Raw genomic sequence first — 53,484 nt, 5'->3', positions numbered from 1 at the left:
TCGACGAGTCGGCCGGCACCCAGCTGTGGACCGCCAAGGTCGGCCAGGGCGCCGACGTGGCCATCGGCCGCCCGGTGCGGCTGCGCGTGGATCTCGGCGCCGCGTACTTCTTCGATCCCGCCGACGGCATGGCGGTCCCCGCCCCGTCCACCGAGCCCGCGGCGCCGGCCGTCGCGGCGGCCTGAGGAGGAGAGATGACAACCGAGGTACGCCGCCCGACGGGCCGGCGGACCGGCTACGTGATCGCGGCGGCCGTCGACGCGGCGCTGCTCTACGTGATCAACCGATGGCCTGGCTGGGACGCCGTGCCGTTCCTCACCGCCGACACCACCCAGGTCCTGCTCGCGGTGAACCTGTCGCTGGTAGTCGGCGTCGTCGTCAACGCGGTGTGGATCATCCACGACCCGCGCTGGCTGACCGCGCTCGGCGGGCTGGCCACCACCGGCGCCGGGCTGATCGCGCTGATCCGGATCTGGGAGGTGTTCCCGTTCAGCTTCACCGGCGGCTTCGACTGGGCACTGGTCACCCGGGTCATGCTCGTCGTCGGCATAGCCGGCTCCATGATCGCCATGATCGTGGGGCTCGGTCAGCTCGCGACGGCCTTCCGCTCGAAGGACTGACGCGTCGCGGCGAGGCCCGGGCGGCTCCGCCCGGGCCTCGCCGTCGCCTCACGTGCCGTCGCCTCATTGTTTTGCCGCGCTCGCACTGCGCCGATGCCTGATGAAGCCGAGATAGGTGCCCGCACGATGCCGGGACCGTTCCTCCCGGCGCCGGTCCGCCTCGGCGAAGGGGGACTTCCGCCAGCGCCACAGCGCCGTCGTCTCGAGCTCGTAGGGTGACATCTTCCGGTACCGGCGATCACCGGCCGCGGCCAGCCGGTACAACCTGCTGGTCTCGTGTGCCAGGCCCTCCGCCCAGCGGGCGTGCGACCGTTGCGCCTTCGTCATGTACGCCCGCGCGCGCTCGTTCCAGGGAACGTCGCAGTGCAGGTAGCCGCGCGGCACGGAGAGCGGCCAGTACTGCGGGTCGCCGCCGACCGGCGCGATCAGGAAGCCGGCGCAGGGCACTACGCCGTTCGCACCGCGCAGGGGGCAGACCCCGGACGGGCCGGGCCCCCGGCACACTCGCACGACCTCGCCCGTTCTCGGGTCGAGGATGCGCACGATTCGGGTCATCGTTCCCACCTCCTTGCCGTCATGGCCGGCGCCCCCGATCCGCGCCCGCGCGGACGTCCTCCCCGCGGCGGGCCCGGTCGAGGCGCGCCTCCTCGTCATGCGCCACGGCCGCCAGGAACCAGCCCAGCAGGATCAGCCACAGGCCGGCGATCGACCGGGTCGCCACGCTGAGGAACAGGCCACCGAGCGCCATGACCAGGCCGAGGACGACTCCGGCCACGGCCGCGGCGCGGCGGGCCGCGGCACGGTCGCCGCGCGCCCACCAGATGACCGCACCCAGCGCCCGCCCGCCGTCCAGCGGCGCACCGGGCAGCATGTTGAAGACGGCCAGCACGATGTTCATCACGGCGAGCCAGCCCAGGCCCGCCTCGAGCAGACCGGCACGCAGCGAGTCCGCCGGCCCGACCGCGAGCAGGAGGACGCCCGCGGTGGCCAGGCTCGCCGCCGGACCGGCCAGCGCGATCAGCAGCTCGGCGCGCGGATGCGGCGGCTCACCGTCGAGCTCGGCGACGCCGCCGAACATCCACAGCGTGATCGAGCGGACCCGCAGGCCGTAGTGCTGGGCGGCACGCGCGTGGGCGTACTCGTGCAGCAGGAGCGCGACGAGCAGGAGAGCGGCGAAGCCGGCGGAGGCGAGCCAGTACCCGGCCGGGGCGTAGCCGCCCGTCATCGCCGGCAGCAGGGAGACCGCGAGCCCCTGAGTGAGCAGCAGCATGATCACCAGGACGGACCAGTGCAGCCCGACCGGGATCCCGTGCGGCCTGCCGAGCCGGATCGATTGGCGCATGGGGCTCGCCTCCTGCACCCACCATCGCGCACGCGCGCGGGCACGGGCAGGGCCGCAAGGCCCCTCTGCGGGCGACGGTCCCGCGGCCCGGTCCGGGGTGACCTTCGGCTCTGCCGCGCGCGGGCCCACCGGCGCGACGCTGAGGAGACAAGCAGTGGGCTGGGGAGCGGCCATGATCCTCGCGGGCATTCTGGACAGCCGGACGGCGGACGACGTGCTGCGGGCGGCGTTTCCCGAGGCGCAGCGCCGCGAGATGCCGTTGCGTGTGCTGCTCGCGGGGGCGGCCGCCGCGCCCGAGCAGACCGGGGTGCGGGAGACGGTCGAGCGCTGGTCCGGCAAGTACCCCGGCGTCGCCTGCGCGGTCACCGCCCACCCCGGCCTCGACGCGGCGATCACCCTTGCCGCCGGCGCGCGCAGGTGCGTGCTCGTGATGACCGCGGAGCCCGCCGGCGCCCGCGACGCCGCCGTCCTCCGCGCCGTCCGCAGGCGGCTCCCGTGCCCGCTGACCACCGTCGCGGCCGGGGCCGCAAGGCCCGGCACGGCGGGACCGCCGGCCGTACCGGAGGCTCTCTCCGGGCCGGACAGTCGTGAGGGGAACGACGGGAGGAGGCCGAGATGGAACAGGACTTCGCGGGCAAGGTGGCGATCGTGACCGGTGGCGGCTCGGGCATCGGCGAGGCCACGGCGGTCCTGCTGGCCCAGCGCGGTGCCAAGGTGGTCGTGGCCGACTGGGACGCCGAGGCGGCCGAGCGGGTCGCCAAGGACATCGGCGACGCCGCGATGCCCTACGCGGTGGACGTCTCGGACCCGGAGGGATGCGGCGCCATGGTGCACGCCGCCGTCGAGGCGTTCGGGCGGCTCGACGTCGCGGTCAACAACGCCGGCATCGGCGGTCCGCAGGCGCTCACCGGCGAATACCCGCTGGACGGCTGGGAGCGGGTCATCGGCGTCAACCTCAACGGCGTCTTCTTCAGCATGCGCGCCGAGATCCCGGCCATGCTCGCGTCGGGCGGCGGCGCGATCGTCAACATGACCTCGATCCTCGGCAGCGTCGGCTTCGGCATGGCCGTCGCCTACGTCGCCGCCAAGCACGGCGTGGTCGGGATGACCAAATCGGCGGCGCTCGAGTACGCCCGGCAGGGCATCCGGATCAACAGCGTCGGCCCCGGCTTCATCGACACGCCGCTGCTCGCCTCCGCCGATCCGGACATCATCGCCGGCGTGAGCGCGCTGCATCCGCTCGGCCGGCTCGGCCGCGCGGATGAGGTCGCCGAGCTGGTCGCCTTCCTCGTCTCGGACAAGGCGTCGAACACCACCGGCTCGTACTTCCTCACCGACGGCGGCTACACCGCCCAGTGAGCTGGGAGCAACGATGCCGGTCCCGGACCGTGCCGCCGCGTCATGCCGGCAGCTGCACCCCGCCGGGGGGCCGAAAGCCCCTGCCCGGCCCGTCCGCCGCCGTCCTACGGTCGGGATGACGGCAAGCCCGCGGAAGGAGTCATCGTGACCACCATCGCGCCCGACGGCCAGGAGGCCGTTTACCTGGCCGGGCCGGGGCACAACGGTCCCGCGCTGGTGGCGGCCGGGTGGCTGGGCTACGTGCTGGTGCACGCGTTCGGTGCGGTGATGGCCCTGGTGCGCGAGGCGGCACCGGGCGGTGCTCAGCGGATGAGCGCCACCCCGTACGCGAACGGCGGCCTGCTCACCGGGCGCCTGCCGCGCGGCGCCGCGGACCTCAAGACGTGGTGCGTGGAGCAGTTGCGCCGGCACGAGGCGCACATCATCGAGTACCTCGAGGACATGCCGGAGATCCGGGGCTGGACGTTCGAGAGGCGGCGTCCGTGAACGAGGTCCCGTCGGTGACGCTCGGCTACGACGGGACCCTCCCGGCCGGAGCCGCGATCGAGGTCGCGGCCCGGCTGGCACCCGCCGCCCGGGCGCGGGTGACGTACGTCTGGGCCCCGCCGTTCGCGAGCCAGGCGCTGCGGCACCGGCTGTGGCACGGGACGGCCGGGCTCAACGACTTCGTCGCCGCCGTCGAGCGCCAGGGCGAGTCGGAGGCCCGGCGGCTGGCGGCCATGGGGGTCGCCCTCGCCGCCCCGTACGGGTGGCAGGCCGATCCGGTGATCCGGCGCACCTACGGCGCCGAGGGTCTCCAGCTCTGCCAGATCGCCGAGGAGTCCGGCGCGGACCTCATCGTGGTGGGCTCCCGCGGGCTCGCCGGGGCCCGCGCCGCACTCGGCAGCGTCTCGGACCTGGTCGTGCACTGCGCGACGCGGCCCGTGCTGGTCGTGCCCTACCCCCTGCTCGACGCGCAGCGCGCGGTTCTCGACACCGGGCCCGTGCTGCTCGGCTGGGACGGCACGGCCGGCGCCGAGGCGGCCCGGGAGAGCGTGGCGCACCTGTTCCCCCGGCGTGCCGTCGTGCCGGTCCACGCCGAGGACGGCGATCACCGGGTGGACGTGGCGATCCCGGGGCTGATCAGGGTGCGGCGCACCGGCGTGCACGCCGAACGCGGGCGGTCCGTCGCCGCGGCGCTGGCCACCCAGGCGGAGAAGAGCCATGCCGCGGTGATCGCGGTCGGTTCGCGCGGACGGTCCGCGGCGCGTGAGCTCATGCTCGGCAGCGTCGCCATGGCCACGCTGCACCATGCCTTCCGTCCCGTCCTCGTCGTGCCGCATCACGGACCGGTGGGACCGGGCGGCCGGGCAGTTCGGCCCTGACCCTCGCGCGGTGCCCCGGCCAACGCTGGGGGTATGGCACAGACGACGATGCCGCCGGCCGAGGTCGACGGGCGGGAACCACCCACCGAGCTCTTCCGTCACCTGCGGTCCACGCCGGCGGGGCTGCGGTCCCGCGAGGCGGCCCGCCGGTTGACCGTCTACGGGCCGAACGAGCTGGCCCGGCGGCGCGGACGGCGGTGGCCGCGGCAGCTCCTGGCGCAGTTCACGCAGCCGCTCGCGGTCCTGCTCATGATCGCCGCGGGACTCGCCTGGGCCGGGCACGCGCCCGCGTTGGCCGTGGCGGTGGTCGCCGTCATCGTGCTCAACGCGGCCTTCGCGTTCGTCCAGGAACGCCAGGCGGAGCGCGCGGTCGAGGCGCTCGCCGCCTACCTGCCGGACTCCGCGCGGGTCATGCGCGACGGCGTGCTGATCGAGGCGCCGGCGCGCGACCTCGTGCCGGGGGACGTCATGCAGGTCGACGAGGGGGATCGGATCTGTGCCGACGCCCGCCTCGTCGACGGCTCGGTGGCGATCGACCTCTCCGCGCTCAACGGGGAGTCGGTGCCCGCCGTTCGCACGGCCGACGCGGAGCTCGCACCCGGTCCGCTGCTGGAGGCCCGGGAGCTGATCTTCAGCGGCACGTCGTGCACCGCCGGCCAGGCGCGGGCGGTGGTGACGCACACCGGCATGCGGACCGAGATCGGCCGCATCGCCGCGCTGTCGCAGCGCGGCAAGGTGGAGCCGAGCCCGCTGGAGCGCCAGGTGCGCCGGGCCACCTGGATCATCGCGGCGGTGGCGGTTCTCGCCGGCGCCGCGTTCCTGCCGATCGGCGTGCTCGCCGGGCTCGGCTGGGCCGCGGCGATCACGTTCGCGATCGGCCTCATCGTCGCCAACGTGCCCGAGGGGCTGCTGCCCACGATCACCCTCGCGCTCGCCGGCGGGGTGCGCGAGCTGGCCCGGTCCGGCGCCGTCGTCAAGAGGTTGTCCGCCGTGGAGACGCTCGGGTCGACGACGGTGATCTGCACCGACAAGACCGGCACCCTGACCGAGAACCGGATGCGGGTCACGCGCGTGTGGGTGGCCGGCGAGGACCGGGACGCCGCGGGGGCGGCGGCCGACCGGCCCGGGCGGGAGCTGGTGAGGGCGGCGGCTCTGTGCACCACTGCGCACCTGGCCGGCGACGGAACCCCGGGCGACACCGGCGATCCGACCGAGCTGGCCCTGCTGCGGCTGGCGGCGGACGCCGGGGTGCCGGTGCACGCGGCCGACCGCGACGCCGCCCGGACGGCGCTGTACGCCTTCGACCCCCGTACCAAGCGGATGTCCATCGCGGCCGGCGGGCATCTGTTCTCGAAGGGCGCGCCCGAGTCGGTCGTCCCGCTCTGCGCCACGATCCTCGGCGGGACCCGGGCGGACGTGGCCGCGGCCGTCGACCGGTACGCGGCACAGGGGCTTCGCGTGCTGGCCATCGCGCGCCGCTCGAGCGTGCCGGCCGGCGGCCGCGAGACGGCGGAGGCCCAGCTGACCCTGCTCGGCCTGGTGGCCATGGCGGACCCACCGCGCGCCGCCGTCCCCGCCGCCGTCGCCGCCGCCCACCGGGCCGGCATCACCGTGCACGTGATCACCGGCGACTACGGGCCCACGGCCGCGCAGATCGCCGCCCAGGTCGGCATCGGCGCCGCGAACCGGCGCGTCATCACCGGCGCCGAGCTGGAGCACATGGGCGACGCCGACCTCGACCGGCTGCTCGGCGACCACCAGGAGGTGGTCTTCGCCCGTTCGTCGCCCGAGGGGAAGCTGCGTGTCTGCGAGGCCCTGCGCGCCGAGGGCCACATCGTGGCGATGACCGGCGACGGCGTCAACGACGCCCCCGCCCTGCGGCGCGCCGACATCGGCGTCGCGATGGGCCGGACCGGCACCGACGTCGCCTGCGAGGCGGCGACCATGGTGCTCACCGACGACAACTTCGCGACCATCGTGCGCGCCGTCGAGGCCGGCCGCCGGGTGTACGACAACGTGCGCAAGTTCGTGCTCTACATCTTCGCGCACGCCGTGCCCGAGGTCGTGCCCTTCCTGATCTTCGCGATCTCCGGCGGTGCCGTGCCGCTGCCGCTGACCGTGCTCCAGATCCTCGCCATCGACCTGGGCACGGAGACCCTGCCGGCGCTGGCGCTCGGCCGGGAGCGCGCCGAGCCCGGCCTGATGGACCGGCCGCCCCGGTCGCCGCGGTCCGGGGTGATCGACCGCCGCCTGCTGGTGCGCGCCTGGGGCCTGCTCGGGGTGACGTCGGCCCTGCTCGTCACGGCGGGCTTCTTCTGGGTGCTGTGGCGCGCCGGGTGGCATCCGGGCGCCGTGCTTCCCGCGGAGGTGGAGGCGAAGGCCGCGACGATGACCTTCGCCGGGATCGTCGCCTGCCAGATCGGTACCGCGATGGCCTCCCGCACGGACTACGCGGCTCTGCGCACCATCGGCGTGTTCAGCAATCGCCTGCTGCTCGGCGGCATCGCCTTCGAGATCGTCTTCGCCGCCGCCCTCATCTACGTGCCGGCCTTCCAGCCCGTCTTCGGCACCGCCGCGCTGGGGGCGGCCGAGCTGGCGTTCCTGGCGCCGTTCCCGGTGCTGGTGTGGGGAGTGGACGAGATCTACCGCGCACGGCTGCGGGGCCGCCGTCCCGGGCCGAAAGGGCCGAACGGCTCTGCCCGCGGCGGTGCGCGCGGCGTGGAATGAAAAGGGGAGGTGGCCGCCATGACGCAGGCTCACTCGGACGCCACCCGCTTCGGTGAGGCGATCAACCGTTATCTCGGCGCGGTCGGCTATCCCGACCCGTACGCCCCGGCGCCGCGCCCGGCCGCGCACGCCGCTCCGGCCGCACCGTCCACCGGCCTCATCGTGGCCGGCGCCGACGAGACCCCGGCCGGCTTCGTCGCCGTGGACCACGCCGCCGTCGAAGCGGAGCTGCGCGGCTGGGCACTGCGCATAGTGAACGTGCGGCGCCCCGGCGCCGGCGACGCGGGCGCGCGGCTGCTCGACCGGCTCAGCGAGCGGGTGCGTACCGGCTCGCCCGCGGTGGCGGTGACCACCCGCCTGGTGATCGGGCCCGATCCGGCGCGCGCACTGCTCGCGGAGGCGGGCGAGGCCGGGCTCGTCGTGGTCGGCCACCGCCACGGCGCCACCGCGACCACGTTCGGCCGCAGCGTCGCCGATCGGGTTGCCCGGCAGCACGCCGGCCCGGTCCTGCTCGTGCGGATGCCGGCCGGATCCGCCTGGCCGGCCCGGCCGCTGATCGTGGGGGTGGACGGCTCGCCCCCGGCCCGGGCATCGCTCGAGTTCGCCCTCGCGGAGGCGCGGGTGCGCGGCTGTGAGGTCGTCGTGCTGCACGTCGTCGGCGACGGCTCCGATCTGGCGCGGCGCCTGGACACCCGATCGCCCGTGCCGGTCCACCACAAGATCATTCAGGGTGATCCGCTCGCCGAGCTGATCGAGGCCTCCGGCCGGGCCGCCGCCGTGGTCATCGGCCGTCACCATCATGGCGTCCTGCTGCCCGGCACCGCGCTGAGCGCGGCCGCCCACCTGTTGCCGCAGCGGGCGCTCTGCCCGGTCTTCATGGTTGGGCCGGTCTGAGAACGACGGAGGCCGCTCATGGACGCGTTGGTCGTGGTCTTGCTCGTGATGCTGGCCGTGCGCGCGGTGGGCACGGTGTCCGTGGCGCTCGTCCGGCCGGCGCGGGCTGACGTACGCCGCCGGGCCGCGGCACCCGGTCCGTGTCTCTCACCCGTCATGGCCCTGCCGCCGGCTTCCGCGACGGGAAGCGGCCGCCTGCGGGATAGGCGGGGTGGTCACGATGATGTTCCCTGACCGCGTGGCGGCGGGCCGGATACTGGCACACCGGATCGGTGGGGTGCGGCGCGCCGGCGTGGTCGTGCTCGGTGTGCCCCGCGGCGGTGTGCCGGTGGCGTACGAGGTGGCGCAGGCATTGCGCGTTCCCCTGGACATCGTCGTGGTGCGCAAGGTCGGCGTGCCGGGGGATCCCGAGCTCGCCATGGGCGCTGTCGGCGAGGACGGCGCGACGGTCGTCAACGCCGACGTCGTCGCGGCGTCGCTCGTCGCGCCCGACGAGCTCGCTGCGGCGCAACGGCGGGCCCGGGGCGAGGTCGACGACCGCGTTCGCACGCTTCGCGACGGCTGGAACCGCCTCCCGCTCACCGGGCGGACGGCGATCGTCGTGGACGACGGCGCGGCCACCGGAGCGACGGCCCTGGCGGCCTGCCAGGCGGTCCGGCAGCTCGGCGCGCGGCGGGTGGTCGCCGCCCTGCCGGTCGGCTCGCGGGAGGCCGTGGCCGCCCTGCGAGCCGCCACCGACGACGTGATCTGCCTGGCTCGGCCCCAGCCGTTCCTGTCGGTCGGCCGCTACTACGGCGACTTCGTCCCGGTCACCGATGTCGATGTCGTCAAGCTGCTGATCCGGTCGAGGCGTGCCTTCCGGTCAGCCGGGCAGGATCCGTACTTCCCCGGTGCGCCGCATCTTCTGCCACTGTAGGCGCCGCCCGGCCACGGCCGTCAGCGCCGAGTGGAGCAGGACCAGGTACATCAGCTGGCGGTAGAAGACCTGCTGCACCGGCAGTGTCCACAGCGGCCGCAGCGACTCGTGGTCGAGGCGGAAGGCCACCGCCGCCGTCACGGCCTGCACCACGAGCATCGACAGCCAGCCGACCGCCGTCGCCGTGCTGTCCAGGAAGAACAGCCCGTAGACCGCCATGATGTCGAACAGCGGCGCCAGCAGCGGCAGGAGGACGGTGAACGGGACGACCAGGAGCAGGGTGCGCCGCCCGAACCTGCCGGACGGCCCGCGGTCGGTGACCGCCGCGCGGTGCTTCCACAGCGCCTGCATCGTGCCGAAGCTCCACCGGTATCGCTGCCGCCACAGCTGCCGCATGCCCGTCGGAGCCTCCGTCCAGGCACGCGCGTCGTCCACGAAGACGACACGCCAGCCGGCCCGCTGCACGGCGATGGTGAGGTCGGTGTCCTCGGCGAGGGTGTCGAGCCGCAGGCCGCCCGCGTCGACGAGGGCCTGCCGGCGGAAGGCGCCCAGCGCGCCGGGGATCGTGGGGATGCAGCCGAACGTGTCGTAGAGGCGCCGGTCGAGATTGAAGCCCACCACGTACTCGATGTGCTGCCACGTGCCGAGCAGGCTCCGCCGGTTGCCGACCTTGACGTTGCCCGAGACGCCGCCCACGCGTGGGTCGGCGAACGGTTGCACGAGCCGGTGGATCGCGTCGGGCTCGACCATCGTGTCGGCGTCCACCATGACGATCAGGTCGTGGCGGGCGAACGCGACTCCGGTGTTCAGCGCCGTCGCCTTGCCCCCCGAGGGCTGCCGGACCACCCGCACGTTGCCCAGGCCGAGGCTTCGCACGACGTCCGCCGTCCCGTCCGTCGAGTTGTCGTCGACCACGACCACCTCGACGCCGGGGTGTGCGGACATCGCCAGCGATCGCACGGCGGGCCCGATCGTCGCCGCCTCGTTGAACGCCGGGACGATGATCGACACCGGCTCGGCGACGGTGGGTCCCCGGGACGGTGGCGGCCCGCGGCGCCGGCGGGCGTGGTGCACCGCCACCGCGACCAGCAGCACGGTGCGGCCGAGAACGAGCGCGCCGGCGGCCATGAGCAGCACCCAGAGCACGCGGAGCGTCAGGTCGGCGATCCGGATCATCCACACCAGGGCCCACCCGCGGGACACCGCGGTGAACCCGGCCGGCGCGGTGGCCGCCGGCACGCGGCCGGCCAGCGCCTCCGACACCGTGAGGAAGCGGTAGCCGCGTTGCCGCAGGCTCGGGATGAGCCGGTCGAGCGCGGCCACGGTCTGCGACCGGTCACCGCCCGCGTCGTGCATGAGGACCACGGCGCCCGCGCCGCTGCCCGGTGTGGAGAGCCGCACGATCGTGTCGGCGCCGGGCCGTTGCCAGTCCTGGCTGTCGAGGGTGTTGAGCACGGTCACGTATCCCTGCCGGGCCGTCTCGCGCAGGACGGGCATGTCGCTGTCGCCGAGGGCGCCGGGCATCGAGGAGTACGGCGGGCGGTAGAGGGTCGTGGAGCGCCCGGTGTGGTACGCGATGGCGCCCTGGGACGCGGCGTGCTCGAGCCGGCGCAGCCATGCGGGGAGCGCCGTCACCCGCGGATGGGTGAACGTGTGCACGCCGATGTCGTGGCCCTCGTCCACGATGCGCCGGGACAGGGCCGGGTTGCGGACGACCTGCGTGCCGAGCACGAAGAAGGTGGCGTGTGCCCCGTGCCGGCGCAGGACGTCGAGGATCCGCGGCGTCCACCGCGGGTCGGGCCCGTCGTCGAAGGTGAGCACGATCGTGCGAGGCGGGATCCGGTACGTCAGCGGCTTGTCGCCGGAGAGGTCGATGACCGGGCCGCCCCGGTGCACCGCCGTGGGAACGGTCTCGGCGGACTGATCCTCACCGGGTGCCGTGTAGGGGCCGATCTCGAAGCGCAGGTACGCCTCGACGAGCAACATGTTCGTCAGGAGCAGGAGAAGGGCGACGACGACCACGCCGCGCAGCACGGACCGCCGCCGGCGCAGCGCGGGGATGCTTCCGGTGGTCTCCGCCGGCTCCGGGGGACGGGCGCCGTGGTACAGGCTCATCACGGCACCCCGCCACTGAGCTGGCTGAGCCAGAAGGCGAGGAGGACGACGAGGAGCACCAGGCCGACGACGTACGCGACGACCCGAAGCCGCCGCCGGCGGGTGCCCTCCGGGTCGTGGAACACCGGTCGTGGGGTCTCGTCGAAGTGCGCCACCTCGGTGGCGGCGCGCTCGATCGGTGCGACCCGGCCACTCACCCGGCCGGTGCGCACCCGCCCGGCCACCCGTCCCACCGCGTGTGGTGTCGTTCCCCGTTCAGCGCGCTTTCCCTCGGCCATAATTCGACGCTAGGCTTTTTCCGGCCCCGTGCGCATGTTCCGAAAGTCCCGAAAGCGGGGCCTGTTCGCCAGGCCCCGCCTCCGCGCGACGACATAATCAGCAGGAAATCACTTCGGATCCTCGGCCTTGATGATCGGGCCTTCGGCGTATCCCATCATGTCGTAGCCGACACCCTCGAGCTTCGAGTCGAGGAAGGTCGTCACGACGACCTTGTAGAAGCCGGACTGGCTGGGGTCGCCGGGGGTCTCCTCCTTCAACGTGTATTCCGGGACCACGATCTTCGCCGTGTAGGTCTGGTCCATCGAGAACGGCGGCGAGCCGACGGGGATCTCCACCGACTTGAGGATCTTCTCGTCACCGGGGCCCTGCGACTCGACGTAGGCCGTGACGACCCACTTGTCGGTGTCCCGCGACAGCGCGGTCAGCCACAGCGGGACCAGGTTGCCGAAGACGTGCCACTTGACCTCGATCTCGAACGGCTTCGTGCGGTCGATGACGAGGTTGCCCGTGCCGATCGCGGGGTGCTCGGTGATGACGACGGTGCCGACGAACTCGCCCTCGATGCAGGGGGAGGCCGGCCCGGTGGGTGGGATGTTGGGATCGAAGCGCTCAGCCATGTCTGGCTCCTTCCGGACGAGTGGGTGATCGCGGCGCTGCGCCACCCCTCAATGCCGATATTTGTCCCGCGGCATGCGACCGGACAGGGAAACTGGTCCTTTGAGGACATGTCCGCAGACGCAAATGGCGTCTCCGTCGAGAAGGCGCCGAATCGCCGGTGAGGGCGCGCAGCGTCGCCATTTCACGGCGCCGTCACCTGCCGTCACAAGAATCGACGGAAGTAACTCGATGGAAAGGGCGTCCGCTCACCCACCGGCGACGGAGGCGAAGCACGCTCCGTCACGGTCCGCCGGGGACAACAGAGGCGTCCGGCCGGGACGGGAGGCCCGGAGGTCCCGGTACTGCCCGAGCCGACGGGACCTTCGGCTCTGCCTCGTACGGCGCTTCGGCGAAACGCTGGAGGACGAGACATGGGACAACGGCACGCCGAGACGGAGGACGACCATGACCTACCGCATTGCGATCAACGGGTTCGGCCGCATCGGGCGCAACTACCTGCGAATGCTGGCGAACGAGACCGCGGATCTCCAGGTGGTGGCGATCAACGATCTGTACGACACCGCGACGCTCGCGCACCTGCTCGCGTACGACTCGACCTTCGGCCCGTTCGGCGCCGAGGTGCGTCACGAGGACGACGAGCTGATCGTCGGCGGGCGCCGCATCCCGGCGTTCCGGCAGCGCACGCCGGACGAGCTGCCGTGGGACGAGCTCGGCGTGGACCTGGTCATCGAGTCCACCGGCAAGCTTCGGGCCCGCGACGACGCGGCGCTGCACCTCAAGGCCGGCGCCGGCCGGGTGCTCATCTCCGCGCCCGGCAAGGGCGTCGACGCCACCCTGGTGCCGGGCGTCAACGCGGAGGCCTACGACCCGGTTCGGCACCAGATCGTCTCCGCGGCCTCGTGCACGACGAACTGCGTCGCCCCGCTGCTCAAGGTGATCCACGACGCGTTCGGCATCGAGCAGGGCTACCTGACCACCGTGCACGCCTACACCAACGACCAGAACGTGCTGGACGCACCGCACAAGGACCCGCGGCGGTCCCGGGCGGCGGCCGTCAACATCATCCCGACCAGCACCGGCGCGGCGAAGGCCGTCGGCGTGGTGCTGCCCGAGCTGGCCGGCCGCCTCGACGGGGTGGCCCTGCGCGTTCCGGTGGTCGACGGGTCGATCAGCGACCTGACCCTCACGCTGTCCGCCGACGCCACCGCCGACCGGATCAACGAGGTCGTCGCCTCGGCCGCCGGATCGCGGATGCGCGGCATCATCCGCTACACCGAGTCGCCACTGGTCTCCACCGACATCATCGGCGACCCGGCGTCCTGCGTGTTCGACGCCCGCCTCACCCAGGCGCAGGGACGCCTGGCGAAGGTGTTCGGCTGGTACGACAACGAGTGGGGTTACACGAGCCGCCTCGTCGACCTGACGAGACTCATGGCGGCGAGGTGACGTCATGCGTGTCAAGGACATCATGAGCAGCCCCGTGCACACCGTGCGGCAGACCGCCTCGGTGGAGAGCGCGGCCGAGCTGATGGGCGCGCGATCGGTGACCGCCCTGCCCGTGGTGGACGACGCCGGCGGACTGGTCGGCATGGTCAGCGAGAGTGACCTGCTGTGGCACCGGGTCCCGCAGGACCCGACCGCTCACCTGCGCCCGCTGCCCGACATGGACCCGGAGAACCGGCCCGGGATGGTGCTGGAGGTGATGTCGCCGTACCCCCTCACCGCCCGGCCCGACACCGACGTGGCGGACGTGGCCGAGGCGATGCTGGAGAACGACGTGCGCAGCCTGCCGGTGCTAGAGGACGGCACCCTGGTCGGCATCGTGAGCCGGCGCGACATCCTGCGTGCCATGGTCCGCAGCGACGAGGTGCTCGCCCGGGAGGTGCAGCACCGCCTCGACGAGTACGCCGACGGCGGCGTGCGCTGGACGGCCACCGTCCAGGGCGGCGTCGCCCACGTGCGTGGCCGGTTCGGCGACGAGACCGAGCGGGCGGTCGTCACCGTGCTGGCTCGCACCGTGCCCGGCGTCGCCGGTGTGGAGGTCGAGGTCCTCGATCGGTGAGGCAGCCCATGGTGAACGGGGCCGGCCACGTTGCCGGCCCCGTTCGCTGTGCGGGCTACCGGACGATCGCCACCGGGCATCCCGCGTGGTGGACGAGGTGCCGCCCGACCGAGCCGAGCAGCAGGCCGGCGAAGCCGCCGTGCCCCCGGCTGCCGACGACGACCAGCTGGGCGGAGCGCGACCAGCCGGTGAGCAGGCGGCGGGCGGAGCCACGCCGCACCTGCGGCCGCACCGGCAGGTCCGGGTGCTTCTCGGCGAGGCCGGCCAGCGCCTCGGCGAGCACCCGCCGCTGCTCCTCGTCGCCCGACCAGGTCTCGTACGTCATGGGCAGCTCGGCGTTGAGCTCGGTGCCGTCGGCGTCGTCCCAGGCGCGCAGGGCCACCAGCTCGGTGTCGCGGCGGGCGGCCTCCTCGGCGGCGAACAACAACGCGTCCTGCGATCCGGCCGAGCCGTCGACACCCACCACCACCGGTCCGTCGGCGCGAAGCGTGCCGCGGACGATCAGCACCGGGCAGGCGCTGTGCGCCGCGGTCTGCACCGCCACCGAGCCGATCAGCAGGCCGGCCGCGGCGCCGGCGCCCCGGTCGCCGAGCACGAGAAGGTCGGCGGTCCGGCTCTCGTCGACCAGGACCGAGGCGGCGCCGCCGGGCACGACGGCCCAGGTGACCGGGAGCCCGGGCACCCGCCGGCGCGCCACCCTGGCGGCCGCCGTCACCAACTGCTCGGCGGCCTCCCGGTAGGCGGGGTAGGCGGGCGGCGCGATGGACGGCGCCATGGTCACCGCCGCCGGCACATAGATGAGGGCGTGCACGATCCGCAGCGGGCGACGGCGCTGGGCCGCGGCCTCGGCGGCCACCTCGACCGCGGTCACGCCGCGGGCGGATCCGTCCACCCCGGCCACGACCGGGGCTCCAGCGGTGTTCATGGTGGTCACCTCCACGCCGGCTGGTCCTCCGCCCTCATCGTCGCGCAGCGTGAGCCCGCCGGTCAGGGCCGGGCGGGCCGGTTCCGGCCGGGCCCTTCGGCCCTGGCCGCCCGACGGGTGCCGCGGTGTGGTGGAGATACCCCGGCAGGCCCGTGAGGGGAGGAGCCATGAGGAAGGTTCTCACCGAATGCGTCCGCGCGGCGACGAACGCGCCCTCGCTGCACAACAGCCAGCCGTGGCTGTTCCGGATACGCCGCGACACCGTGGAGGTGTACGCCGACACCGCGCGCCGGTTGCCGGTCCTCGACCCCGACGGCCGCGAGCAGCTGATCAGCGTCGGCGCGGCCGTGTTCACCCTCCGGCTGGCCATCGGCGCGGCCGGATATCGCCCGTCCGAGGAGCTGTTCCCCGAGCCGGGCGACCCCGAGCTGGTGGCCCGGGTGCGCGCCGGTGGACCCGCCCCGGTGAGCCCGGCGGCGGAGGCTCTCGCCGCGGCCGTCCCGCACCGTCACACCAACCGGTGGCCGTTCGCGCACACGCCCGTCCCCGCGCCGGTGCTCGAGCGCCTGCGGGACGCGGCGCGCCGGGAGGGCGCCGTGCTGACGGTCGCCGGCCCGGCCGTGCGCAACGCGGTGCTGGACCTGGCCCGGTCGGCCGAGCGGTGGCTGCGCGCCCGTCCCGGCTACGCCGAGGAGCTCGCGCGCTGGACCGGGCGCGGTGTCCGGCACGACGGGGTGCCGCTGTGGGCGGTCGGCCCGTGGGACTCCCTGGAAACCGTGCCCATCCGCGATTTCACCAGCCTGGCCGAGCTGCCCCGGCCCGCCGAGCCCTTCGAGCCCTATCCGACGGTGCTGGTGCTGGCCACCGAGGGCGACGAGCGTGCCGACCAGGTGCGCGCGGGTGCGGCGCTGCAGCGGGTGCTGCTCACCGCGACCTGGCAGAACCTGGCGACGACGCCGATCAGCCAGCTCGTCGAGGAACCCGTGGTGCGCCGCGCGCTGACCGATCCGGGCAGCGGGCTGTCCGCGCAGATGGTGCTCCGGGTCGGTTACGGGCGCGTGGTCGGCGCCACCCCCCGGCGCCCCCTCAGCGAGGTGCTGCTGGGGCGCCGGAACGCGGGGTGACGCTCACTCGCGGCGTCCCCGGAGCGAGAGGGCGCCGGAACGCGGGGTGACCCTCACGCCCGGCGTCCCCGGAGCGAGGGGGCGCCGGGTACGCGCGGTGACGCTCAGGCCTTGCTCTCGTGCGCGATCGCGACCGGGCAGGCCGCGTGCCGCAGCAGATGCTGGCTCACCGAGCCGAGCAGAGCGCCGCGCACCGGCCCGCGGCCGCGGCTGCCGACGACGAGCAGCTGGGCGCCGAGGCCCGCTCGGGTCAGCGCGGTGGCGGGATGCTCCACCACCGCCTCGGCGTGGATCTCGAGGCCGGGGTGCTTCTCGTGCCACGCGGCGACCAGCTCGTCGAGGGGACGCCGCTCCGTCGCGGTCACGGTGCGGGTCGCCATCGCCGTCTCCTCCCAGAGCCCGGTGACGGGCTTCCAGGCCCGGACCACGTGCAGGGGCACGCGCCGGGCGAGAGCCTGCTCGACGGCGAACGCCATGGCCGCGTGCGACGAGGGGGAGTCGTCGACGCCCACCACGACGGGCGCGGTCGCCGCGGCGTCGCCGCGCACCAGCACGACCGGGCAGCGCGCGTGCGCGCTGACCGCCGTGCTCACCGAGCCGAGCAGGCCCGCCACCGCGCTGTGGCCCCGGCACCCCAGCACGATCAGGCTCGCGCCGGCGGACCGGTCGATGAGGGTGAGGGCCGCGCTCGCGTGCACGATCGAGATCGCGGTTCGGACGTCGGGGTGGGTCGTGCGCGCCGCGGCGACGGCCTCGCGCAGCATCGTCCGGATGGCTCGGTCGGTCTCCTCGTCCGGCCAGACCGAGGTGGCGGGCACCATCGAGGCCGCGGGCGCCCACACGGGCCATTCGTAGGCGTAGAGGAACTCGACCGGCGCGCCGGTGCGCCGGCCCTCGTCCAGTGCCCAGGTGGCGGCGTCCTGGGCACCGGCCGATCGGTCGTACCCACCGATGATTTTGCGAGTGGACATGGTGGCTCCCTTCAGGAGGACTGCGACCCGTTGAGGCGGCGCAGCAGCGCGTCCGGCTCCGCGCCCACCGGCGCGAGCCGCAGCTTCGCGTCCACGGCGACCACACCGCCGGGACCGGCCAGGACCGGGTTGAGGTCGAGCTCGGCGACCTCCGGGAAGTCCTCCGCGAGGCGGCCGAGGCGCAGCAGCAGGTGCTCGAGCGCGGTGGTGTCGGCGGCGGGTGCGCCCCGATAGCCGGTGAGCAGGGGAGCGCATCTCAGCTCGCGCCACATCCGCGCGGCGTCCAGGTCGGTCAACGGCAGCAGGCGCAACGTGCGGTCGCGGAGCAGGTCGGTGTGCACGCCGCCGGCGCCGAGGAGCACCACCGAGCCGAACCGGGCGTCGTGCGCGATGCCGGCCACCAGCTCGGTGCGCCCGCTGACCTGCGGCTGCACCAGCACGCCGTACCCCGGGCGGCCCGCGGCGCGCACGGTGGCGTAGGCGGCCCGGACCGCCGCAGGGCCGTCCAGGCCGAGCCGGACCCCACCCGTGTCGCTCTTGTGCACCAGCTCCGGATCGGCGGACTTCAGCACGACCGGATACCCGGCGCGCCTCGCCGCCTTGACCGCCGCCTCGGCGGTGCGCGCGTTCGCGGTGGTCAGCAGCGTGATCCCGTACGCGCCGAGGATCGCGCCGGTCCGCTCGTAGGACTGCCACCCGCCGCCGTCCGCGAGGGCCCGATCGATCTCGGCGCGGGCCCGCGAGACGGAGATGTCCGGCAGGCTCGGCCTGCGGCCCAGCGGGCGGCGGCGCCATTCGGCATACGCGGCGGCGTGCGCGAGGGCGCGCACGGCCCGCTCGGGAAGGTCGTAGACGGGCACCCCGCGGCTGCCGATCCGGCTGGTGCCGGCGCCGTCGCAGCCGATCAGCACCGCGGCGGCCGTCAGGCCGGGCCGGGCGTCGAGCACCGCCGACAGGGCGGACAGCAGCTCGCCCGGAGCGTTCGACTCGGTGCCGACGGCGATCGCGAGCAGCATGTCGGCCTCGCCGCTGTCGGCGATCGCGGCGGCCGCCCTCGTGAAGGCCTCCACCGACGCTCCGGCGCCCAGGTCGACGGGGTTGTCGGGGCCGCCGGCCCGGCTGCGGGCGGCGGAGCTCAGCGCGGGCACGGTCAGGCCGTGCACCTCCGCGGCGTCGGCGGCGAGCACGTTGAGCCCGCCCGCGTTGCTCACCACGGCGAGCCGGCGGCCCGTGGGCAGCGGCTGGCCGGTCAGCATGCGGGCCGCGTCGATCAGGTCGCCGAGCCCTTCCGGGCGCACGACACCGGCCTGGGCGAAGAGCGCGTCCACCGTGGCCACCGGCGCCGCGGCCGCCGCGGTGTGCGAGGCACCCGCGCGGATGCCGGCGCCGGTGCGGCCGCTCTTGAGGGCGAGGACCGGCTTGCGCCGGGCGAGGGCGCGCACGGTGCGGGCGAACTTGCGCGGGTTGCCGAACGACTCCAGGTACAGCGCCACGGCCTGGGTCGCCGGATCGTCGTACCAGTAGGCGATCAGGTCGTTGCCACTGACGTCGGCCTTGTTGCCCAGCGACACGAAGGTGGAGACGCCGAGGCCGGCCAGTAACGCGATGCCGACCGCACCCGACTGGGCGGCCACGCCGAGCCCGCCGGGCCGCGGCGTGCCGGGGGCGAAGCTCGCGTCGAGGCGCACCCGGGGATCGGTGTTGACGACGCCGAGGCAGTTCGGCCCGACCAGCCGGATGCCGTGCCGCCGGGCGAGGCGGAGCAGCTCGTGCTGGCGCCGCCGGCCCTCCGGCCCGTCCTCGCCGAAGCCGGCGCTGAGCACGATCGCGGCGCGCACCCCGACCTCGGCCCCCTCGGCGATCACCGCCGCGACGTGCTCCGCCGGGACGGCGACGACCAGCAGCTCGACCGGGGGCGGGAGCTCCCGCACCGAGCGGTACGCGGCCCCGCCGTTGCGGTTCACCGCGTACAGGGTGCCGGTGAAGCCGTACTCCCGAAGCTTTTTCAGGGTCTCGTGTCCGACGCTCCCGGGCCGGCGCCCGGCGCCCACGACCGCCACGGAGGCGGGGGAGAGCAGGGCACGCAGCGAAGCCCGTTCGGCGGCCCGGTCGCGGACGTCGACCGCGCTCTCGGCCGCCTCGTCGCCGATCGTGTCGAGGCCGACGTCCACGATGCCGTCGCCGAAGCGCGACCAGGCGTGCGCGCTGAGATCGCGGGCGACGCGCAGCATGGCGAAGTTGCCGGGCAGGACCTCGCCGACCAGCTCGCTGATGCCCCGGCCGTGCGCCCGGGCGGCCAGATGCTCCAGCAGGAGCGTGCCGATGCCACGGCCGTGATCGGCCTCGGCGACGAAGACGGAGAACTCCGCGCGGTGCCCGATGTCGTCGGTGCGCTCGCAGGACGCGACACCCACCACGCGCTCGCCCTCCAGGGCCAGCATGGCCAGATGCCGGTCGCTCTCCGGGCGGCAGAGCCGGTCGACCTCGGCGGCGAGGGTGTGCGCGCTCGGGTGCGCGAAGAAGCGCAGCCGCAGGCTGTCGGGGGTGGCGGCGTCGTAAAGCGCGGCCAGGCCCGGCCGGTCGGTGGGCGCGACCGGCCGGATCGTGACGATCCCGCCGTCGGAGGCGAGGGCGTCGGCGGTGTCGAGGAGCAGGTCGGCGGGCATCGTCAGGCCTCCGGGCGGGCGACGAGGACCGGGCAGCCGGCGTGGTGCAGCAGCTGGAGCCCGGCGGAGCCGAGCAGCGTCCCGCCGACGACACCGTGCCCGTGGCTGCCGATGACGACGAGCTGCGCGTTCGCGGAGGCCCCGACGAGCGCCGCGGCGGCGCCCTTGTGGGTGATCACGAGCCGGGTCGTCACCCGCGGGTACTTGTCGGCCCAGGGTTCCAGCAGCTCGGTGACCCGGTCGCGTTCGGCCTCGTCCTGCGCCGGCGTCTCGAGGTCCGGCGCCCGCACGCCGGCGAGCCAGACGGGGATCACCGGCAGGTACGACCGTAGGACGAGCAGCTCGGCGCCGCGGGCGGCCGCGGCCTCGAACGCCGTCCCCAGCACCGCCTCGGCGCCGGGGGAGTCGTCGACTCCCACCACGACGGGCCCGTCCGGTGTGGGCCGGCCGCGGACGACGACGACCGGGCACGGGGCGTGCAGGGCCATGCGCCGGCTGACCGAGCCGAGCAGCAGCCCGGCGAAGCCGCCCCGGCCGCGGCTGCCCACCACGAGCAGGGCGGCGCCCCGGGAGACCTCGGTCAGGCGGGGGCCGGCGTGCCCGATGAGCGTGTCCGTCTCGACGTCGATCGCCGGCGCCACCGCCAGCGCGCGGTCGCGGGCGGCCGCGACGACACCCTCGGCGAGAAGCCGGGCGACGTCGATGTATTCGTTGCCGATGTCCAGGCGGGACTCGCTCCAGTCCCAGTCGAAGGCGTGCACGATGCGCAGCGGCGCCCCGCGCCGCAGCGCCTCGCCCGCTGCCCACTCGACGGCCGCGGTGCCGCATGCGGTGCCGTCGGTGCCCACGACGATGCTCGGATTCCTCATGACGGCTCTCCCTTCGATCTGTTTCGATCGTCGGGCGCGCCGGTGTGCCGGGTCAGGGCGCGTGGTCCCGTGCGGAAGGGCTGAAGGTCCCGATCACGCGCCGGCGGGACGAATGGCCCGGGCACAGGTGCTCACCGGCCGTGACCCCAGCCACCGTGGCGCGCCTAGCCTGCGACTATGCACAGCGACGTGTCGACACCCCGGAACCGGCCGGTGATGGTCGGTGTGAACGGCTCGCGCTCGGGTCCGGCCCTCGTCGATCTGGCGGCGGCCGAGGCGGCCCTGCAGCGGGCCCCGCTGCTCCTCGTGCATGTCTGGCCGGGGCGATACACCGGCGCCTATCGCGGCCGGGGCGCCGTGCCGTCCCGTGCCGACGCCCGCCGGCTGCTCGACCTGCTCACGAGCCGGGCGCGGCTGACGGCGCCGCGGATCCGCGTGCACACCGAGCTGTTCGACGGCAACGCCGCCAACCTGCTGACGCAGGCCTCGGACCGTGCCCGCCTGCTCGTCGTGGGTCACCGCGACGACGCCTACTCCCGGCCGGCGTGGGGCTCGACCACCGCCTACCTCGCCTACCACAGCGCCTGCCCGCTGATGGTCTACCGCGGGACGGTCCCGGCCGACGGGCCGGTCGTGGTGGCGGCCTCGGCCCGGCCCGAGGGCGACAGCACCCTGGGGTACGCGTTCGCGCGCGCCTCGCTGGCACACGCGCCGCTGGTCGCGGTGCACATGTGGACGCGGCCCGGCGCCGAGGAGGGCACGCCCGTGGCGGTGCCGGCCGGCGCGTACGCCGAGGAGCGCGCGGCGGCCGAGCGGGCCCTGACCGAGGCGCTCACCGGCTGGACGGAGCGGTTCCCGGGGGTGGCGGTCGAGCCCCTGGTGGTAAACGACTTCGACATGGCGTTCACCATCGAGCGGGCCCTGCGCCGCGGCCGTCTGCTGATCGCCGGGACAGGGCGCAGCGGCAGCTTCGCCGAGCTGCTGTGCAGCGCCCGGCAGTCACGCGCCGGCGCCCGGGCGACGAGCCCCACCGTGCTGGTTCCCCCCGGCTGGTCCGAGACCGCCGGCGACGCGACCGCCGCGACCGGCCGCGCGACAGGATCGTGACGACAGGCCTCACCGTCCTCGCCCACTACCGGCGAGGGTGACTGCGCGGTGACGTCCTCGCCGCGCTCACCGTGGCCGCCTACCTGGTGCCGCAGGTGCCGGCGTACGCCGGCCTGGCCGGGCTGCCACCGGTGGCCGGGCTGTGGGCGACCGTTCCCGCGCTGCTCGCCTACGCCCTGCTGGGCACGTCGCGGCTGTTGTCGGCCGGCCCGGAGTCGACGACGGCCCTGATGACGGCGGTGGTGGTGGGCCCGTTGGCGGCCGGTGACCCGGCGCGTTACGCGGGTCTCGCGGCCGCGCTGGCCGTGACGGTCGGCGCGCTGTGCCTGCTGAGCCGGCTGCTGCGGCTCGGTTTCGTGGCCGACCTGCTGTCCCGGCCCATCCTGGTCGGCTACCTCGCCGGGGTCGCGGCGATCATGGTGGCGAGCCAGCTCGGCAAGCTGACCGGGGTTGCCGTCGAGGGCGGCTCGTTCTTCGCCGAGCTGGCCTCGTTCGGTGCGGGGCTGCCCGGGCTGCACGTGCCGACGGCGATCTTCGCGGTGGCGGTGCTGGTGTTCCTGTTCGGCGTGCAACGCGTGGCGCCGCGCGTGCCCGTACCGCTGGCCGCGGTGCTTCTGGCCACCGTCACGGTGGCGCTGTTCGGGCTTCAGGAGCACGGCATCGAGGTCGTCGGCGCGGTGCCGGGCGGGGTTCCGCTGCCGGCCGTGCCGGATCTGAGCGAGATGGCGTCGCTGGTGCTGCCCGCCGCGGGCGTGCTCCTGGTGGGCTACAGCGACACCATCCTGACGGGGCGGTCGTTCGCCCGTTCCGCCGAGGAGATCGACGCGAACCAGGAGCTGGTGGCCCTGGGCGTCGCCAACGTCGCCGCCGGGTTCTGGCAGGGGCTGCCGGTGAGCAGCAGCGGGAGCCGGACGGCGCTGGCCCGGGCGGCCGGCGGGCGCACGCAGGCGTACTCACTGATCGTGCTGCTGCTGGTCCTCGCGACGCTGCTGTTCGCCGGTCCGCTGCTGACGTCGTTCCCGACGGCGGCGCTCGGCGCCATCGTGGTCTACGCGGCGTTCCGGCTCGTCGACGTGGCGGGCTTCCGCCGCCTGGCCCGGTTCCGGCGCAGCGAGCTCCTGCTCGCGATCGGCTCGCTGCTCGGGGTGCTGCTCTTCGACATCCTGTACGGGGTGCTGCTCGCCGTCGCGCTCTCCGTCGCCGAGATGCTCACCCGGGTCGCCCGCCCGCACGACGCCGTCCAGGGCCTGGTGCCGGGCCTCGCCGGCATGCACGACGTCGACGACTACCCGGCGGCGAGAACCGTGCCCGGGCTGGTCGTCTACCGCTACGACTCGCCGCTGTTCTTCGCGAACGCGGACAACTTCCGGCGGCGCGCGCTGGCCGCGGTGGCGGACCACGACGGCCCGGTGGCCTGGTTCGTGCTGAACACCGAGGCGAACGTGGAGGTCGACATCACCGCCCTCGACGCGCTGGAGCGGCTGCGGCGCGACCTGGTGGGGCGCGGCATCGTCTTCGCGCTGGCCCGGGTCAAGCAGGACCTGCTCGTCGACCTGGAGGCGTTCGGCCTGGCCGCCTCGATCGGCGCCGACCGCATCTTCCCCACGTTGCCGACCGCGGTCGCCGCCTACGAGAAGTGGCGCGCTTCGTCGGGCGGCGCCTGATCGGCGTCGCGCTCGATCCGTGCCTCGGCACCCGGGAAGATCAGGGTGGTGCGGCCGTCGTCGAGCCAGCGGACCTCGTACGGCGGCCCGCCGTCAGCGTGGCTCACCGCCGTGATGACGCCGACTCGGCGGGCGTCGCCGAGATGCGTTCCCTCCAGGACGATGCGGTCGCCGATCCGAGCGATCACCGCAGCTCACCTCCGATGTCCGGAACCCACCGGGTGCGGCGGCGACGGGGCCGGCTCCGTTGTCCAACGGTGGGGCTCACGGCGCGCGGGCCGTCTGTCGGTTCCCGGCCTCCGTGCCCTCCGTCATCCGGTGGGTTCGTCTCCAGCCTCGCCGAGCGCCGCGTCACCGGGCAGGGCCATTGGTCCTGTCCCGGGACCAACGGCCCTGTGTCCGCACGCCGCGCCCGCCTACACAGGAAGGAGAGAAACAGGAGGTGAGACCATGGTTCACACGCGTACCTGGACCGTCGAGATCAACCTCGTCGAGGACGAGGAACACCGCCGCACCAAGGCGACCGCGGTCCTGCACACCGACGCCCGCACGCCCGTGCGAGGCGAGGGCGAGGCCCGGCGTTACCCGGCCGACCGGGAGGTGCCGGAGATCGGCGACGAGCTGGCGACGGCGCGGGCGCTGGCGGATCTCGCGTACAAACTCCTCGACGTGACGGCCGGCGACATCGAGCAGTTCACCCACCGCCCGGCGCACCTCACGGGCTGACCGATGCGAGCCGCACCAGGCAGGCGGTGGCGCCCCCGTGGCGGCGCCACCGCGGAGGAGACGGCCAGGACGCTGCCCGGTGACCGCCTGCTGCCCCGGCCCGACGTGGTCTCCACCCGGGCCGTCACCATCGACGCCCCGGCGTCGTCGGTCTGGCCGTGGCTGGTGCGTCTCGGCAGCGACGCCCTGCCGATCGCGCCGTGGCCGGGCCGCATGCGGGTGGAGATCTGCGAGCCGGAGCGCACGCTGGTGCTCCGCACGGCCGACGGCGCCTGGGTGTGGTCGCTCTCGCTCTCCACCGTCTGGCTCAAGACCAGGCTGATCAGCCGCAACCGCATCGTCACCGCCGGGCGTCACGCGGCCTTCCTGCGCACCGAGCCGCGCAGGCTGCTCGTGGAACGCCGTCTGCTGCGCGACATCAAGCAGCGCGCCGAGAGCATCGCGCCCTCCGCCTGGTCTCCGCCTCTCCCTCGACCCTGACAGGACCTACGTCCTCACCGCATGCGCCCGACGGCCCGGGCGCCCGGCGCGGCGCGGCGGGATCGTCGAGGTGAGGGGAGGAGGAGAGATGGCAACAGCCACCTTGCCGCTTCGACCGGGGACGCGCGGCGCCGGGCGCACGACCGCCGGGCCGGTCGTGGTCGCGGTGGACGACGACGACAACGCCGGTGCCCTGCTGCGGCACGGGCGCCGGGAGGCGGGCCGGCTCGGGGTTCCGCTCCGGGTGGCGTACGTCTGGTCGGACTGCCGGCCCCCGGACTGCCCGCACCACCGCCGGTGCCACCGGGACCTCGGTGGCGCGAGCCGGCTGGTCGACCTTCTCGTCCGGGAGCACCTGGCCGAGCCGGGACCGCCGCTGGAGCGTGAGGTCCTGCACGACCCCGACCCGGCCGCCGCCCTCGTCGCGCTCAGCGCCGGCGCCTCCCTGCTGGTCATCGGCTCGTCGAGCGACCGTCCCGCCCACGTGGGAGCGCTCGGCGGCACGACGCGCGCGGTGCTGGGCCGCACCCGTTGCCCGGTGGCCGTGGTGCCGCACCGGCACCGGTCCGTCACCCGTCCGGCCTGGTGAGTCACATCTCGACGGCCCTGCTCGCGGACACCAGCGACCGGTCCGGCTCCTCGTCCGTGGCGATCTCGACGGCCTCCGGCCACGGGGCGAACGCGGCGCTCATCGCCGCGGCGATGACGGCGTCCGCGTCCGAGGCGCCGCCGTGCCGGTGCGCGAGCCGGTCCGCGACGGTGGCGGCGCCCGCCGTGCACCGGATCTCGCGCAGCGCGCTGTGGGTCCGCCGCGCGAGCTCACGCGCCGCCTCGCGGCGGCGGGGCGCGTACCAGGACGCGTCCAGCACCACGGTCTCGCCCTGCTCCAGGAGCCGGCGGGCACGGTCGAGCAGCTCCCGATAGGCGCGGTCCGTCCACTCCGCGGTGTAGATGCCCTCGCGGTAGGCGGCGGCCGCCGTGCGCTCCGGTGTCAGCCCGGCCAGTTCCTTGCGGACACGGTCACTGGACAGCAGCGTCGCGCCGAGCCGGTCGGCGAGCTGCCCGGCCAGGGTGGACTTGCCCGTGCCCGGCGGCCCGCCCACGAGGACGAGCCGCACCTCGCCGGCACGCAGGTGCCGCAGGGCGAGCAGGGTGTAGTCCGCCACGTCCGCCGCGGCGGAGGGATCGCCCTGGGCGTGCCGCAGACAGGCGACCTTGGTGCGCACATAGGCGCGGTACGCGATGTAGTGGTGCCGCAGCGACGCGGGCGCGGGATCCCCGCTGAACTCGGCGTACCAGTCCAGGAAGGCGCCCGCGAGCGGGCGTGCGCCCAGATGCTCGATGTCCATGGCGAGGAACGCCGCGTCGTCCAGCCCGTCCAGCCATCGCAGCCGGTCGTCGAACTCGAGGCAGTCCAGCGGGCGCGGCCCGTCCGGCAGGCAGAAGACGTCGTCGGCGATCAGGTCACCATGCCCGTCGAGGACGCGCCCGTCCGCCACCCGGCCGGCGAACAGGGGGTCGCGCCCGGCGAGGAAGGCGTGCGCCCGGTCCTCCACCTCCTCGGCGCCGGCACGGTCGAGCACCCGGCCGGCGAAGGCGCGCAGCTGCCCGAAGGTGGCGTCCCAGCGGCCGAGCAGGGCGTCCCGGGTGCCCTCGGCCGAGATGTCCGGGCCGCGCCGGGCGGTCGTGTGGAAGACGGCCAGCATGCGCGCCAGCCGGCGCAGGTCGTCCGCGACCGGCACGCTGGCGCGGATCAGCGCCGACAGCCGGCGCTCCAGCGGCATCCGGCGCATCACCACCAGGTGGTCGCAGGGCTTGCCGTCCGGCCCGGTGACGTCCGCGACGCCGAGGTAGACGTCGGGTGCCGTCCTGCGGTTGAGCTCGACCTCGCGGTGACAGACCGCCTCCCGGTCGGCCCTGCGGCGGAAGTCGAGGAAACCGAGGTCGACGGCCTTCTTGAGCTTGTAGACGCGGTCGCCGAGGAAGAACAGCACCGCGGCGTGCGTCTCGATCATCGCGGAGTGGTCTGACGGGGCCATCACCGTACCTCCAGCCTCAGCCCATCGAGAGGATCTCCGTGCTGGGCAGCCGCGGCGTCGGGGGACCCGGCGGGCGGGACGACTCGGCCGCGAGGCGCAGGACCAGGTGCGGGTACGCGGACCAGTTCAGCAGCTGCCGGATGCGGTCGCGGCCGCCGGCCACCTCGGTGACGACGCTCAGCGGCAGGACCGCGACGCCCAGGTGGGCCGCCGTGAGCCAGCCGGCTGAGAGCGCCTCGCCGGCGGTCAGCCAGTCCCGCCGCCCGTCGCGTGCGCTGTGCAGCACGGTGAAGGTCGAGGCCGGTCCGCGCGACTCGTCGAGCAGCACGGATCCGGCACGGCGCAGGGCCTGGGCGGGAGCGGTCAGCACGTTCAGGTCGGCGGGGAGGGCCGCGGTCGGCACGCCCGTCCTCGATGGGCGGTCACCGCCGACCCAGCCGGCGATCTCCACCTGCCACTCCGGGTCGGCCGCCTCGATCTCCTGGGCGAGCTCGGCGGCCTGGGCGACGGCGTACATCTGGCCGAGCCGCAGCACCATGAGGCCCGCGCCGTGGCGCCGTACGGCCTGCTGGACGGTGTGGACCTGGTGGGTGTCGAGCGGTGGTCCCGGGTCGTTGCGCCGGTCCGTGCGCCGGCGCGGCTCCGCGCGCACCAGCCGGGCCGCGTCGTGGTCGGGTGCCGCCGTCCCGGCCGGCTCGACCCGGGCGAGCAGGTAGGGGTCCTCGGGGTCCGGGATCCGCGTGACGACGGCCCGGCAGCCGTCGGCGGCGAGGTGGATCAGCGCGTGGTGCAGTGCCGTGCCGCAGCTGAGCACGGCGAGCCGCGCGGCGGGGTCGGTGACCCGCAGCAGGCGGCGCGGCTGCAGGCTGAGGTCGAGCACGCCGGAGCGCAGCCGCCAGTGCCACGGCTGGCTGTTGTGCAGCGACGGGGCTCGCCCGGCGAAGACGGCAGCCCGGGCCAGCGGATCGGTGAGGTCGAGCGTCGAGGACATGGTGGCCTCCTCCCGGAGCGGTCCCCTCCGAGCCTGTCCCCGCGTGGCCCCCGGCGGCAGAGCCGATCGGCCCCTTCCCGGGGACCGTGGACAGCAGGACCGCGCGGCCGGGACTTCTGTCCCTTCTCCTGGAAGCCGCGAGGGAAGAGCATGAGGGCGGAGGTGAGGAAAGTGTTGATCATGCTGGTGATACTGGTCCTGCTCGTCGCGATCTGCGTGCTGCCGGCCGTCTGGGCGTGGCACGACGACCTCGCGGCCCTGCGGCGCAAGGCGGCCGCGGGGTCCGGCGAGCAGCCCGAGGGCGCCCCGCCGGCCCCGCCCGAGACGCTGGAGGGTGTGCTGACCGCGCAGCTGGCCACCGGGGAGATCACGCGGGGGCAGTACCAGCGCGCCATGGAGAAGGTCGCCGCGCGGGAGGACGAGCGCCATCCGCTCGCCGTGCCGCCGGAACAGGGCGCCGCGGGCGTGTGAGGAGACCTTCATGTACGGATGGCAGGTGACGGCGCCGGGCTCGGACGTCCGGCAGGCGCTTCGGCGTACGCCCATGCGCGTGCCCCGGCCACAGCCCGGTGAGCTGCTGGTGGCGGTCGACGCGTGCGGGGTCTGCCGCACGGATCTGCACGTGGCCACGGGCGAGCTGCCGCCGCACCGGGCCGGGGTGGTGCCGGGCCACGAGGTGGTCGGGCACGTGCTCGAGCTCGGCGACGGCGCCGAGGGGTTCCGGGTGGGTGACCGGGTGGGCGTGGCCTGGCTGCGCGAGACGTGCGGCCGGTGCCGGTTCTGCCTGCGCGGCGCCGAGAACCTCTGCCCTTCGTCGCGCTACAGCGGCTGGGACGCCGACGGCGGGTACGCCGATCTGACCACCGTGCGCGCCGACTACGCGTACGCCCTGCCCGGCGGCTATTCGGACGCGGAGCTGGCGCCGCTGCTGTGCGCCGGGATCATCGGCTACCGCGCGCTGCGCCGGGCCGACCTTCCGCCCGGTGGCCGGCTGGGCATCTATGGATTCGGCGCCTCGGCACATCTCACCGCCCAGGTCGCGCTCGCCGAGGGCGCCCGGGTGCACGTGCTGACCCGCTCGGCCCGCGCCCGCGAGCTGGCCCTCGCGCTGGGCGCCACCTCGGCCGCCGGCGCGTACGACGAGCCGCCGGAGCCGCTGGACGCCGCCGTCCTGTTCGCGCCGGCGGGAGATCTGGTGCCGGTGGCGCTGCGCGCGCTCGACCGCGGCGGCACCCTGGCCGTGGCCGGCATCTACCTGAGCGACATCCCGGCGCTGAACTACGACCGCGACCTCTTCCAGGAGCGCACGGTCCGCAGCGTCACGGCCAACACCCGGGCCGACGGGCGCGAGCTGCTGGCCTTCGCCGAGAAGCACCACCTCGCGGTGACGGTCACGCCGTACCCGATGTCCCGGGCCGCGGACGCCCTGGCGGACCTGGCCGCGGACCGGGTCACCGGAGCCGCCGTGCTGATGCCGTGACCGTCAGGCCAGGTCCTTCTTGAGGACCTTGCCGGTGCCGGAGAGCGGCAGCGCGTCGCGGAACTCGACCAGCCTCGGGTACTTGTAGGCGGCCACCCTGTCCCGGCAGTGCTCCACGATGTCCGGCGCGGAGGGGGAGTGGCCGGGCCGGCGGACGACGATCGCCTTGACCTCCTGGCCGAGCCGCTCGTCGGGCACGCCGACCACCGCCGCCTCGAGCACGCCCGGGTGGCGGTGCAGCACTTCCTCCACCTCGCGCGGATAGACGTTGTAGCCGCCGCGGATGATCAGCTCCTTCTTGCGGTCGACGATGTAGAGGTAGCCGTCGTCGTCGGCGTAGCCCAGGTCGCCGGTGCGGAACCAGCCGCGGTCGAACGCCTCGGCGGTGGCGGCCGGGTGCCCGTGGTAGCCGCGCATGGTGTGGTAGCCGCGGGTGACGAGCTCGCCGATGTTCGCGCGGCCCGGCGGCAGCCGCCGTCCGGCGTCGTCCCAGACCTGCACCTGGACGCCCCACACGGGCTTGCCGACGCTGTAGGCGCGCCGCTCCTCGGGCCCCTGGTTGAAGGTGATCGTCGAGGCCGTCTCGGTCATGCCGTACCCCTCGAGGATCGGCACCCCGAAGCGCTCCTCGATCGCGTCGAGCAGGCGGGCCGGGATGGCGTCGCCGCCCGAGACGCAGACGCGCAGCGACGAGGTGTCACACTCGTTCTTCTCGGCGTACGCGAGCAGGGCGCCGAACATCGTCGGCACCCCGTCGAAGATGGTCGCCCGGTCGCGCTCGATCGTGGCCAGCACCTTCTCGGGGGTGAAGCGCGGCACCAGCGACAGCGCCGCGCCGAAGCGGATGCCGAGGTTCATCGCGCTGGACATGCCGTAGACGTGGAACAACGGCAGCACCGTGAGGACGACGTCCGCCGGCTTGATCTCGAAGAGGCGCCCGGGGATGTCGGCGTTCATGTAGAGCTGGAAGTGGGTCAGCTCGGCGCCCTTGGGCAGCCCCGTCGTGCCCGAGGTGTAGACGATGGCCGCGGTGTCGCCGGGTTCGCGCGGGCAGAGCGGGAAGGGCTCGGTGACCGGCGCGCTGAGCTCCTCGATGGAGCCGTCGACGATGTACGGTGAGGGAAGGCCCGCCTCGGCCGCGCCCTTGGCCGCCTCACCGGCCACGCCGGCCCACGTGATGAAGAGCCGGGCGCCGGAGTCGCGCAGCTGGTGAGCGATCTCCGGCGCGCGCAGCAGCACGTTCACCGGCACGACCACCGCGCCGGCCTTGAGGATGCCGTAGTAGGCGATCGGGAACTCGGGGATGTTCGGCAGTTGCAGGGCCACCGGCGCGCCGGGGCCGATGCCGCGCGCGGCGAGCGCGGCCGCCACCGCGTCGGAACGGGCGTCCAGCTCCGCGTACGTGATCGTGCCGCCGTCGTGCATCACCGCCGGTGCGTCCGGGCGGCGGGCCGCCGACTCGCGCAGGATCACGGCGAGGTTCAACATCTTCGATCACTCCCTCGGGTACGGAGTCAGGTGAGCTGGGCGACGCGGGCCGCGCGGCGCGGCGCGGGGCGCAACTGCTCCACCTCGTCGACGACGGCCGCCGCGAACTCGCCGGCCTCCGGCACCGAGGCGAAGTCGGTGGTGATCCCGAACGCGGCGCGGCCTCCGTACGTCATGACCGCCACGCCGATGCGCAGCCGCTCGGCGATCGGCACGTAGGGCAGGATCTCGCGGATCGGCCGGCCGAGGATGTAGAGCTGGGCGCGAGGGCCCGGGACGTTCGTGGTCACGGTGGCGAGGCCGCGCTGCGGCATGCCCAGCGCGCTGCGGATGAAGAACGAGACCGCCGCGAACGGCTCCTGCTCGGCCAGCGCGACCAGCGCCACGCCGGCCTCGACCTCGTGCCGGGCGCGCAGCTCGGCGATGCGCTCGTGCACGGCGCGCAGCCGCGCGGTGCCGTCCTCGATCTCCACGGGCAGGTCGAGCAGCAGCGACGCGATGCGGTTCTCCATGACGTGCTGCGCCTCAGCGGCGCGCACGTTGACGGGCACCAGCGTGCGGATGCCGCCGGCGACGGGTTGCTCGCCGCGCGAGAGCATCAGCCGGCGGAAGGCGCCGGCGACCGCGGCCAGGTAGACGTCGTTCACGGTGACGTCGTGGGCCTTGGCGGCCGCGGAGATGTCGGCGAGCGGCATGCGTGCCACCGCGTAGCGCCGGGCCCGGCCGAGCGGCCCGGCCAGTGCGGTCGCCGGCACGGGCAGGAACGCCCCGGCGAGGGCCGCCGCGCCGCGGGCGACGTCACCGAGGCGCCGGGCCGTGCCGCCCGGGTCGCGGATCGCACCGGTCAGCCAGCGGGCCTGGTCGAACGGGATCCGGGCCCACTGGCCCAGCGCGTCGAGGGTCAGGTCCACGGTGGCGGTCGCGGGCGCCGGCTGCCAGGTGTCCGGCACCGGCCGGCGCGGCTCGGGCCGGGTGTCGCAGATCAGCCGGTAGAGCTCGTTGCCGCCGACGCCGTCGAGCATGCAGTGGTGCACCTTGGACAGCAGCGCCCAGCGGCCCTCGGGCAGGCCCTCGATCAGCCAGTCCTCCCACAGCGGGCGCTCCCGGTCGAGGCGCTGCGACATCACCCGGCCGATGAGGCGCTCCAGGGCGTCGTCGTCGCCGGGCGCGGGCAGGGCGGTGCGCCGCAGGTGGAAGTCGAGATCGAAGTCCGGGTCGTCGGCCCAGACCGGCCGGCCGAGGTTGAACGGCACCCGGCGCACCTTCTGGCGGTAGCGCGGCACCAGGGCGAGCCGGCCGCGGATCGCCTCGGTGAACTCGGCCTGGCCGGGCGCCGGGCCGTCGAGCACGGCGACCGAGGCGATGGCGAGCGACGCGTGCGGGTCCTGATCCTCGGCGTCCAGGAAGGACGCGTCGAGCGGGCTGAGATAGTCCTCGGTGCGCATGACCTCACCGTCGCGCCGGGCCGCGCCGGGCGGCCAGGGCCGGACGGCCCGCTCTCGCCGACGTTCGCCTCCTGCCCCCGCGCGGCCGCCCGCGCGAGGCTGGAGCCATGGCGACGGGTGTGGCGAGGCACGGCACGATCGAGATCGCGTACGAGGTGGAGGGTCCCGCCGACGGCACCCCGCTCCTGCTGATCATGGGGCTGGGCCTGCAGATGCTCTTCTGGCCGGACGGCTTCCGCCGGCTGCTCGTCGAGCGGGGGTTCCGGGTGGCCCGCTTCGACAACCGTGACGTGGGCCGATCGACGCATCTGCCCGGGCGGGGGCTCGCCTCGCCCCGGGTCCTGCTCACCCGCCGGCCCGGCTACGGCCTGCCCGACATGGCCGGGGACGCCGTGTCGGTGCTGGACGCGCTCGGCTGGTCCAGCGCCCACGTGGCGGGCGTGTCGCTGGGCGGGATGATCGCTCAGCTCGTCGCCGTGCTGCACCCGGAGCGCGTACGCACCCTGACGTCCCTGTCGTCGACACCGTCACCGCACATCGGGCGGCCGCACCCGCGCGCGCTGCCCGCCCTGCTCTCCGGCACCGCGCACGACCGTGACCAGGCCGCCGAGCACATGGTCCGGATCTTCCGGATCATCGGCTCGCCCGGTTACCCGCTCGACGAGCCGTGGCTGCGCGCCGTCGCCGCGCGCAGCTTCGATCGGGCGCACGACCCGGACGGGGTCCGCCGCCAGCTCGCGGCCGTCGTGCTCGCCGCGGACCGGCGTCCGCTGCTGCGCGGCCTGCGGCTGCCGGCGCTCGTGGTGCACGGGGACGCCGACCCCCTGGTGCGGCCCTCCGGCGGGCGGGCCACGGCCCGCGCGATCCCGGGCGCGAGGCTGGTGGTGTACCCCCGGATGGGCCACGACCTGCCCGGCGCGTTGCAACCCGCCATCGTGGACGAGATCGCCGGGCTGTCCCGGCGGTGGGCTGCCGGCTGACGTCCGTGGCACCATTGTGTTCCAGGTCACCTTCGGGGGATGGTGGGTCACTATGGCGCGCAAACGTGTGGGACTCGTCCTCGGTGCCGGCGGCACGCTCGGCGCGGCGTGGACCATCGGCGGGCTGGCCGCCGTCGAGGAGCGGGCCGGCTGCCCGCTCGGCGAGGTCGACGTCATCGTCGGCACGAGCGCGGGCAGCATCGTCGCCGCCGCCCTGCGGCACGGCTTCACCCCGGCCGACCTCGTCGCCCACCAGCTGGGCGAGACCGTGACCCACCTGCCGGGTGCGCACGAGTTCGAGCACGACTCCGGCCGCCTGCCGCCACCGCCGCGCCTGCGGCTCGGCTCGCCGCGCATGATGGCCACCGCCGCGCTCGCCCCGCACAGTGTCCATCCCCAGGCGCTGGCCAGCGCCTTCGTGCCGCAGGGCCGCTCCGAGCACCGCACGCTGCGCCGGTACGTGCAGGCTCTGGTGAGCGACGACCCGCAGCGCTGGCCCGAGCGCGACACCTGGATCGTGGGCGTCGACTACGAGCGCGGCCGGCGGGTGGTCTTCGGCCGCCCCGGCAGTCCCGTGGCCACGCTGCCGGACGCGGTCGTCGCGTCGTGTTCCATCCCCGGCTGGCACCGCCCCACCACGATCGGCGACCGCCGATACGTCGACGGCGGCGTGCGCTCCGCCGCCTCGCTCGACCTCGTGCACACCCAGGAGCTCGACGAGGTGTACGTTCTCGCGCCCATGGCCAGCCACCGCACCGATCGCCCGCTGCGTCCGTCCTGGCGCGCCGAGCGCCTGCTGCGGCAGGTCTTCGCCGTCCAGCTCGACGCCGAGCGGCGCAAGGTCGAGCGGTCCGGCGCCCGGGTCGTCGTGCTCACCCCGGGGCCGGACGACCTGACGGCGATCGGCGTCAACCTCATGGACGGGCGGCGCCGGCACGAGGTCCTGCGCACCGCGCAGGCCACCGTGCCCGCGGCCCTGCGCGTGGCGGCGTGAGCCCCACCCTCGGCGAGATCATCCGCAACCGGCGCGAGCTCGCCGAGCTGCCGTTGCGCCAGTTCGCGTCCATGGTGGGCATCTCCGGGCCGTACCTGTCGCAGATCGAGCGCGGGCTGCGCGCACCCTCGGACCGGGTGCTCGACGGCATCGCCCGTTCCCTGCGCACCACGGCCGACGTGCTGCGGCGCGAGTCGGCGCCGGAGGAGGCGACGCCCGCGGTCCTCGCCGCCATCGCGGACGATCCCCGGCTCACCGCGAGCCAGCGGCGGGCCCTCGCCGAGGTCTACCTCGCCTTTGTGGCGACCGGGCACACGGACCGGCCCGGGAGCTGACTCCCGGGCCGGTGCACGGTTCACTTCAGCGCCTGGCGGGCCGTCTTGACGTAGGCGGCGCCGACATCCTCGACGAGCCCGGCGCTCATGGTGAGCGCCGACTTCATCCACGGGTATGGCGCGATCCTCGCGGCGTCCTTCTCGAACGCCACCAGATCGGAGATGCCGCGCTCGTAGACGTTGACCGCCAGGGTGCCGACCTCGCGCCCGATCCGGCGGGTGCGCGTGCGGCGGTCCTCGATGCGGATCTCCGGCTTGGCCGGGTGCGTCTCGCGGAGGGCCTTGGTGTTCGCGGTCGTCATGACTCTGTCGCCTCCCTCCCTCTCTGATTAGCACGTTAGCCGCACGCAGCTAACACCGTCAGGGCCGGAAGTCCCGTCATGCCCGGCGCCCGGCGACCGGCATCGCGGCGGCCAGCCGCGCTCCCCAGGCCCGGGCCCGGCCGAGCTCGCCGGCGACCAGCGGACCGTCGACGCCCTCCACCCGGAAGCTCTCGGCCGGCAGCAGCATCCGGCAGCCGAGCCGCCGCAGGCGCCGGTGCGCCCTGTGCGCCGCGGAGCCGGGGACGAGCGGCTTGTTGATCCTCGTGTCGAAGGTCGCGGCCGCGGTCCCGGGCAGCGACGGCGACACGTCCAGGTATTCGCGCAGTCCCACGCCGACCGAGCCGGGGCGGACCTCGCCCTGCCGCGCCGCGTCCTCGCGGGTGCGGGGACGGCTCAGCCCGAACGCGTGCGTCGGAGCGCCGGCGACCAGCAGGTCGACGTCGCCGGCGGACGGCATCTCGCGCGCCTCCACGACCTTGACCTCGAAGGTCTCCCCGAGCCCCTCGGCAACGGCGCGGGCGACGGCCTCGGTGTTGCCGAACAGCGATTCGTAGACCACAAGAGCCCTCAACATGGCACCCTCCGCTCGCCGTTTCCTCCACAGTCACCCGTAGCGGTCACGCCCCGGCAGTGCCTAAAGTCCTGGTGTGCGGGCTCGACGTGGGTGGCCGGCGGCCTGGGCCGTGATCGCGGTGGCGGTCATGGCGACGGCCTGTGACGCGGCGGAGGAGACCCCGATGCCGTCGAGCGGCACCGGCACCGTGCGGGTCGACGGCCGGCAGGTCACCGTGCACCTGCCGGCGTCCTACGACCCGGCCCGGCCGGCTCCGCTCGTGATCGGGCTGCACGGATACACGTCCGACCCGAAGGAGCTGGAGTCGTACCTGCTGCTGGCGCCCGAGTCGGACAAGCGCGGCTTCATCCACGTCTATCCCGAAGGGTCGGCCGAGGACCAGGGCGAGCTGTTCTGGAACGCCACCGACGCGTGCTGCGACTTCTCCGGAGCGGAGCCGGACGACTCGCGCTACCTCGCCGAGCTCATCGCCACGCTGCGGGACACCTACCGGATCGACCCCGCCCGGGTCGCCCTGATCGGCCACTCGAACGGCGGCTTCATGGCGCTCCGGATGGCCTGCGACCACGCCGACCTCGTCACCGCGGTGGTCTCCCTCAACGGGGCGGCCTGGAGCGACGCGGCCCGCTGCCGGCCGTCCGCGCCGGTGAGCGTGCTCGCCATCCACAGCAGCGACGACGAGACCGTCTCGTTCGGCGGCGGCACCATCGGCAGCGCCACCTACCCGTCGGCGGCGGCCACGGTCACCCAGTGGCGCGACCACGACAGCTGCACCGACGGCGGCCGCGACGCTCCCGCCCTCGACGTGGTCACCACGCTGCCGGGAGCCGAGACGTCGGTACGCACCTACACCCAAGGCTGCGCCGGCGGCACCACCGTGCAGGCGTGGACCATCAACGGCGGCACCCACGTGCCCGACCTCGGGCCCGCCTTCGCGCCGGCCGTGACCGACTTCCTGCTCACCCGGGGCCGGCGCTAACCGCAATGCCGCGTAGTCGGCGCTGGTGGCGGGACGTCAAGTGGGTGTGTCGATGGATGTGACACAGCGGGACTCCCGTTATGGGGTTGTCCTCACAAGACACCCTTCGAGCCGGGAGTTCCGCTGCGCGAGCATTCTGTCATTCATCGCACGAGCAAGGTGGCCGCGGGCCGGTTCGCGCCGGGTCATCTGGGCGAGTCAACGCAGGTCGTGCCGTTCGAGATGGTCGACGACGTTCTAGCCGCGACCGGTGCGGTTCAATCGCGGGTACGGGATCTGCCGTCGGATCCGGCGCTGCCCGGACGGCTCCTGGCTGAGCAAGCTGGGCACTGTGACCGTCCGGGTCATCGACGCCGAGATCGCCGTGACTACCGGCGGGAAGCCGCATCACACTGGCCGATACCGGCTGCCGACCACCCTGACCGACCACCACACGTTGGAACTGACATCCACCGCTCTCGGTGGCCGGGTCCTACGCGCCCGAACCCCGGCCGGGATCGACCAAGAGGTCTACGCCCTGCTCACCGCCTGCCAAACCCTGCGGCCGGCCATGACCAGCGCCACCGACACCGCCCCGGGCACCAGCGAGCCATCTCCAAACACCACGCCGCAACAACCACCATCACGACCCGGTTGACAACCAGCCAGACCCCTGACTTCGCGGCATCGGCGCTAACCGTCCGGGGTGAGGCCCGCGCGATGGGCGATCACGGCCAGCTGGGTGCGGTCGCGGGCCTGGAGCTTGGCCAGCAGGCGGCTCACGTACGTGCGGGCCGTCGCCGGGCTGAGGAACAGGGCCGCGCCGATCTCCTGATTGGTCTCGCCGAGGCCGACGCGGGCGAGGATCTGCCGTTCGCGGTCGGTCAGGTCGTCGAGGCGCGGGTCGCGGGGGCGCTCCGGGCCCCTCTCGGCCACGCGCCTCATCAGGTGGGCCGCGATCGAGGGGGAGACCATGGCGCCGCCGGCCGCGACCGCGCGGACCGCGCGGCGGAGGTCTTCCGAGGTGGTGTCCTTGAGCAGGTAGCCGGCGGCGCCCGCGCGGATCGCCTCGTCGATCTCGGCGGGCTCGTCGAAGGTGGTGAGGATCAGCACGCGGACGCCGGTCAGCCTCTCGTCGGCGGCGATCCGGGCGGTCGCGTCGATGCCGTCGCCGCCGGGCATGCGGATGTCCATCAGCACGACGTCCGGCCGGTGCCGGCGGACCTCTTCGAGAGCTCGCACGCCGTCGCCGGCCTCGGCCACGACGGTGATGCCGGGGTCGTTCTCGATCAGGCTGCGCAGCCCGGCGCGGACCAGCTCCTGGTCGTCGGCGAGCACGACCCGGATCACGCGGCCTCCCCGAGCGGCAGCTCCGCCTCGACGACGAATCCGCCGGGCTCGTGCCGGGTGCGCAGCGAGCCGCCGAGCGCGCCGGCCCGCTCGGTCATCCCGGCGATCCCGGTGCCGCCACGGCCGGGCTCCGCGGGCGGCGGGCCGTCGTCGGTGACCCTCACTCGCAGCCGCCCGCCGTCGGCCGCGACGAGCACACTCACCCGGCTCGCCCGGGCGTGCCGCACCACGTTGGTCACCGCCTCCTGGACGATCCGGTACGCGGCCGCGTCGATCGTGCGCGGCAGCTCGCCGGAGTCGACCTCGACGCGCTGCTCCACGTCGAACCCGGCGGACCGGGCCGAGTCGAGCACCGCGGCGAGGTTGCCGAGCGAGACCGGCTCGCGGCCCGCCGGCTCGGCCGAGCGCAGCAGCCGCACCGTGGTCCGCAGCTCGCGCATCGAGGCCGAGGACGCCTCCCTGATCCGGCGCAGCGCGGTGTCCAGCGCCGGGTGGCCGGGCGGGGCGGCCTCCCGGGCCACCTCGGCGTGCAGCGCGATCACCGAGACCGTGTGGCCGATCGAGTCGTGCAGGTCGCGGGCGATCGCCATCCGCTCCTCGCGGACCCGGCCCGCCGACTCGCGCTCGTGCTGCCGGGCCAGCAGCTCGGTCATCGCCCGCTGCTGCGCCCGCTGGGCCCGGCGGCTGCGCAGGCTGTCGCCCAGCGCGATCGCCATCGCCATCGCGGCCACGTGCGTCGCCAGCTCGTAACCCAGCACGTACCACGGGTTCTGGCCGGAGAGCAGGCGGAAGACGAGCGACACCGCGAGCACCGTGGAGGCGGTCACGATCGCCGCGACCGGCCGCCCGGCCTCGGCGGCGGAGAACAACGCGGCGGCCAGCGGGATGCCGACGCCGACGGCCGGGTAGCCGCCCGCGTAGTAGGCGATCAGGCCGAACGCGCTCACCAGGAGCACCGCGCGCGGGTGCTGGCGGCGGGCGAGCATCAGCGCGCCGAGCCCGGCGGCCCACAGGTACGCCAGGGCGTCGGGCTCCTTGGTGCCGCCCTGCCGGGCGGAGATCACGGCCGTGAGCGTGGCCGTCACCGCGAGCCCGAGGACACCGTCCACCACCCAGGGCGGAATCCGGCGCGTGCGCCCCTGCATGCCTCCAGCCTAAGTTCTCCGGTGCCCTGGGCGCTGTAGGCGCCGGGCGACAGGGCGATCGCTTCTGGGCGTACGCGATCGCGACGCCGGACGGATGGCATGAGCGGCCCGGCCACATAGGTTCGGCCGCATGGAGAAGCAAGGCCTCGGACTGCCGTGGATCGCGCTCGCCGGGCTGGCGCTGCTCGCCGTGCCCCGTGTCGTCCTGCACGACCTGGACGTCGTCCAGGAGGGCGACGCGGTCAACCTGCTGCTGGTCTTCGTACCGCTGGTGATCTGGATCGTGGTCGCCGTCCTGGCCAAGGTGCCCCGGCCCTTCCTGACACTGCTGGTGGTCGGCGCGATCTACGGCGTCTTCCTGGCCCTGGTGCACCAGCTGCTGTGGGACCGGAGCGTGGGCGCCGGCGCGGCGCTCGGCGGCAACCTCGAGGGGCGACTGCCGCCCGGCGCCGAGGAGTTCGTGATCCGGACGTTCGCCGTGGTCAGCAGCCTCTTCACCGGGCTGCTCGCCGGCGCCGTCACCGGGCTCGTGGCGTGGGGCGCGAGCAGAGCCCTCGGCCGTACGCCGGCGCGCCCGCGCGAGTGAGACCCAGATCAACAGTCATGAGTCCGCCCGGCGCTGTACCGTGACGGCGTGCCTATGAAAGCCGATCTGACCAGCGCAGACCTCACCGAGATCCGGCAGAGCGCCCTGGGCGCCGCCGACCCGCTGGGCGTCGCGGCCGAGCTTGCCGACGCCGTCGACGCGGGCAAGCTCGCCGACACCGAGGACGCGGGGTACGCGTTCGCGCTCGCCGCGGAGATCGCGGAGAGCCGGGGCAAGCTCGACGCCGCCCAGCGGTACGCGGACCGGGCCGTCGAAGCCTTCGGGGAACGCGACGACAACCAGGCCGCCGGCGCCCGCGCGCTGCGGGCCCGCGTGCTGTTCCGCCTCGACCGCGAGGACGAGGCGATGGCGGTGCTCGAGCCGCTGCGCCCGCTGCTCACCACATATCCGGACGCCGCGTCGTACGTCAGCGCGGCCCTCGCCGCCGGCGGCCGCAACCGGGTCGCCGAACAGTGGCTGAGCGAGGCGGTGAACGAGGCCCTCGCCGAGCGGGGCGCCACCGCCGAGCCGGCCAGCGCCGAGGACGCCGGCCAGCTGTTCTTCCTGCTCCAGCAGCGCCACCGCGTCCGCCACGCGCTCGGCCTGCAGCACGACCACCACGACAACCTGGCCGACCGGCTGGAGACCCGGCTGGCCAACGAGGCGGCCCGGGCGGCCGGCCGGCCCGGCGAGGACCTGCTGTTCTGGCCGGAGGCCGAGCTCGGCAAGCTGCTCGCGCAGTGGCCCGGCCTGGCGGAGACCTACGGCGCGGACTGGGACGAGCACCGCGCCCACCTCGAGCGCGAGCTGGTCCGGCTGGCCGCCGCGGGCCGCGCGGGCCTCACGGTGCTGCCCGCCACGGTGGCCGGCCTGACCGGCTTCGCCGGCGCCGACGGCGACCCGGCCTCGCCGCAGAGCCGGTCCGGCTACGCGGGCCGGCTCGCGACGGGCGCCGACCAGATCCCGTGGCCGCCGGAGCGCAACGGCGCCTGCTGGTGCGGTTCCGGCCTCAAGTACAAGAAGTGCTGCCTGCCACGCTCCCGCGCCTGACGGCCGCCTTTACCTACGTGCCGAGGCGGCTGACCTGCTGGGCGATGCTCGCCCACGTGCGGTCGGGGCGCCCGGCGGTGGGTGCGCCCGCTGTCCGCTGAGCCGGTGCCACGGCGCCGGCTGCCGCCCTCTCCGGGCGGGCCACGGCGGGCTGCGGCAGGTCGCTCGGCCGGCTGATGGCCGCCCACGGCCGCTCGGCGGGCTCGTCCGGGACGGCCCACGGGCGGTCGTCGCCCGCCCCGAAGGCCGGGTCGCCGAAGGCGGGAACGGCGGGAGCCGGGAGCGGCGGGCGGGCGAAGGCGGCGCTCTCGTCGGTGCGCGGCAGGAAGCTGAGCGGCGGCCGGCCGGCCAGCGCGGCCAGGACGGCGGGCGGCATCAGATCGACCTCGTCGGTCGGCGGTCCGGCCGGACCGGAGTCCGCCGGAACGGCTGCGGGGCGGGGCGTGCCGGGCCCCGCCGCCGGCACGTCCGGTCCGGCGGGCGGGGCCGGCGGAGCGCTGCGCAAAGCCGGCGAATCGGGGGCCAGCGCGTGATAGGCCACCGAAGCCGCCCGCAGCGCCGCCAGGGCCGCCGTCAACGGGTGGAGCACCACACCGACCCCCGCCGCCACGAGCTCCGGGTCGCTGAGGAGGCGCCCCCGGGACGCTCCCTCCGTACGGCTCACTGCCAGGCGTACCCCCGGAAGTGCCGCATGCAGCGACCGCAGGTCGCTCTCGCGCAGGCCCACCGGCAGGACCGCGTCCGCCCCCGCCGCCGCCAGCTCCCGGCAGCGCGCGACCGCCTCGCCCAGCGAGTCACCCGCCGCCGACGCGATCACCAGGACGCCCGGTGCCCGCTGTTTCACCGCCGCCGCCCGCAGGGCCGAGCCGTCGCCGAGGACCAGGCCGCCGATGCCGGAACGCTGGTAGGCCAGCGCCGTCCACACCGCGTCGTCCGGCGTCTCGAAGCCGACGCCCGCGTCCGCCAGCAGCGGCACCCCGCCCAGCGACGGGGCCAGCACCGCGGCCCGGTCCGCGATCTGGGTGGCGGAGACCGTGCCCGTGAACGCCCCCAGCATGGTCGCCGCGATCGCCTCGCCGGACAGGTACGCGGCGCGATGGCCCGCCCGGACGGCGAGCGCCGCGGTCGCCGGGTCGTAGACGCCGGGGACGTGCGTGACGCCGCCGGCAGCGAGGAGGTCGGTGGAAGACATGCCGCCGATCATTCCGGGTTCGCGGCCGGTTCGCGATACACCGCGACGGTGTTAGCGTCGGGTCGTGATCGTGTCTCGGCTCCACCGCGCCGGCGAGGTCCGGCTGCACGACGAAGAGCGCCCCGTCCCCGCCGGGCACGAGCGGCTGGTCGAGGTCACCTCGGTCGGCATCTGCGGCTCCGACCTGCACTGGTTCACCGAGGGCGGCATCGGCGACGCGGTGATTCCCCGGCCGCTGGTGCTGGGGCACGAGATGGCCGGCGTCATCCGCGGGGGTGCCGGCGACGGCGTCCGGGTGGCGATCGACCCGGCGATCCCGTGCGAGACGTGCGAGGAGTGCCGCGCCGGTCACCCCAACCTGTGCACGCGCATCGTCTTCGCGGGGCACGGCGACTGCGACGGTGGCCTGCGCCAGTTCCTGGCCTGGCCGGCGCACCGCCTCCACCGGCTGCCCGACGCCCTCAGCGACGACGAGGGCGCGCTGCTCGAGCCGCTCGGCGTCGCGCTGCACGCGATGGATCTGAGCCACCTTCGGATGGCGTCCACTGTCGCCGTCGTGGGGTGCGGGCCGATCGGGTTGCTGCTCGTGCAGCTGGCGTTGCGGGGCGGTGCCGTCCGCGTGCTGGCCAAGGAGCCGCTGCCGCACAGGCAGAAGGCGGCGGAGGCGCTCGGCGCGGAGCCGGCCGGTGACGAGGCCGTGGCGGACGTGGTCTTCGAGGTGTCCGGGTCCGACGGCGCTGTCGAGTCGGCGTTGCGGCTCGCCCGGCCGGGCGCGCGCGTGGTGCTGGTCGGCATCCCGGACGGCGACCGGACGACCTTCAGCGCGGCGCTCGCCCGGCGCAAGGGGCTGACGCTGGTGATGGTCCGCCGCATGGGCGAGGTCTACCCGCGGGCGATCGAGCTGGCCACCCGCGGTCTCGTCGACCTCGCCCCGCTGGTGTCCGCGGCGTTCCCGCTCGGCGAGGTCGAGGCCGCCATGTCAACGGCCGCTGCGCGTACGGGCTTGAAGGTCGTCGTTCACCCTGGCGAATAGCTCCGCCCAGTCCCGGGTGGCCGTCACCCCGGCGGGCGGATCGGCGCGCTGCGGCCCGAAGAGATAGCGGTGCGCCACGATGCCGCGCAGCGCCCGGTGCACGTCGGGCTTGTCGTCGACGAAGTGGGTGATGCCCAGCTCGGCGCAGTGGGTCGCCTTGTCCGGCCGGCGCAGGCAGAAGCGCAGATGCTCGCGCGGGATGCCGGTGCGCGCGGCGAAGTCGTGGTGGTCGAGCCAGAGGCGGGTGCGGCGCTGGACCCGCTCGCCGCACTTCGAGATCAGCCACACCTGGTCGAAGAGCGGCACGAGCCGGGCCAGGGTCGCGAACGCGCCGGGCACGGCCGGTGTCGCGAGCATTCGGGCGGTGTCGCCGGTGAAGAACTGGGTGTCCGCGCCGCTGGGTGCGCCGCCGTCGATGATGACGCGTCCGATGTCGACTCCGAGGTTTCTCATGCCGTTCAGCCTGCGGGGTAGCGGGCTAGTGCAGAACTATCTCTTGCCGTGCGCCTATAGTCTGCGGTTATGGATCTGACGGCGTTCGCCGTGTTCGCCGAGCACCTCAACTTCACCCGGGCCGCCGCCGAGCTGCACATCTCCCAGCCCGCCCTGCACGTGAAGATCCGCAAGCTGTCGGAGTCGCTGGGCCGCCCGCTCTACCGTCGCGAGGGCCGCCGCCTGGTGCTCACCGCGGACGGCGAGGCGGTGGCCCGCTTCGCCCGGGGCCAGCGGGAGCGGCTCGACCAGTTCCTCGCGGAGTTCGCCGGCGCGCCCGCGCAGCGGCCCGTGGTGCTCGCCGCCGGCCAGGGCGCCTACCTCTACCTGCTCGGCGACACGATCCAGGCCGCGCTCGCGACCACGCCGCTCCGGCTGGTCAACTGCGACCACCGGCAGATGCTGGCAGCCGTACGAGGGGGACAGGCGCACGTCGGCGTCAGCGTCCTCGACGTCCTGCCGCCCGACCTGACCGTGCGCGAGCTCGCCTCGTTCCCGCAGACGCTCTTCGTGCCGGCCGGCCACCGCCTCGCCGGGCGCCGCTCGGTGCGGCTGCGCGACCTGGCCGGCGCCGCCCTGGTGGTCCCGCCGCAGCACCGCCCCCAGCGCGTCATGCTCGAGCAGGCGCTGCGCGCGGCGGGAGCGTCGTGGACGGTGGCCGTCGAGGCCGAGGGCTGGCCCCTGATCAGCCACTTCGTCGCGCTCGGCGTGGGCCTGGCGATCGTCAACGGCTGCGTGCCGCCCCCGGCCGGCTCGGCCGCGATCCCGGTGGCCGACCTGCCGCCGGTCACCTACCACGTGGTGCATCAGCCGTCGGCGCTCACCGATGCCCGGGTGGCCGGCCTGCTCGATCTTCTAGGATGACCACGGCCGTCTCGGCGCCGCGCAGGGCCGCGAAGTCGTCCAGCCTCGGGTCCACCTCGCGCCAGCGCTGCCACAGGCGGTCGCGTTCGGCTCCCCGCGCCTCGCGTCCGGTCACGGCCCGGGTGCCGTCGGGCGTCCGGGCGTGCGCGCCGGGATGGGCCCGCAGGTTGAGCCACCAGGCCGGCTCGCCGGCGCCCCACCCGTTCATGGCCAGCGTGACGATCGCCGGGCCGTCCTCGATGTACGCCAGGATGACGGCGCGCTCGCGGCCGCTGCGCCGCCCGGTCGTCGTGAGCCGGAACATCCCGAAGCGGCCGGGGCGCGGGCGCCGCAGGCCGAACCGTCCGCCGCTCGCCTTGTACAGCCCCCGATGCACACGCCAGGCGGTCGTCACGATCCAGCGAGGCGGAACCCGCGCCCCCTTTGTCATGCGCCCAGTCTGCCTTCCTCCGGCTGAGACGGCGCTGAGGCGACGAGCCGGATCGCGAAGATGTGGTAGCCGAGCCGCTCGAACGACGCCGCCATCGGGGTGTTGCCGCGGTCGGTGTCGGCGCGGATCGTGGTGGCGCCGTCCTCGGCCAGCATGTGGGTGATCTCGGCGAGCAGGTCGTCGGCGTAGCCGTTGCCGCGCTGCTCCGGCACGACACCGACGTAGCCCACCACCGGGCCGCCGTCGTTGGCGCTCGGCAGTGCACACCCGACCAGGTTGCCGTCGCGGTCGAAGGCGACGCGCCACCGGTCGCGCGGGTCGCGCATCTGCTTGTAGACGGCGATGTCCTCACGGGCCTGCTCGAGGGCGCCGAGCCGGGCCACCCCCTCCCGCGTGGCGGCGTCCAGGCTGCCCTCCGAGATCATCGCGAAGATCTTGGCGAACGCCTCGTCGTCCGGCTCGGCGGCGAAGGTGAGCCGGGTGGAGCGGCGGGGGAGCGGATCGCCGGCGGTCCACTCGTACCGCAGGCGCTCGACGATCTCGCTGAGCCCGGCCGCGCGGGCGGCGGCCAGCCGCTGGGTGACCTCGGGGTCCTTCTCGCCGCCGGGCGTCGTGAAGAGGTGATAGTCGAACGGGGGCATGCGCCTGATCAGCGCGGCCCAGACCGCCACCGGGTCGGCTTCGCCCGGCGCGGCGTACAAGGTGTCGAGAGCGAGCGGCTGCTCACCGGTGGGAAAGCCCCACCACGCGGCGACGGCCTTGATCTCGTCGCCGTCGGTGGCCAGCCAGGTCCACTCGGGACGGTAGTTGCGGGTGTCGTAGGAGCGGCCGATCAGGCCGGGAACGCGGCCGAGGTCTGCCTCGGCCATGGTGCGGAACAACGAAGCCTCCAGGGCGTCGGAAAGCGTGCGGAAGACACGGCAGCTCCTCCTTTCCTCTCGGCGAGAACGTCTCTCGCATGGTCCTCTGCGCGCCGGGCCGGCGCATCCGATTTACACGGGTCGGCAACCCGCTTGACGGGCCGGTCCCGGCACGCCGACGCTCCAGACGTGGACGGACGCAGACGCGGGCTGCTCCTCGTCGTGGTGCTCGCCTGGGCGGCCTGCCTCGCGACGGTCGCCGCCGTGCTGGTGGCACAGGGCGTGGAGCACGCGTCCCGGTGGGCCGGCGTGCTGGGCGCCTGCACCGCGCTGGCCGGCTTCTCCGCGCCCTGGGCCGAGCGCACCGTCACCCGGCTGCGCCAGGCGCGCGAGGTCCGCTCCGAGAGCGAGGAGGCCGAGGCCTGCGCCAAGGCGGCCGACGACCTCGCACGCGTCGTGCGGGCGCAGTGGCGCGAGGAGGCGAGCGTCCGGCGCCTGCAGGACCCGTGGCCGCTGCCCGTGAGCTGGGCCGAGGCCGACCCGGACCTCGCCGACCACCCGTCGCTCGTGTTCGGCGAGCCCGGCGCCGCCGGGCCGCGGCCCGGGGAGCTGTCGCAGGCGGCCCGCATCTACACGCGCATCCCGACCGGGCGCATGGTGGTGCTCGGCGCACCCGGCTCCGGCAAGTCGGTCTTCGCGATGGTGCTCGCGCTGCAGCTGCTCCAGCGCCGCGGCCCGGGCGACCCGGTCCCGGTGATCCTGCCGGTCGGCGGCTGGGACCCGGGGGCGACCGGGCTGGCCCGCTGGATCTCGCGCTACCTGCTGGAAAACTACCGGCTGGGCGCGGCGAGCGAACACGACCGCCGCCGGCTGGCGCGCTCGCTCGTGGAACGCCGCCTCATCCTGCCGATCCTCGACGGGCTCGACGAGATGCCGGAACGGGCCCGCGCGGCCGCCATCGGCCAGATCAACCGCGCCTTCGACGCCGACCAGCCGTTCGTGGTCACCTGCCGGTTCGAGGAGTTCCGCCAGGCCGTCGAGAGCGCCGACGTGCTCACCTTCGCCGCGGTCGTGCAGCTGCACCCGCTGAGCGTCGAGACGATCCAGAAGTACCTGACCCAGACGACACCGCGCCGCCGGGTGGCGCTGTGGGAGCCCGTCTTCCGCAGGCTCGACGAGGAGCCGCACGGCCCGCTCGCGACGGTACTGAGCAGCCCGCTGATGATCGGTCTGGCCCGCACCATCTACGGCGACAGCCCCCGCGACAGCGCCGAGCTGCTGAGCCCGTCCCTGGCCGGCCGGGCGGCCCTGGAGAACCACCTGCTCGATCAACTGATCCCGGCCACGTACGAGGGGCAGGCCGCCGACGTGGCGCCGTGGCTGGCGTTCCTCGCGCGCGACCTGGCCGGCGCTGGCAGCAACCTGGCATGGTGGGAGCTCGAGCGCACGGTGCCGCGCTGGGTGTACGAGGTGCCGGCGGCGGTGCCGGCGGGCGCCGTGCTCGGCTTCGTGTTCGGCCCGGTGGCCGGGGTCGTCTACGCGGTGGCCGCGCTGACGTTCTGGCGGCTGGCCGGCGACCGGCCCCGCACCCTGGAGGACCTGCTGCGCGCCAAGAAGGCCCGGCTGCCGTTGGCGGCCCTGAGACGCGCGGGGGCGGAACGCCGCCTGGGGCTGGTCGCGGGCCGCTACACGGGCATGCTGACCGGCGTGGCCGTGGCCCTGCGCGAATACTGGGCGGCGGTGCCCCCGGCGACCGCGATGGCCCACGGCGTCGCGGCGGCGCTGGCGGCGGGCCTCGCGGCCGGCCTGTTCGCCGTGGCGGAACGCCGCACCCCGAGCGAGATGCGCCTGACCATCCGCCGCAGCGTCGGCCGCTTCGCCCGCCACCTGGCGATCGGCGCCACCGTCGGCGTCGGCACGGCCCTGTTCGCGAGCGCCCTCATCGGCCCCTCGCTGGGCGTGCTGGTGGGCCTCTCCGCAGGCATAGCCATGGGCCTGATCGACGGCCTGAACGTCTGGCTCGACGTGGCCACGGACGCCACCACGGGCCTGAGCCCGCGCTCCACCCGCCGCTCCGACTGCACGGCAGCGATCGCCCGCGGCGCCTCGATCGGCCTGGTCATCGGCGGCGCCACGTTCGTGGCCTTCACCATCGCCGCGGGCTGGCGCAGCGGCCTCACCCACGCCCTGATCTTCGGCGGGGCCTTCGTCCTGGTGGACCGCTACAGCGGCATCAGCGCCACGGTCTGGGGCCGCTACGTGGTGGCGAAGGTCTGGCTCGCCCTGCGCGGCCGGGTGCCGTGGCGCTTGATGTCCTTCCTGGACGACGCCCACCGCCACGACCTGCTGCGCCGGGTGGGAGCCGTCTACCAGTTCCGCCACGAGCAGCTGCGGCGCCGGCTGGCCGAGACGTGAGGGTGCGATTTTCGGGCCGGGCACCTGGGCGAACGTCCGAGAGCGCGGAAGCGGGGTAGCGGGCCCGCACAAGGCAGTGTGAGCATCGGGGTCATGTGGAAACGAATCATGACCGTCGCGGGGGCGGTCACGGTATTCCTCGCCGGCACGCAAGCCGTCGCCGGCGCCGCACCCGCGACCCAGCCGCAAGGCCGCATCCTCTTCATCCGGACGGTCGACTCGCCGCACGGCAGCGGCGAGGTGCAGAGCGTTCTGCCCGACGGCAGCGCGCTCGCCGGCCTCAACCTCACCGTCACCTGGGGATCGTCGCCCGACTACTCCCCGGACGGCCGCCGCATCGCGTTCGTCACCCAGGGCCCGGACGATCTGATGGCGTCCGTCTACACGGCAGCCGCGGACGGCACCGGAGCCCAGCGGCTCACCCAGGCGCCGTGCGGTCCCGGACATCCCCGCTGGTCGCCGGACGGCACCAGCATCGGGTTCGAGACCTGCGGCGACATCTACAAGACCGACCTCAACGGGCACTCCACGCCGATCACCGGCAGCGCCGGGGGCGCCAACCTGTCCTTCTCGTGGGGTCCGCAGGGCAAGCGGATCGCCACCGTGAGCACGGTCGCTCCCGGCGTGCGCCTGTGGAGGGCCGACGGATCCGCCAACCGCCAGGTGGGCAACCTTCCGGGCCCCTGGGACGTGGACTGGAACCCGCGAAACGGCAAGCTGGCCGTCTCGTCCGGCGACGACCTGTGGCTGGTCGACGTCGTGACCGGCGCGCAGCAGCGGCTCACCGACACACCGGACGTGGCGGAGGGCAGCGTCGTCTGGTCGCCGGACGGCAGGTGGCTGGCCTACAGCGAGAGCCAGGTGCACGAGGTGACCGACCCGGACACCGGCGACACCTACCGTGAGCTGACCGACCCGCAGATCTACCTCGTCGACGCCGCCGGCGGTCAGCGGCATGCGGTCGGCGTGCCGGGCATCCCGACCAGTTGGCGGGCGCAGGCCTGACGTTCACCTTCTCGCCGTGGGGCCTTTCCGGCCCCACGGCGTTCGCCGTGGGCTGGGTGCATTGCGTTTGCTTGCGGTTGACGGTGGAGGGTCGGGGGTGGTACTTCGCCGCTGTGTGGGTGGCTGGTCTGGCGGTCCCGTTGCGGCCGTTGGGGTTGGTGTTCGCTGCCGCGCTGTGGTCCGGCCAGGGCAGGTTGGTCACGCGGGCACGCTTCGCCTCGCAGCTCCCAGCGTGGCGACGACGGCTCGAATCCGTCCCGGAAGGGGTCCGAGCCGGAACGAGATCCTCGGCGGCTGCTCTCGCTGAGGCGGGCCACGGCCGCACGTTAGAGTCTTGCCATGATCGAGGTGGCGCGGGTGCGTGCGGAGTCGAAGGTCGAGCCCGGCTGGTTTCATGGCCGATGGTGCGATCTCGCCACTCACCAGGAGTGGAGCGACAGCATGGAATACCTGCGCCTGAGCGAGCCACTGGCGATCGGCGCCCGTGGGGTCTCCAAGGCGGTCGGGGGCACACCTACCCCGTTCGTGGTGACGGCGCTGGTGCCCGGGACGGTCTATGCGGACACGACGCTGCTGCGGGGTGCCCGCCTGACCGTGCACCACGAGGTCCGGGCCGTCGACGGCGGCAGCCGGCTGGAGGTGCACGCCTACCTTCAGGGGCGGCGGGCTCGCCGGTGGGCGCGCCGGATGGGCGACGACGTGCAGCGGTCGCTGGAGACGGACCTGGCCAACCTTGTCGCCCTGGCCGGCCGGGGATGAGTGCCGCGCTGTACGCTCCTCGACCATGATCGATGCCCGGTGCCTGCCCGCTGAGCGTGTTCTGGAGATTGCGGCGCCGATGCTGGCCGAGGTCGGCGGTGAGTGGACGCTCGCCGACGGGCCCATGTTGCGGTGCGGGTCGCTGGGTGTGCGGGTTCTGCCGCCCGACACCGAGGATTATCGGCATCTCGATCTCGAAGTGGTGCTGAACGTGGATCGGCCGGACGTGCCGACGGTCTCGGACTGCTCGGTGGGCATCGCGGCCGACCCGGTCGAGGCGGCCGGTCAGGCCGTCCGGGCCTGGATCGACACGTGCCTGGTGACGGTGCTCGAGATGATCGAGCAGAAGGGGGAGCTCGCGACCCACTTCCGCGCCGCCGATCCGGGCGGGTTTCCCGGCTGGCACGCGATCGTCGGCAGCGTGACCGGGTGGTCGGCCGACGGGTCGGCGAGCAAGCAGGAGTGGTTCGCCGAGGCGATGCCGTGGTCGGCGCTCGCGCCGGTCATCGCTCGGGGGCTCGATCGGCCGTACCTGAACGGGGTTCGGCTGTTGGTGGGGCAGGGTGCGGACTTCACCGAGTGCGAGGTGCGCATCAACGGGCGCCGGGACAAGCGGGCGTCCAAGGCGCTCGCCGGCCTGGACTGGCCCCGCACGGAGCGTTTCGGGCTCGCGCGCACCTTCGTGCTCCTGGTCGGACCGGACTGAGACCCGGGCCGAGCGGGCGGGCTCACCCCTTGACGGCGCCGGTGAGGCCGCCGACGATGCGGCGCTCGAAGAGGCTGAAGAAGAGCAGCGCCGGGATCATCGACAGGGACGTGAAGGCGAGCACCCTCGCGGTGTCGACCGAGTACTGCGAGGAGAACGCCTGCACGCCCAGCGGCAGGGTGAAGGTGTCCTGGTCGTTGAGGATGAACAGCGGCAGCAGGTAGCTGTTCCAGCTGCCGACGAAGGCCAGGATGCCGGTGGTGATCAGGCCGGGCACCGAGAGCGGCAGCACCATCCGCCAGAAGAAGCCGAGCCGGCCGCAGCGGTCGATCGCGGCGGCCTCCTCGATCTCCCTGGGGATGGCCCGCAGGAACGGGACCAGAATGATGATCGTGGTGGGCAGTCCGAAGGCGATCTGCGGCAGGATCACCCCGGGCAGGGTGTTCACCAGGCCGAGGTTCTTGACCAGCAGGTACAGCGGGGTGATGGCCACCGTGACCGGGAACATGAGACCGGCGGCGAACAGGGCGTACATCGCGCCCCGGCCGCGGAACCGGTAGCGGGCGAGGACGTAGCTGGCCATGACGCCCAGCGTGACCACCCCGAGGGTCGTGGCCGCGGCGGCGATGGTCGAGTTGCCGACCTGGCGCCAGAAGGTGTCGCTGGTGAGCACGCTCGTGTAGTTGCCGAGCTCCCAGGGGCTGGGCAGGCCGGCCGGGTCGGTCGTGATCTGCGAGTTGGTGCGGAAGCCGCCGAGGATGATGTAGACGACCGGGCCGAGCATGAGGCCGACCAGGGCGAGCGCGGCCGCGTAGACGGCCGGGTTGCGGTCCCTCATGGCTACCGCCCTTCGGTGAGGGCGCCCTCGGTGTCGCGGCGCAGGACGAAACGCTGGTACACCAGCGCGATGAGCAGGGAGATGACGAAGAGCACGACGGCCACCGCGTTGCCGTAGCCGTAGTTGGCGGCGTTGCGGCCCTCGACGACCATGTAGGTCGCCATGGTCGAGGTGCCGGCGGTCGACGCGACGTACTGACCCCAGATGATGTAGACCAGGTCGAACAGTTGCAGCGAGCCGATGATCGACAGGAAGGCCCAGATCCGGATGGTCGGGCCGAGCAGCGGCAGGGTGATGTGCCGCTGCGTCTGCCAGTACGACGCGCCGTCGACCGCGGCCGCCTCGGTCAGCTCGTCGGGGATGTTCTGCATGCCGGCCAGGAACAGGATCACCGCGAACCCGACGTACTTCCACGTCAGGACGAGCATCAGGGTCCAGATGGCCAGGCCCGGGTCGGCCAGCCAGTCCTCGGCCAGCCACGCCAGGCCGATCGACCGCAGGATGTCGTTGACCGCGCCGTTGGTCTGCAGCAGCAGGGCCCAGGCGGTGCCGGCGATGACCTCGGCGATGACGTACGGCACGAAGATGAGCAGCCGGACGGCCGACTGGCCGCGCATCCTCCGGTTGAGCAGCAGGGCCAGGCCGACGGCGACCGGGCCCTGGAGGACCAGCGACAGCACGACGATCTGGCCGTTGTGCCACAGCGCCTCGTGGAACGCGCCGTCCGTCAGGATGGTGCGGTAGTTGTCGAGGCCGACGAAGTCGGTGGGCCGGCCGAAGCCCTTCCAGCGGTAGAAGCCGTAGTAGGCGGCCATCAGCACCGGGAAGATCACGAAGCCGAGGAACATGAGGATCGCCGGGCCGGACAGCGCCGCGATCTCGAGGCGCTGGGCCCATCCGATGCCGCGCCGGCGCGGGCGCAGCGGTGGCGGCGCCGGAACGCCGCCCCGCACGCCGGGCGCCTGTTCGGTGACCGCCACCCGTTCAGCCCTTCTTGGCCGCGTCGTTCACGGCCTTGATGATCCCGTCGACGTCGCCCTTGCCGGCGAGAAGGTTCACGACCCCGACGTTGAGGGCGTTGCCGACGTTCTGGCCGTACACGGTGTCGAGCCACTGCGACACGTACGGCGCCTTGTTGTAGGCGTCGAGAACGGCCTTGAGGTAGTCCTCGGTGACGGCGCCCTGCGCCTGCTTGTTCATGGGCAGCGAGTTGAACGCCTTGTAGTAGCCCTCCTGCACGTCCTTGGTGAGGATGTAGTTGAGGAAGTCGGTGCATTCCTTCGGCGCTTGCGCCGAGCAGGAGTAGCCGTCCGCGCCGCCCATGATCGCGGCCGGGTCGCCCTGGCCGCCGGGAACCGCCGGGAACGGGAAGAAGCCCAGGTCGGGCAGGGGCTTGGTGTCCTTGGTGAGCGAGGCGATCACGCCGGGGTTCCAGGCGCCCATCAGTTCCATGCCGGCCTTGTGGTTGGCGATCAGGCCGGCCGAGCTGCCCGCGCCCTGCTGGGCCGAGGTGGTCAGGAAGCCGTCCTGGAACGGCTTGGTGGCGGCGAAGGTCTCGAGGTCCCGGCCGGCCTTCGTCCAGCAGGGATCGCCGAAGTTCTTGTCCTTGGCCGCGGCGTCGAGCGAGGCCTGACTGCACGCGCGCAGGGCGAAGAAGTAGTACCAGTGCGCGGCCGGCCAGGCGTCCTTGCCGCCGAGGGCGACCGGCGCGCCGATGGCCTTGAGCTTGGTCACCGCCGCGTTGAGCTCGTCGAGCGTCGTCGGCGGCGCCGTGATGCCGGCCTTGGCGAACAGGTCCTTGCTGTACCAGAGACCGCCGGGAAGGATCGACACCGGTACGGCGTACGCCTTGCCGTCGACCTGCCCGGTCTTCAGCGCGGCGTCGCCGACCGCCTGCTTCGTCTCGTCGGTGATGTCGCCGGTGATGTCCTTGAGCTGGCCCGCCTCGACCATCGCGGCCATCTTGCCGCCGCCGCGCTGGAGGAAGATGTCGGGCGCGGAGCCGGAGTTGAGCGAGGTCTGCAGCTTGCCGTCCAGATCCTCGTTCTGGATCGACTGGATCTTGATCTTGACGTTGGGGTGTGCGGTCTGGAAGTCGGCGACCGTCTTGTCCCAGAAGGCTTTGCCGGGACCGGTCGTCGCGTTGTGCCAGAACTGCATCGTGACGTCGCCGCCCGAGTCCGAGCCGTCGTCACCACTGCATGCTGCCAGGCCCAGGGCGCTCAGCGCCAGCGCGGCCGTCGCCGCGAGAATCCTGGTGGCTGCCAAGGCGATCACCTCATCCGTTGTCGTGGTCGGGGCGGGTCAGCTCAGTGCGAACCGCT

The 53,484-nt window shown here is 74.2% G+C and carries 57 protein-coding genes and 1 pseudogene (1 of these 58 only partly in view); 33 read left to right on the top strand and 25 right to left on the bottom strand.

Annotation, left to right across the window (positions count from 1 at the left end; all coding sequences use genetic code 11):
* A protein-coding gene (locus Ade02nite_RS35510) for an ABC transporter ATP-binding protein (RefSeq protein ID WP_203773365.1) crosses the window boundary here: on the top strand, positions 1-185 show its 3' portion. Its footprint begins 1,015 nt before the window's first position; the window shows 185 of its 1,200 coding nt (coding positions 1,016-1,200); its start codon lies off the left edge, out of view; its stop codon occupies positions 183-185.
* A gap of 9 nt (positions 186-194) precedes the next feature.
* Positions 195-620, top strand: a complete 426-nt coding sequence (locus tag Ade02nite_RS35505; protein WP_203773363.1) for a hypothetical protein — start codon at positions 195-197, stop codon at positions 618-620.
* Positions 621-683: 63 nt separating this feature from the next.
* Here Ade02nite_RS35505 and Ade02nite_RS35500 read toward each other — a convergent pair whose 3' ends face one another.
* Both Ade02nite_RS35500 and Ade02nite_RS35495 read right to left on the bottom strand, forming a co-directional pair.
* Positions 684-1,175 carry a hypothetical protein gene (locus tag Ade02nite_RS35500; protein WP_203773361.1) on the bottom strand — a complete coding sequence of 164 codons (492 nt, stop codon included), beginning with the start codon at positions 1,173-1,175 and terminating at the stop codon, positions 684-686.
* Positions 1,176-1,194: 19 nt separating this feature from the next.
* A complete protein-coding gene (locus Ade02nite_RS35495; RefSeq protein WP_203773359.1) occupies positions 1,195-1,962 on the bottom strand; it encodes a site-2 protease family protein in 768 nt (255 codons plus the stop codon).
* Positions 1,963-2,134: 172 nt separating this feature from the next.
* Here Ade02nite_RS35495 and Ade02nite_RS35490 point away from each other — a divergent pair, with 172 nt between their 5' ends.
* The 7 genes from Ade02nite_RS35490 (at position 2,135) to Ade02nite_RS35460 (ending at position 9,222) form a co-directional block, all read left to right on the top strand.
* Positions 2,135-2,614, top strand: a complete 480-nt coding sequence (locus tag Ade02nite_RS35490) for a hypothetical protein (RefSeq protein WP_203773357.1) — start codon at positions 2,135-2,137, stop codon at positions 2,612-2,614.
* Positions 2,578-3,321 carry an SDR family NAD(P)-dependent oxidoreductase gene (locus tag Ade02nite_RS35485; protein WP_203773355.1) on the top strand — a complete coding sequence of 248 codons (744 nt, stop codon included), beginning with the start codon at positions 2,578-2,580 and terminating at the stop codon, positions 3,319-3,321. Before Ade02nite_RS35490 ends, Ade02nite_RS35485 begins: the two co-directional genes overlap by 37 nt.
* Before the next feature lie 144 nt (positions 3,322-3,465).
* The gene (locus Ade02nite_RS35480) at positions 3,466-3,807 is read left to right on the top strand and encodes a hypothetical protein (RefSeq protein ID WP_203773353.1); all 342 of its coding nucleotides are present in this window, start codon (positions 3,466-3,468) and stop codon (positions 3,805-3,807) included.
* On the top strand, positions 3,804-4,685 hold the full coding sequence (locus Ade02nite_RS35475) for a universal stress protein (protein WP_239169292.1): 882 nt from the start codon (positions 3,804-3,806) through the stop codon (positions 4,683-4,685). Before Ade02nite_RS35480 ends, Ade02nite_RS35475 begins: the two co-directional genes overlap by 4 nt.
* Before the next feature lie 33 nt (positions 4,686-4,718).
* Positions 4,719-7,412, top strand: coding sequence for a cation-translocating P-type ATPase (locus tag Ade02nite_RS35470; protein WP_239169291.1), 2,694 nt, complete (start codon positions 4,719-4,721; stop codon positions 7,410-7,412).
* Between the two features lie 18 nt (positions 7,413-7,430).
* Positions 7,431-8,306 carry a universal stress protein gene (locus tag Ade02nite_RS35465; protein WP_203773351.1) on the top strand — a complete coding sequence of 292 codons (876 nt, stop codon included), beginning with the start codon at positions 7,431-7,433 and terminating at the stop codon, positions 8,304-8,306.
* Between the two features lie 220 nt (positions 8,307-8,526).
* The gene (locus Ade02nite_RS35460) at positions 8,527-9,222 is read left to right on the top strand and encodes a phosphoribosyltransferase (RefSeq protein WP_203773349.1); all 696 of its coding nucleotides are present in this window, start codon (positions 8,527-8,529) and stop codon (positions 9,220-9,222) included.
* On the opposite strand, the gene Ade02nite_RS35455 is transcribed toward Ade02nite_RS35460, so the two are convergent.
* The 3 genes from Ade02nite_RS35455 to Ade02nite_RS35445 all read right to left on the bottom strand — a co-directional run bounded on the left by Ade02nite_RS35455 (position 9,169) and on the right by Ade02nite_RS35445 (position 12,233).
* Positions 9,169-11,337 (bottom strand): bifunctional polysaccharide deacetylase/glycosyltransferase family 2 protein, encoded by a 2,169-nt coding sequence (locus Ade02nite_RS35455; RefSeq protein WP_203773347.1) that lies wholly within the window; start codon positions 11,335-11,337, stop codon positions 9,169-9,171. The two genes, Ade02nite_RS35460 and Ade02nite_RS35455, sit on opposite strands and share 54 nt — an antisense overlap.
* Complete coding sequence (locus Ade02nite_RS35450) at positions 11,337-11,615, bottom strand: hypothetical protein (protein WP_203773345.1); 279 nt, start codon at positions 11,613-11,615, stop codon at positions 11,337-11,339. Before Ade02nite_RS35450 ends, Ade02nite_RS35455 begins: the two co-directional genes overlap by 1 nt.
* Positions 11,616-11,723: 108 nt before the next feature.
* A complete protein-coding gene (locus Ade02nite_RS35445) occupies positions 11,724-12,233 on the bottom strand; it encodes a hypothetical protein (protein ID WP_203773343.1) in 510 nt (169 codons plus the stop codon).
* Positions 12,234-12,678: 445 nt separating this feature from the next.
* On the opposite strand from Ade02nite_RS35445, the gene gap reads away from it, so the two are divergent.
* Together gap and Ade02nite_RS35435 are read left to right on the top strand one after the other, a co-directional pair.
* Positions 12,679-13,680, top strand: a complete 1,002-nt coding sequence (gap, locus tag Ade02nite_RS35440; protein ID WP_203773341.1) for a type I glyceraldehyde-3-phosphate dehydrogenase — start codon at positions 12,679-12,681, stop codon at positions 13,678-13,680.
* Between the two features lie 4 nt (positions 13,681-13,684).
* The gene (locus Ade02nite_RS35435; protein ID WP_203773339.1) at positions 13,685-14,296 is read left to right on the top strand and encodes a CBS domain-containing protein; all 612 of its coding nucleotides are present in this window, start codon (positions 13,685-13,687) and stop codon (positions 14,294-14,296) included.
* A 55-nt stretch (positions 14,297-14,351) separates the two neighbouring features.
* Here Ade02nite_RS35435 and Ade02nite_RS35430 read toward each other — a convergent pair whose 3' ends face one another.
* On the bottom strand, positions 14,352-15,221 hold the full coding sequence (locus tag Ade02nite_RS35430; RefSeq protein ID WP_203773337.1) for a universal stress protein: 870 nt from the start codon (positions 15,219-15,221) through the stop codon (positions 14,352-14,354).
* 167 nt (positions 15,222-15,388) lie between these two features.
* Here Ade02nite_RS35430 and Ade02nite_RS35425 point away from each other — a divergent pair, with 167 nt between their 5' ends.
* Entirely contained in the window at positions 15,389-16,345 is a 957-nt protein-coding gene (locus Ade02nite_RS35425) for an Acg family FMN-binding oxidoreductase (protein ID WP_203773335.1), read from the top strand.
* A gap of 104 nt (positions 16,346-16,449) precedes the next feature.
* On the opposite strand, the gene Ade02nite_RS35420 is transcribed toward Ade02nite_RS35425, so the two are convergent.
* From Ade02nite_RS35420 to Ade02nite_RS35410, 3 genes are read right to left on the bottom strand one after another with little or no spacing between them, the layout of a single operon-like run.
* Complete coding sequence (locus Ade02nite_RS35420; RefSeq protein WP_203773333.1) at positions 16,450-17,316, bottom strand: universal stress protein; 867 nt, start codon at positions 17,314-17,316, stop codon at positions 16,450-16,452.
* A gap of 11 nt (positions 17,317-17,327) precedes the next feature.
* Positions 17,328-19,982, bottom strand: coding sequence for a bifunctional acetate--CoA ligase family protein/GNAT family N-acetyltransferase (locus Ade02nite_RS35415; RefSeq protein ID WP_203773331.1), 2,655 nt, complete (start codon positions 19,980-19,982; stop codon positions 17,328-17,330).
* Positions 19,983-19,984: 2 nt separating this feature from the next.
* The gene (locus Ade02nite_RS35410) at positions 19,985-20,851 is read right to left on the bottom strand and encodes a universal stress protein (protein ID WP_203773329.1); all 867 of its coding nucleotides are present in this window, start codon (positions 20,849-20,851) and stop codon (positions 19,985-19,987) included.
* A 177-nt stretch (positions 20,852-21,028) separates the two neighbouring features.
* Between Ade02nite_RS35410 and Ade02nite_RS35405 the strand changes: the two genes are divergently transcribed.
* Positions 21,029-21,958, top strand: a complete 930-nt coding sequence (locus Ade02nite_RS35405) for a universal stress protein (protein WP_203773327.1) — start codon at positions 21,029-21,031, stop codon at positions 21,956-21,958.
* A gap of 41 nt (positions 21,959-21,999) precedes the next feature.
* Entirely contained in the window at positions 22,000-23,622 is a 1,623-nt protein-coding gene (locus Ade02nite_RS35400) for a SulP family inorganic anion transporter (RefSeq protein ID WP_275409975.1), read from the top strand.
* Here the strand turns inward: Ade02nite_RS35400 and Ade02nite_RS35395 are convergent.
* Positions 23,586-23,810, bottom strand: coding sequence for a DUF1918 domain-containing protein (locus Ade02nite_RS35395; protein ID WP_203773323.1), 225 nt, complete (start codon positions 23,808-23,810; stop codon positions 23,586-23,588). The genes Ade02nite_RS35400 and Ade02nite_RS35395 overlap by 37 nt on opposite strands.
* 262 nt (positions 23,811-24,072) lie before the next feature.
* On the opposite strand from Ade02nite_RS35395, the gene Ade02nite_RS35390 reads away from it, so the two are divergent.
* From Ade02nite_RS35390 to Ade02nite_RS35380, 3 genes are all read left to right on the top strand, one after another.
* A complete protein-coding gene (locus Ade02nite_RS35390; protein ID WP_203773321.1) occupies positions 24,073-24,348 on the top strand; it encodes a DUF1876 domain-containing protein in 276 nt (91 codons plus the stop codon).
* A 3-nt stretch (positions 24,349-24,351) separates the two neighbouring features.
* Positions 24,352-24,828, top strand: a complete 477-nt coding sequence (locus tag Ade02nite_RS35385; protein ID WP_203773319.1) for a hypothetical protein — start codon at positions 24,352-24,354, stop codon at positions 24,826-24,828.
* 88 nt (positions 24,829-24,916) lie between these two features.
* On the top strand, positions 24,917-25,417 hold the full coding sequence (locus Ade02nite_RS35380; protein ID WP_203773317.1) for a universal stress protein: 501 nt from the start codon (positions 24,917-24,919) through the stop codon (positions 25,415-25,417).
* Between the two features lies 1 nt (position 25,418).
* Here the strand turns inward: Ade02nite_RS35380 and Ade02nite_RS35375 are convergent, their stop codons facing one another.
* Positions 25,419-26,843, bottom strand: coding sequence for a bifunctional aminoglycoside phosphotransferase/ATP-binding protein (locus tag Ade02nite_RS35375; RefSeq protein WP_203773315.1), 1,425 nt, complete (start codon positions 26,841-26,843; stop codon positions 25,419-25,421).
* A gap of 40 nt (positions 26,844-26,883) precedes the next feature.
* On the bottom strand, positions 26,884-27,858 hold the full coding sequence (locus Ade02nite_RS35370; protein ID WP_203773313.1) for an Acg family FMN-binding oxidoreductase: 975 nt from the start codon (positions 27,856-27,858) through the stop codon (positions 26,884-26,886).
* A gap of 180 nt (positions 27,859-28,038) precedes the next feature.
* On the opposite strand from Ade02nite_RS35370, the gene Ade02nite_RS35365 reads away from it, so the two are divergent.
* Together Ade02nite_RS35365 and Ade02nite_RS35360 are read left to right on the top strand one after the other, a co-directional pair.
* Positions 28,039-28,329 (top strand): hypothetical protein, encoded by a 291-nt coding sequence (locus Ade02nite_RS35365; protein WP_203773311.1) that lies wholly within the window; start codon positions 28,039-28,041, stop codon positions 28,327-28,329.
* A gap of 10 nt (positions 28,330-28,339) precedes the next feature.
* A complete protein-coding gene (locus Ade02nite_RS35360; protein ID WP_203773309.1) occupies positions 28,340-29,338 on the top strand; it encodes a zinc-binding alcohol dehydrogenase family protein in 999 nt (332 codons plus the stop codon).
* A 3-nt stretch (positions 29,339-29,341) separates the two neighbouring features.
* On the opposite strand, the gene Ade02nite_RS35355 is transcribed toward Ade02nite_RS35360, so the two are convergent.
* Together Ade02nite_RS35355 and Ade02nite_RS35350 are read right to left on the bottom strand one after the other, a co-directional pair.
* Positions 29,342-30,826: a long-chain-fatty-acid--CoA ligase gene (locus Ade02nite_RS35355; protein ID WP_203773307.1), complete on the bottom strand. Its 1,485-nt coding sequence runs from the start codon at positions 30,824-30,826 to the stop codon at positions 29,342-29,344.
* Positions 30,827-30,852: 26 nt separating this feature from the next.
* Positions 30,853-32,271 carry a WS/DGAT/MGAT family O-acyltransferase gene (locus Ade02nite_RS35350; protein ID WP_203773305.1) on the bottom strand — a complete coding sequence of 473 codons (1,419 nt, stop codon included), beginning with the start codon at positions 32,269-32,271 and terminating at the stop codon, positions 30,853-30,855.
* A gap of 107 nt (positions 32,272-32,378) precedes the next feature.
* Between Ade02nite_RS35350 and Ade02nite_RS35345 the strand changes: the two genes are divergently transcribed.
* The 3 genes from Ade02nite_RS35345 to Ade02nite_RS35335 are packed head-to-tail and all read left to right on the top strand — an operon-like array spanning position 32,379 to position 34,580.
* Positions 32,379-33,251: an alpha/beta fold hydrolase gene (locus Ade02nite_RS35345; RefSeq protein ID WP_239169290.1), complete on the top strand. Its 873-nt coding sequence runs from the start codon at positions 32,379-32,381 to the stop codon at positions 33,249-33,251.
* Between the two features lie 52 nt (positions 33,252-33,303).
* Entirely contained in the window at positions 33,304-34,245 is a 942-nt protein-coding gene (locus tag Ade02nite_RS35340) for a patatin-like phospholipase family protein (protein ID WP_203773303.1), read from the top strand.
* Positions 34,242-34,580 carry a helix-turn-helix domain-containing protein gene (locus tag Ade02nite_RS35335; protein ID WP_203773301.1) on the top strand — a complete coding sequence of 113 codons (339 nt, stop codon included), beginning with the start codon at positions 34,242-34,244 and terminating at the stop codon, positions 34,578-34,580. Before Ade02nite_RS35340 ends, Ade02nite_RS35335 begins: the two co-directional genes overlap by 4 nt.
* 20 nt (positions 34,581-34,600) lie before the next feature.
* Here Ade02nite_RS35335 and Ade02nite_RS35330 read toward each other — a convergent pair whose 3' ends face one another.
* Positions 34,601-34,882, bottom strand: a complete 282-nt coding sequence (locus Ade02nite_RS35330; RefSeq protein ID WP_203773299.1) for a hypothetical protein — start codon at positions 34,880-34,882, stop codon at positions 34,601-34,603.
* Positions 34,883-34,958: 76 nt separating this feature from the next.
* Positions 34,959-35,477: a flavodoxin family protein gene (locus tag Ade02nite_RS35325; protein WP_239169289.1), complete on the bottom strand. Its 519-nt coding sequence runs from the start codon at positions 35,475-35,477 to the stop codon at positions 34,959-34,961.
* A gap of 73 nt (positions 35,478-35,550) precedes the next feature.
* Between Ade02nite_RS35325 and Ade02nite_RS35320 the strand changes: the two genes are divergently transcribed.
* From Ade02nite_RS35320 to Ade02nite_RS35310, 3 genes and pseudogenes are all read left to right on the top strand, one after another.
* A complete protein-coding gene (locus tag Ade02nite_RS35320) occupies positions 35,551-36,456 on the top strand; it encodes a CE1 family esterase (protein ID WP_203773297.1) in 906 nt (301 codons plus the stop codon).
* A gap of 159 nt (positions 36,457-36,615) precedes the next feature.
* Positions 36,616-36,732, top strand: a pseudogene (locus Ade02nite_RS50830) (transposase domain-containing protein); the annotation flags it as partial.
* Positions 36,733-36,787: 55 nt separating this feature from the next.
* Positions 36,788-37,093: a hypothetical protein gene (locus tag Ade02nite_RS35310; protein ID WP_203773295.1), complete on the top strand. Its 306-nt coding sequence runs from the start codon at positions 36,788-36,790 to the stop codon at positions 37,091-37,093.
* 35 nt (positions 37,094-37,128) lie between these two features.
* Here the strand turns inward: Ade02nite_RS35310 and Ade02nite_RS35305 are convergent, their stop codons facing one another.
* Both Ade02nite_RS35305 and Ade02nite_RS35300 read right to left on the bottom strand, forming a co-directional pair.
* A complete protein-coding gene (locus Ade02nite_RS35305; RefSeq protein ID WP_203773293.1) occupies positions 37,129-37,785 on the bottom strand; it encodes a response regulator transcription factor in 657 nt (218 codons plus the stop codon).
* Positions 37,782-38,930: a sensor histidine kinase gene (locus Ade02nite_RS35300; protein ID WP_203773291.1), complete on the bottom strand. Its 1,149-nt coding sequence runs from the start codon at positions 38,928-38,930 to the stop codon at positions 37,782-37,784. Before Ade02nite_RS35300 ends, Ade02nite_RS35305 begins: the two co-directional genes overlap by 4 nt.
* A 130-nt stretch (positions 38,931-39,060) precedes the next feature.
* Between Ade02nite_RS35300 and Ade02nite_RS35295 the strand changes: the two genes are divergently transcribed.
* Both Ade02nite_RS35295 and Ade02nite_RS35290 read left to right on the top strand, forming a co-directional pair.
* Positions 39,061-39,516, top strand: coding sequence for a hypothetical protein (locus tag Ade02nite_RS35295; protein WP_203773289.1), 456 nt, complete (start codon positions 39,061-39,063; stop codon positions 39,514-39,516).
* A gap of 54 nt (positions 39,517-39,570) precedes the next feature.
* Entirely contained in the window at positions 39,571-40,566 is a 996-nt protein-coding gene (locus tag Ade02nite_RS35290) for an SEC-C domain-containing protein (RefSeq protein WP_203773594.1), read from the top strand.
* A 13-nt stretch (positions 40,567-40,579) separates the two neighbouring features.
* Here Ade02nite_RS35290 and Ade02nite_RS35285 read toward each other — a convergent pair whose 3' ends face one another.
* The gene (locus Ade02nite_RS35285) at positions 40,580-41,758 is read right to left on the bottom strand and encodes an isocitrate lyase/phosphoenolpyruvate mutase family protein (protein ID WP_203773287.1); all 1,179 of its coding nucleotides are present in this window, start codon (positions 41,756-41,758) and stop codon (positions 40,580-40,582) included.
* Positions 41,759-41,822: 64 nt separating this feature from the next.
* On the opposite strand from Ade02nite_RS35285, the gene Ade02nite_RS35280 reads away from it, so the two are divergent.
* Complete coding sequence (locus Ade02nite_RS35280; protein ID WP_239169288.1) at positions 41,823-42,791, top strand: zinc-dependent alcohol dehydrogenase; 969 nt, start codon at positions 41,823-41,825, stop codon at positions 42,789-42,791.
* Here Ade02nite_RS35280 and Ade02nite_RS35275 read toward each other — a convergent pair.
* Positions 42,738-43,244: a hypothetical protein gene (locus Ade02nite_RS35275; RefSeq protein ID WP_203773285.1), complete on the bottom strand. Its 507-nt coding sequence runs from the start codon at positions 43,242-43,244 to the stop codon at positions 42,738-42,740. The genes Ade02nite_RS35280 and Ade02nite_RS35275 overlap by 54 nt on opposite strands.
* A gap of 69 nt (positions 43,245-43,313) precedes the next feature.
* Here Ade02nite_RS35275 and Ade02nite_RS35270 point away from each other — a divergent pair, with 69 nt between their 5' ends.
* Positions 43,314-44,147 (top strand): LysR family transcriptional regulator, encoded by an 834-nt coding sequence (locus Ade02nite_RS35270; protein WP_203773283.1) that lies wholly within the window; start codon positions 43,314-43,316, stop codon positions 44,145-44,147.
* On the opposite strand, the gene Ade02nite_RS35265 is transcribed toward Ade02nite_RS35270, so the two are convergent.
* Both Ade02nite_RS35265 and Ade02nite_RS35260 read right to left on the bottom strand, forming a co-directional pair.
* A complete protein-coding gene (locus Ade02nite_RS35265) occupies positions 44,104-44,577 on the bottom strand; it encodes a nitroreductase family deazaflavin-dependent oxidoreductase (protein WP_203773281.1) in 474 nt (157 codons plus the stop codon). The two genes, Ade02nite_RS35270 and Ade02nite_RS35265, sit on opposite strands and share 44 nt — an antisense overlap.
* Entirely contained in the window at positions 44,574-45,446 is an 873-nt protein-coding gene (locus Ade02nite_RS35260; protein ID WP_203773279.1) for a GNAT family N-acetyltransferase, read from the bottom strand. Before Ade02nite_RS35260 ends, Ade02nite_RS35265 begins: the two co-directional genes overlap by 4 nt.
* Positions 45,447-45,626: 180 nt before the next feature.
* Here Ade02nite_RS35260 and Ade02nite_RS35255 point away from each other — a divergent pair, with 180 nt between their 5' ends.
* The 4 genes from Ade02nite_RS35255 (at position 45,627) to Ade02nite_RS35240 (ending at position 50,322) form a co-directional block, all read left to right on the top strand.
* Positions 45,627-47,852: an NACHT domain-containing protein gene (locus Ade02nite_RS35255; RefSeq protein WP_203773277.1), complete on the top strand. Its 2,226-nt coding sequence runs from the start codon at positions 45,627-45,629 to the stop codon at positions 47,850-47,852.
* 93 nt (positions 47,853-47,945) lie between these two features.
* Complete coding sequence (locus tag Ade02nite_RS35250; RefSeq protein ID WP_203773275.1) at positions 47,946-48,857, top strand: TolB family protein; 912 nt, start codon at positions 47,946-47,948, stop codon at positions 48,855-48,857.
* A 339-nt stretch (positions 48,858-49,196) separates the two neighbouring features.
* The gene (locus tag Ade02nite_RS35245) at positions 49,197-49,616 is read left to right on the top strand and encodes a hypothetical protein (RefSeq protein ID WP_203773273.1); all 420 of its coding nucleotides are present in this window, start codon (positions 49,197-49,199) and stop codon (positions 49,614-49,616) included.
* A gap of 25 nt (positions 49,617-49,641) precedes the next feature.
* A complete protein-coding gene (locus Ade02nite_RS35240) occupies positions 49,642-50,322 on the top strand; it encodes a DUF6348 family protein (protein ID WP_203773271.1) in 681 nt (226 codons plus the stop codon).
* A 22-nt stretch (positions 50,323-50,344) separates the two neighbouring features.
* Here Ade02nite_RS35240 and Ade02nite_RS35235 read toward each other — a convergent pair whose 3' ends face one another.
* Genes Ade02nite_RS35235 through Ade02nite_RS35225 form a run of 3 tightly spaced genes read right to left on the bottom strand, consistent with a single transcriptional unit; the run spans position 50,345 to position 53,428 of the window.
* A complete protein-coding gene (locus tag Ade02nite_RS35235) occupies positions 50,345-51,160 on the bottom strand; it encodes a carbohydrate ABC transporter permease (protein ID WP_203773269.1) in 816 nt (271 codons plus the stop codon).
* Between the two features lie 2 nt (positions 51,161-51,162).
* The gene (locus Ade02nite_RS35230; protein ID WP_239169287.1) at positions 51,163-52,140 is read right to left on the bottom strand and encodes a carbohydrate ABC transporter permease; all 978 of its coding nucleotides are present in this window, start codon (positions 52,138-52,140) and stop codon (positions 51,163-51,165) included.
* Between the two features lie 4 nt (positions 52,141-52,144).
* A complete protein-coding gene (locus tag Ade02nite_RS35225) occupies positions 52,145-53,428 on the bottom strand; it encodes an ABC transporter substrate-binding protein (protein WP_203773266.1) in 1,284 nt (427 codons plus the stop codon).
* Positions 53,429-53,484: the final 56 nt, after the last annotated feature.

The organism is Paractinoplanes deccanensis, assembly GCF_016862115.1.
Classification (GTDB): domain Bacteria; phylum Actinomycetota; class Actinomycetes; order Mycobacteriales; family Micromonosporaceae; genus Actinoplanes; species Actinoplanes deccanensis.
The sequence above is the reverse complement of the archived record's forward strand: the minus strand, read 5'-3'. Positions and strand labels throughout refer to the sequence as shown.

Coding starts and splice junctions, on each gene's coding strand:
- Ade02nite_RS35450 (WP_203773345.1), bottom strand. CDS start 11,615: ATGGCCGAGGGAAAGCGCGCTGAACGGGGAACGACACCACACGCGGTG.
- Ade02nite_RS35295 (WP_203773289.1), top strand. CDS start 39,061: ATGGAGAAGCAAGGCCTCGGACTGCCGTGGATCGCGCTCGCCGGGCTG.
- Ade02nite_RS35245 (WP_203773273.1), top strand. CDS start 49,197: ATGATCGAGGTGGCGCGGGTGCGTGCGGAGTCGAAGGTCGAGCCCGGC.
- Ade02nite_RS35445 (WP_203773343.1), bottom strand. CDS start 12,233: ATGGCTGAGCGCTTCGATCCCAACATCCCACCCACCGGGCCGGCCTCC.
- Ade02nite_RS35330 (WP_203773299.1), bottom strand. CDS start 34,882: ATGACGACCGCGAACACCAAGGCCCTCCGCGAGACGCACCCGGCCAAG.
- Ade02nite_RS35425 (WP_203773335.1), top strand. CDS start 15,389: ATGAGGAAGGTTCTCACCGAATGCGTCCGCGCGGCGACGAACGCGCCC.
- Ade02nite_RS35420 (WP_203773333.1), bottom strand. CDS start 17,316: ATGTCCACTCGCAAAATCATCGGTGGGTACGACCGATCGGCCGGTGCC.
- Ade02nite_RS35375 (WP_203773315.1), bottom strand. CDS start 26,843: ATGATCGAGACGCACGCCGCGGTGCTGTTCTTCCTCGGCGACCGCGTC.
- Ade02nite_RS35410 (WP_203773329.1), bottom strand. CDS start 20,851: ATGAGGAATCCGAGCATCGTCGTGGGCACCGACGGCACCGCATGCGGC.
- Ade02nite_RS35490 (WP_203773357.1), top strand. CDS start 2,135: ATGATCCTCGCGGGCATTCTGGACAGCCGGACGGCGGACGACGTGCTG.
- Ade02nite_RS35500 (WP_203773361.1), bottom strand. CDS start 1,175: ATGACCCGAATCGTGCGCATCCTCGACCCGAGAACGGGCGAGGTCGTG.
- Ade02nite_RS35265 (WP_203773281.1), bottom strand. CDS start 44,577: ATGACAAAGGGGGCGCGGGTTCCGCCTCGCTGGATCGTGACGACCGCC.
- Ade02nite_RS35340 (WP_203773303.1), top strand. CDS start 33,304: ATGGCGCGCAAACGTGTGGGACTCGTCCTCGGTGCCGGCGGCACGCTC.
- Ade02nite_RS35270 (WP_203773283.1), top strand. CDS start 43,314: ATGGATCTGACGGCGTTCGCCGTGTTCGCCGAGCACCTCAACTTCACC.
- Ade02nite_RS35390 (WP_203773321.1), top strand. CDS start 24,073: ATGGTTCACACGCGTACCTGGACCGTCGAGATCAACCTCGTCGAGGAC.
- Ade02nite_RS35385 (WP_203773319.1), top strand. CDS start 24,352: ATGCGAGCCGCACCAGGCAGGCGGTGGCGCCCCCGTGGCGGCGCCACC.
- Ade02nite_RS35460 (WP_203773349.1), top strand. CDS start 8,527: ATGATGTTCCCTGACCGCGTGGCGGCGGGCCGGATACTGGCACACCGG.
- Ade02nite_RS35350 (WP_203773305.1), bottom strand. CDS start 32,271: ATGCGCACCGAGGACTATCTCAGCCCGCTCGACGCGTCCTTCCTGGAC.
- Ade02nite_RS35250 (WP_203773275.1), top strand. CDS start 47,946: ATGTGGAAACGAATCATGACCGTCGCGGGGGCGGTCACGGTATTCCTC.
- Ade02nite_RS35300 (WP_203773291.1), bottom strand. CDS start 38,930: ATGCAGGGGCGCACGCGCCGGATTCCGCCCTGGGTGGTGGACGGTGTC.
- Ade02nite_RS35290 (WP_203773594.1), top strand. CDS start 39,571: ATGAAAGCCGATCTGACCAGCGCAGACCTCACCGAGATCCGGCAGAGC.
- Ade02nite_RS35465 (WP_203773351.1), top strand. CDS start 7,431: ATGACGCAGGCTCACTCGGACGCCACCCGCTTCGGTGAGGCGATCAAC.
- gap (WP_203773341.1), top strand. CDS start 12,679: ATGACCTACCGCATTGCGATCAACGGGTTCGGCCGCATCGGGCGCAAC.
- Ade02nite_RS35485 (WP_203773355.1), top strand. CDS start 2,578: ATGGAACAGGACTTCGCGGGCAAGGTGGCGATCGTGACCGGTGGCGGC.
- Ade02nite_RS35370 (WP_203773313.1), bottom strand. CDS start 27,858: ATGTCCTCGACGCTCGACCTCACCGATCCGCTGGCCCGGGCTGCCGTC.
- Ade02nite_RS35470 (WP_239169291.1), top strand. CDS start 4,719: ATGGCACAGACGACGATGCCGCCGGCCGAGGTCGACGGGCGGGAACCA.
- Ade02nite_RS35415 (WP_203773331.1), bottom strand. CDS start 19,982: ATGCCCGCCGACCTGCTCCTCGACACCGCCGACGCCCTCGCCTCCGAC.
- Ade02nite_RS35505 (WP_203773363.1), top strand. CDS start 195: ATGACAACCGAGGTACGCCGCCCGACGGGCCGGCGGACCGGCTACGTG.
- Ade02nite_RS35380 (WP_203773317.1), top strand. CDS start 24,917: ATGGCAACAGCCACCTTGCCGCTTCGACCGGGGACGCGCGGCGCCGGG.
- Ade02nite_RS35240 (WP_203773271.1), top strand. CDS start 49,642: ATGATCGATGCCCGGTGCCTGCCCGCTGAGCGTGTTCTGGAGATTGCG.
- Ade02nite_RS35360 (WP_203773309.1), top strand. CDS start 28,340: ATGTACGGATGGCAGGTGACGGCGCCGGGCTCGGACGTCCGGCAGGCG.
- Ade02nite_RS35275 (WP_203773285.1), bottom strand. CDS start 43,244: ATGAGAAACCTCGGAGTCGACATCGGACGCGTCATCATCGACGGCGGC.
- Ade02nite_RS35365 (WP_203773311.1), top strand. CDS start 28,039: ATGCTGGTGATACTGGTCCTGCTCGTCGCGATCTGCGTGCTGCCGGCC.
- Ade02nite_RS35355 (WP_203773307.1), bottom strand. CDS start 30,826: ATGTTGAACCTCGCCGTGATCCTGCGCGAGTCGGCGGCCCGCCGCCCG.
- Ade02nite_RS35325 (WP_239169289.1), bottom strand. CDS start 35,477: ATGTTGAGGGCTCTTGTGGTCTACGAATCGCTGTTCGGCAACACCGAG.
- Ade02nite_RS35430 (WP_203773337.1), bottom strand. CDS start 15,221: ATGAACACCGCTGGAGCCCCGGTCGTGGCCGGGGTGGACGGATCCGCC.
- Ade02nite_RS35260 (WP_203773279.1), bottom strand. CDS start 45,446: ATGGCCGAGGCAGACCTCGGCCGCGTTCCCGGCCTGATCGGCCGCTCC.
- Ade02nite_RS35235 (WP_203773269.1), bottom strand. CDS start 51,160: ATGAGGGACCGCAACCCGGCCGTCTACGCGGCCGCGCTCGCCCTGGTC.
- Ade02nite_RS35405 (WP_203773327.1), top strand. CDS start 21,029: ATGCACAGCGACGTGTCGACACCCCGGAACCGGCCGGTGATGGTCGGT.
- Ade02nite_RS35345 (WP_239169290.1), top strand. CDS start 32,379: ATGGCGACGGGTGTGGCGAGGCACGGCACGATCGAGATCGCGTACGAG.
- Ade02nite_RS35455 (WP_203773347.1), bottom strand. CDS start 11,337: ATGAGCCTGTACCACGGCGCCCGTCCCCCGGAGCCGGCGGAGACCACC.
- Ade02nite_RS35495 (WP_203773359.1), bottom strand. CDS start 1,962: ATGCGCCAATCGATCCGGCTCGGCAGGCCGCACGGGATCCCGGTCGGG.
- Ade02nite_RS35285 (WP_203773287.1), bottom strand. CDS start 41,758: ATGTCTTCCACCGACCTCCTCGCTGCCGGCGGCGTCACGCACGTCCCC.
- Ade02nite_RS35435 (WP_203773339.1), top strand. CDS start 13,685: ATGCGTGTCAAGGACATCATGAGCAGCCCCGTGCACACCGTGCGGCAG.